This is a genomic window from Streptomyces griseus (assembly GCF_001715295.1).
GTDB classification, from domain to species: Bacteria; Actinomycetota; Actinomycetes; order Streptomycetales; family Streptomycetaceae; genus Streptomyces; species Streptomyces griseus_G.
In genome coordinates this window covers 56,538-112,977 of sequence record NZ_MDKB01000003.1, presented here as the reverse complement: position 1 = coordinate 112,977, position 56,440 = coordinate 56,538, and the positions used below count along the sequence as shown (strand labels likewise).

53 protein-coding genes and 1 riboswitch (2 of these 54 only partly in view) are annotated in these 56,440 nt (G+C 73.0%); of the genes, 21 read left to right on the top strand and 32 right to left on the bottom strand.

From position 1 onward, the window contains the following. The 5 genes in view from amaP to BA175_RS16800 are tightly spaced (at most 31 nt apart) and all read right to left on the bottom strand, a layout consistent with a single transcriptional unit that may run on beyond the window. Positions 1 to 159, bottom strand: partial view of an alkaline shock response membrane anchor protein AmaP gene (amaP, locus tag BA175_RS16820; protein ID WP_069172246.1) — the 5' end (the start) only. 420 nt of this gene lie to the left of the window's left edge; 159 of the gene's 579 nt are visible here — the first part of the coding sequence; the start codon lies at positions 157 to 159; its stop codon lies off the left edge, out of view. A 5-nt stretch (positions 160 to 164) separates the two neighbouring features. After that, positions 165 to 851, bottom strand: coding sequence for a DUF6286 domain-containing protein (locus BA175_RS16815; RefSeq protein ID WP_069172245.1), 687 nt, complete (start codon positions 849 to 851; stop codon positions 165 to 167). Beyond that, positions 848 to 1,201, bottom strand: coding sequence for a hypothetical protein (locus BA175_RS16810; protein WP_069172244.1), 354 nt, complete (start codon positions 1,199 to 1,201; stop codon positions 848 to 850). Before BA175_RS16810 ends, BA175_RS16815 begins: the two co-directional genes overlap by 4 nt. Next, a complete protein-coding gene (locus BA175_RS16805) occupies positions 1,198 to 1,389 on the bottom strand; it encodes a hypothetical protein (protein WP_014045172.1) in 192 nt (63 codons plus the stop codon). The genes BA175_RS16810 and BA175_RS16805 overlap by 4 nt, the downstream gene beginning before the upstream one ends. Before the next feature lie 31 nt (positions 1,390 to 1,420). After that, positions 1,421 to 1,915: an Asp23/Gls24 family envelope stress response protein gene (locus BA175_RS16800; RefSeq protein ID WP_069172243.1), complete on the bottom strand. Its 495-nt coding sequence runs from the start codon at positions 1,913 to 1,915 to the stop codon at positions 1,421 to 1,423. Between the two features lie 97 nt (positions 1,916 to 2,012). Between BA175_RS16800 and BA175_RS16795 the strand changes: the two genes are divergently transcribed. Next, positions 2,013 to 2,714, top strand: coding sequence for a hypothetical protein (locus tag BA175_RS16795; protein ID WP_069172242.1), 702 nt, complete (start codon positions 2,013 to 2,015; stop codon positions 2,712 to 2,714). Between the two features lie 36 nt (positions 2,715 to 2,750). Here BA175_RS16795 and BA175_RS16790 read toward each other — a convergent pair whose 3' ends face one another. From BA175_RS16790 to BA175_RS16780, 3 genes are all read right to left on the bottom strand, one after another. Further along, positions 2,751 to 3,542: an enoyl-CoA hydratase/isomerase family protein gene (locus BA175_RS16790; protein ID WP_069172241.1), complete on the bottom strand. Its 792-nt coding sequence runs from the start codon at positions 3,540 to 3,542 to the stop codon at positions 2,751 to 2,753. A 147-nt stretch (positions 3,543 to 3,689) separates the two neighbouring features. Further along, positions 3,690 to 3,911, bottom strand: coding sequence for a helix-turn-helix domain-containing protein (locus BA175_RS16785; RefSeq protein ID WP_006123601.1), 222 nt, complete (start codon positions 3,909 to 3,911; stop codon positions 3,690 to 3,692). 339 nt (positions 3,912 to 4,250) lie between these two features. Continuing rightward, on the bottom strand, positions 4,251 to 5,849 hold the full coding sequence (locus tag BA175_RS16780; RefSeq protein ID WP_069172240.1) for an ABC-F family ATP-binding cassette domain-containing protein: 1,599 nt from the start codon (positions 5,847 to 5,849) through the stop codon (positions 4,251 to 4,253). A gap of 264 nt (positions 5,850 to 6,113) precedes the next feature. Here BA175_RS16780 and BA175_RS16775 point away from each other — a divergent pair, with 264 nt between their 5' ends. After that, on the top strand, positions 6,114 to 6,524 hold the full coding sequence (locus tag BA175_RS16775) for a VOC family protein (RefSeq protein WP_069172239.1): 411 nt from the start codon (positions 6,114 to 6,116) through the stop codon (positions 6,522 to 6,524). 92 nt (positions 6,525 to 6,616) lie between these two features. Here the strand turns inward: BA175_RS16775 and BA175_RS16770 are convergent, their stop codons facing one another. From BA175_RS16770 to BA175_RS16760, 3 genes are all read right to left on the bottom strand, one after another. Beyond that, positions 6,617 to 7,918, bottom strand: a complete 1,302-nt coding sequence (locus tag BA175_RS16770; protein WP_069172238.1) for a hypothetical protein — start codon at positions 7,916 to 7,918, stop codon at positions 6,617 to 6,619. A 185-nt stretch (positions 7,919 to 8,103) separates the two neighbouring features. Continuing rightward, positions 8,104 to 9,231: an alpha/beta hydrolase gene (locus BA175_RS16765; RefSeq protein WP_069172237.1), complete on the bottom strand. Its 1,128-nt coding sequence runs from the start codon at positions 9,229 to 9,231 to the stop codon at positions 8,104 to 8,106. Between the two features lie 69 nt (positions 9,232 to 9,300). Then, complete coding sequence (locus BA175_RS16760) at positions 9,301 to 9,960, bottom strand: class II aldolase/adducin family protein (protein ID WP_069172236.1); 660 nt, start codon at positions 9,958 to 9,960, stop codon at positions 9,301 to 9,303. An 819-nt stretch (positions 9,961 to 10,779) separates the two neighbouring features. Between BA175_RS16760 and BA175_RS16755 the strand changes: the two genes are divergently transcribed. The 7 genes from BA175_RS16755 to BA175_RS16725 all read left to right on the top strand — a co-directional run bounded on the left by BA175_RS16755 (position 10,780) and on the right by BA175_RS16725 (position 19,447). Then, the gene (locus BA175_RS16755; protein WP_069172235.1) at positions 10,780 to 12,039 is read left to right on the top strand and encodes an inorganic phosphate transporter; all 1,260 of its coding nucleotides are present in this window, start codon (positions 10,780 to 10,782) and stop codon (positions 12,037 to 12,039) included. Positions 12,040 to 12,051: 12 nt separating this feature from the next. Next, positions 12,052 to 12,276, top strand: coding sequence for a hypothetical protein (locus BA175_RS16750; protein ID WP_069172234.1), 225 nt, complete (start codon positions 12,052 to 12,054; stop codon positions 12,274 to 12,276). Positions 12,277 to 12,425: 149 nt separating this feature from the next. Continuing rightward, positions 12,426 to 12,555, top strand: a riboswitch (cobalamin riboswitch). A 134-nt stretch (positions 12,556 to 12,689) separates the two neighbouring features. Continuing rightward, entirely contained in the window at positions 12,690 to 13,637 is a 948-nt protein-coding gene (locus tag BA175_RS16745) for a cobalamin biosynthesis protein (protein WP_069172233.1), read from the top strand. Continuing rightward, positions 13,634 to 15,472 (top strand): cobyric acid synthase, encoded by a 1,839-nt coding sequence (locus tag BA175_RS16740; protein WP_254667902.1) that lies wholly within the window; start codon positions 13,634 to 13,636, stop codon positions 15,470 to 15,472. The genes BA175_RS16745 and BA175_RS16740 overlap by 4 nt, the downstream gene beginning before the upstream one ends. After that, positions 15,469 to 17,493, top strand: a complete 2,025-nt coding sequence (locus BA175_RS16735) for a putative cobaltochelatase (protein ID WP_069172232.1) — start codon at positions 15,469 to 15,471, stop codon at positions 17,491 to 17,493. The genes BA175_RS16740 and BA175_RS16735 overlap by 4 nt, the downstream gene beginning before the upstream one ends. Beyond that, positions 17,493 to 18,107 carry a cob(I)yrinic acid a,c-diamide adenosyltransferase gene (gene cobO, locus BA175_RS16730; protein WP_069172231.1) on the top strand — a complete coding sequence of 205 codons (615 nt, stop codon included), beginning with the start codon at positions 17,493 to 17,495 and terminating at the stop codon, positions 18,105 to 18,107. The genes BA175_RS16735 and cobO overlap by 1 nt, the downstream gene beginning before the upstream one ends. Beyond that, a complete protein-coding gene (locus BA175_RS16725; protein WP_069172230.1) occupies positions 18,101 to 19,447 on the top strand; it encodes a cobyrinate a,c-diamide synthase in 1,347 nt (448 codons plus the stop codon). The genes cobO and BA175_RS16725 overlap by 7 nt, the downstream gene beginning before the upstream one ends. Positions 19,448 to 19,449: 2 nt before the next feature. Here BA175_RS16725 and BA175_RS16720 read toward each other — a convergent pair whose 3' ends face one another. Further along, on the bottom strand, positions 19,450 to 20,172 hold the full coding sequence (locus BA175_RS16720) for a ZIP family metal transporter (RefSeq protein WP_069172229.1): 723 nt from the start codon (positions 20,170 to 20,172) through the stop codon (positions 19,450 to 19,452). Positions 20,173 to 20,317: 145 nt separating this feature from the next. Here BA175_RS16720 and cobC point away from each other — a divergent pair, with 145 nt between their 5' ends. Beyond that, positions 20,318 to 21,829, top strand: coding sequence for an Rv2231c family pyridoxal phosphate-dependent protein CobC (cobC, locus tag BA175_RS16715; RefSeq protein WP_079159650.1), 1,512 nt, complete (start codon positions 20,318 to 20,320; stop codon positions 21,827 to 21,829). 89 nt (positions 21,830 to 21,918) lie between these two features. On the opposite strand, the gene BA175_RS16710 is transcribed toward cobC, so the two are convergent. Next, a complete protein-coding gene (locus BA175_RS16710) occupies positions 21,919 to 23,037 on the bottom strand; it encodes an SCO1860 family LAETG-anchored protein (protein ID WP_069172228.1) in 1,119 nt (372 codons plus the stop codon). A gap of 314 nt (positions 23,038 to 23,351) precedes the next feature. Further along, positions 23,352 to 24,452: an amidohydrolase family protein gene (locus tag BA175_RS16705; protein WP_069173075.1), complete on the bottom strand. Its 1,101-nt coding sequence runs from the start codon at positions 24,450 to 24,452 to the stop codon at positions 23,352 to 23,354. 129 nt (positions 24,453 to 24,581) lie between these two features. On the opposite strand from BA175_RS16705, the gene BA175_RS16700 reads away from it, so the two are divergent. From BA175_RS16700 to BA175_RS16675, 6 genes are all read left to right on the top strand, one after another. Next, the gene (locus BA175_RS16700; RefSeq protein ID WP_069172227.1) at positions 24,582 to 25,688 is read left to right on the top strand and encodes a pyridoxal-phosphate-dependent aminotransferase family protein; all 1,107 of its coding nucleotides are present in this window, start codon (positions 24,582 to 24,584) and stop codon (positions 25,686 to 25,688) included. 424 nt (positions 25,689 to 26,112) lie between these two features. Next, a complete protein-coding gene (gene ectA / locus BA175_RS16695; RefSeq protein WP_069172226.1) occupies positions 26,113 to 26,577 on the top strand; it encodes a diaminobutyrate acetyltransferase in 465 nt (154 codons plus the stop codon). 159 nt (positions 26,578 to 26,736) lie between these two features. Further along, positions 26,737 to 27,999, top strand: a complete 1,263-nt coding sequence (gene ectB, locus BA175_RS16690; protein ID WP_069173074.1) for a diaminobutyrate--2-oxoglutarate transaminase — start codon at positions 26,737 to 26,739, stop codon at positions 27,997 to 27,999. Between the two features lie 60 nt (positions 28,000 to 28,059). Continuing rightward, positions 28,060 to 28,458: an ectoine synthase gene (locus BA175_RS16685; RefSeq protein ID WP_069172225.1), complete on the top strand. Its 399-nt coding sequence runs from the start codon at positions 28,060 to 28,062 to the stop codon at positions 28,456 to 28,458. Between the two features lie 3 nt (positions 28,459 to 28,461). Then, positions 28,462 to 29,355, top strand: coding sequence for an ectoine hydroxylase (gene thpD / locus BA175_RS16680; protein WP_069172224.1), 894 nt, complete (start codon positions 28,462 to 28,464; stop codon positions 29,353 to 29,355). A gap of 251 nt (positions 29,356 to 29,606) precedes the next feature. After that, complete coding sequence (locus BA175_RS16675) at positions 29,607 to 30,632, top strand: VOC family protein (protein WP_069172223.1); 1,026 nt, start codon at positions 29,607 to 29,609, stop codon at positions 30,630 to 30,632. Positions 30,633 to 31,039: 407 nt separating this feature from the next. Here BA175_RS16675 and BA175_RS16670 read toward each other — a convergent pair whose 3' ends face one another. The 4 genes from BA175_RS16670 to BA175_RS16655 all read right to left on the bottom strand — a co-directional run bounded on the left by BA175_RS16670 (position 31,040) and on the right by BA175_RS16655 (position 35,262). After that, positions 31,040 to 32,101: an aminotransferase class V-fold PLP-dependent enzyme gene (locus tag BA175_RS16670; RefSeq protein WP_069172222.1), complete on the bottom strand. Its 1,062-nt coding sequence runs from the start codon at positions 32,099 to 32,101 to the stop codon at positions 31,040 to 31,042. Positions 32,102 to 32,171: 70 nt separating this feature from the next. Next, positions 32,172 to 32,909 carry a DsbA family oxidoreductase gene (locus tag BA175_RS16665; RefSeq protein WP_069172221.1) on the bottom strand — a complete coding sequence of 246 codons (738 nt, stop codon included), beginning with the start codon at positions 32,907 to 32,909 and terminating at the stop codon, positions 32,172 to 32,174. Between the two features lie 224 nt (positions 32,910 to 33,133). Then, complete coding sequence (locus BA175_RS16660; protein WP_069172220.1) at positions 33,134 to 33,745, bottom strand: DUF1349 domain-containing protein; 612 nt, start codon at positions 33,743 to 33,745, stop codon at positions 33,134 to 33,136. Continuing rightward, positions 33,742 to 35,262, bottom strand: coding sequence for an aldehyde dehydrogenase (NADP(+)) (locus BA175_RS16655; protein WP_079159649.1), 1,521 nt, complete (start codon positions 35,260 to 35,262; stop codon positions 33,742 to 33,744). Before BA175_RS16655 ends, BA175_RS16660 begins: the two co-directional genes overlap by 4 nt. A 164-nt stretch (positions 35,263 to 35,426) precedes the next feature. Here BA175_RS16655 and BA175_RS16650 point away from each other — a divergent pair, with 164 nt between their 5' ends. The 4 genes from BA175_RS16650 to BA175_RS16640 all read left to right on the top strand — a co-directional run bounded on the left by BA175_RS16650 (position 35,427) and on the right by BA175_RS16640 (position 37,716). Continuing rightward, positions 35,427 to 36,197 (top strand): IclR family transcriptional regulator, encoded by a 771-nt coding sequence (locus BA175_RS16650; protein WP_069172218.1) that lies wholly within the window; start codon positions 35,427 to 35,429, stop codon positions 36,195 to 36,197. A 4-nt stretch (positions 36,198 to 36,201) separates the two neighbouring features. Then, positions 36,202 to 36,687: a GNAT family N-acetyltransferase gene (locus tag BA175_RS16645; protein ID WP_069172217.1), complete on the top strand. Its 486-nt coding sequence runs from the start codon at positions 36,202 to 36,204 to the stop codon at positions 36,685 to 36,687. A 55-nt stretch (positions 36,688 to 36,742) separates the two neighbouring features. Further along, on the top strand, positions 36,743 to 36,910 hold the full coding sequence (locus BA175_RS29705) for a type II toxin-antitoxin system VapB family antitoxin (RefSeq protein ID WP_079159648.1): 168 nt from the start codon (positions 36,743 to 36,745) through the stop codon (positions 36,908 to 36,910). Between the two features lie 233 nt (positions 36,911 to 37,143). Next, positions 37,144 to 37,716 carry a SigE family RNA polymerase sigma factor gene (locus BA175_RS16640; RefSeq protein WP_069172216.1) on the top strand — a complete coding sequence of 191 codons (573 nt, stop codon included), beginning with the start codon at positions 37,144 to 37,146 and terminating at the stop codon, positions 37,714 to 37,716. A 503-nt stretch (positions 37,717 to 38,219) separates the two neighbouring features. On the opposite strand, the gene BA175_RS16635 is transcribed toward BA175_RS16640, so the two are convergent. The 14 genes from BA175_RS16635 to BA175_RS16570 form a co-directional block, all read right to left on the bottom strand. Beyond that, complete coding sequence (locus BA175_RS16635; RefSeq protein WP_069172215.1) at positions 38,220 to 39,593, bottom strand: cellulase family glycosylhydrolase; 1,374 nt, start codon at positions 39,591 to 39,593, stop codon at positions 38,220 to 38,222. A gap of 157 nt (positions 39,594 to 39,750) precedes the next feature. Then, complete coding sequence (locus BA175_RS16630) at positions 39,751 to 40,857, bottom strand: pectinesterase family protein (protein WP_069172214.1); 1,107 nt, start codon at positions 40,855 to 40,857, stop codon at positions 39,751 to 39,753. Positions 40,858 to 41,069: 212 nt separating this feature from the next. After that, the gene (locus BA175_RS16625) at positions 41,070 to 42,401 is read right to left on the bottom strand and encodes a pectate lyase family protein (protein WP_069172213.1); all 1,332 of its coding nucleotides are present in this window, start codon (positions 42,399 to 42,401) and stop codon (positions 41,070 to 41,072) included. A 256-nt stretch (positions 42,402 to 42,657) separates the two neighbouring features. After that, positions 42,658 to 43,992, bottom strand: a complete 1,335-nt coding sequence (locus BA175_RS16620) for an ABC transporter substrate-binding protein (protein ID WP_069172212.1) — start codon at positions 43,990 to 43,992, stop codon at positions 42,658 to 42,660. An 81-nt stretch (positions 43,993 to 44,073) separates the two neighbouring features. After that, entirely contained in the window at positions 44,074 to 45,609 is a 1,536-nt protein-coding gene (locus BA175_RS16615; RefSeq protein ID WP_069172211.1) for a glycoside hydrolase family 43 protein, read from the bottom strand. Continuing rightward, a complete protein-coding gene (locus BA175_RS16610; protein WP_069172210.1) occupies positions 45,606 to 46,430 on the bottom strand; it encodes a PmoA family protein in 825 nt (274 codons plus the stop codon). The genes BA175_RS16615 and BA175_RS16610 overlap by 4 nt, the downstream gene beginning before the upstream one ends. Further along, positions 46,427 to 47,617 carry a Gfo/Idh/MocA family protein gene (locus BA175_RS16605; protein ID WP_069172209.1) on the bottom strand — a complete coding sequence of 397 codons (1,191 nt, stop codon included), beginning with the start codon at positions 47,615 to 47,617 and terminating at the stop codon, positions 46,427 to 46,429. The genes BA175_RS16610 and BA175_RS16605 overlap by 4 nt, the downstream gene beginning before the upstream one ends. Next, the gene (locus BA175_RS16600; RefSeq protein ID WP_069172208.1) at positions 47,614 to 48,531 is read right to left on the bottom strand and encodes a carbohydrate ABC transporter permease; all 918 of its coding nucleotides are present in this window, start codon (positions 48,529 to 48,531) and stop codon (positions 47,614 to 47,616) included. The genes BA175_RS16605 and BA175_RS16600 overlap by 4 nt, the downstream gene beginning before the upstream one ends. After that, entirely contained in the window at positions 48,528 to 49,463 is a 936-nt protein-coding gene (locus BA175_RS16595; RefSeq protein WP_069172207.1) for a carbohydrate ABC transporter permease, read from the bottom strand. Before BA175_RS16595 ends, BA175_RS16600 begins: the two co-directional genes overlap by 4 nt. A 160-nt stretch (positions 49,464 to 49,623) precedes the next feature. After that, positions 49,624 to 51,360 (bottom strand): L-arabinonate dehydratase, encoded by a 1,737-nt coding sequence (araD, locus tag BA175_RS16590; protein ID WP_069172206.1) that lies wholly within the window; start codon positions 51,358 to 51,360, stop codon positions 49,624 to 49,626. Continuing rightward, on the bottom strand, positions 51,357 to 52,259 hold the full coding sequence (locus BA175_RS16585; RefSeq protein WP_069172205.1) for a dihydrodipicolinate synthase family protein: 903 nt from the start codon (positions 52,257 to 52,259) through the stop codon (positions 51,357 to 51,359). The genes araD and BA175_RS16585 overlap by 4 nt, the downstream gene beginning before the upstream one ends. Positions 52,260 to 52,309: 50 nt before the next feature. After that, complete coding sequence (locus BA175_RS16580) at positions 52,310 to 52,966, bottom strand: GntR family transcriptional regulator (protein ID WP_069172204.1); 657 nt, start codon at positions 52,964 to 52,966, stop codon at positions 52,310 to 52,312. Between the two features lie 294 nt (positions 52,967 to 53,260). Continuing rightward, entirely contained in the window at positions 53,261 to 54,442 is a 1,182-nt protein-coding gene (locus BA175_RS16575) for a hypothetical protein (protein WP_069172203.1), read from the bottom strand. After that, positions 54,439 to 55,404, bottom strand: a complete 966-nt coding sequence (locus tag BA175_RS16570; RefSeq protein ID WP_069172202.1) for a 5-dehydro-4-deoxyglucarate dehydratase — start codon at positions 55,402 to 55,404, stop codon at positions 54,439 to 54,441. The genes BA175_RS16575 and BA175_RS16570 overlap by 4 nt, the downstream gene beginning before the upstream one ends. Positions 55,405 to 55,951: 547 nt before the next feature. Here BA175_RS16570 and BA175_RS16565 point away from each other — a divergent pair. Next, on the top strand, positions 55,952 to 56,440 hold the 5' portion of the coding sequence (locus BA175_RS16565) for an NAD-dependent epimerase/dehydratase family protein (RefSeq protein ID WP_069172201.1). It continues 321 nt past the right edge of the window; 489 of the gene's 810 nt are visible here — the first part of the coding sequence; its start codon is at positions 55,952 to 55,954; its stop codon lies beyond the right edge, outside the window.

Sequence of the window (56,440 nt, the reverse complement as noted above, 5' to 3'; positions counted from 1 at the left end):
GTAACGGTCGGCCCGGCTGAGCAGCACGTCGTTCCGGCCGTCGAAGGGCCACCAGGAGGGCACGGACACGCCGAGCCCCGTGGCGAGGACGGAGCCGCCGACGACGAGGAGGATCACTCCGGCCAGGCCCAGCAGGACCCGGTTGACGGTCGCGATCACGTGCCTCACCTCTTCTTCGCAGGGCGGCGGACATGGACGGACAGGCCGGGCGGCCGCGCCAGGCCCAGATCCCTGATGCCCGTGCCCACGGCGGTGTCCAGGTCGCCCCGTACGTCGTCGAGTTCACGGAAGTGGGAGACGGCACGCACGGTCGCCCTGCGCCGCCGCATCCGCACGCGTACGGACTGCACCCCGGGCACCTCGGCGGCCCGGTCGCGCAGGACCATGGCAGCCGCGGAGCGGTCGAGTCCGGCCCGTACCCCGGGGTGGTCGCGTCGCATCGGCAGCAGCGCGCGCAGGCCGGGGGTCAGCGCGAGGAGCAGCAGCCACAGGCCCAGGGCCGCCGCCACCGCCGAGCCCGTCAGCACCCATACGTCGTCGAGGTGACGGCTCGCCAGGTCGTCGGCGAGCGAACGCCGCCACCGCATGCCGGGGTGGCCGGTCCGTACCGCCGCGACGTCGTAGAGCAGGAGTCCGGCGCCCGCGACGACCAGCAGGGCGACCAGGGCGGCGGGAACCCTCCGTGCGGACCAGAAGCGGCCTGCCCGGCCGCCGGTCCGCTCGGTCGGGGTCGCGGGTTCGTGGGTCGAGCCCGACCCGGTCCGGACCGTGTCGAGTACGGCGCCGGACGCCGCCGGCCCGGTCGTGGGCAGGCGCTGCGTGCTGTCCGGCGGCTCCTGGGGTTCGCTCATCTCGTGCTCCCCTCCGGGGCGGCGCCCGCTTCCGTGAGGTGCAGCCGCTCGACCCGCACCGACACGTCGGGCACCTCCATCCCCGCCAGTTCCCTTACCCGCTCGGCGACATGGTGACGCACGGCCCCGCACTGGCGGCCGATGTCACCCGGATAGCCGAGTTCGAGGCTGACGCGTACCCGGGCGGACTCGCGGTGCACGGTGACCGTGGCACGCGGAGGCCTCCCGCCTCCGGGCGGCTCGGCGACCGCCTCCCTGGCGGCCTGCGCCGCGATCTTGGCCACGACCCGGTCGGCGATCCGGGTCTCCCCGCGGCCCGCGGCGGCGACCCGGTCCGACACCGCCGTCACCGTCGCCGGTCGCCGCGCTCGCGACTCCGGAAGAAGTCGCCGGGCTCCAGGTCGCCGTCCAGGAAGCGGCCGGCGACGAAGCCGACGGCCCCCAGCGCGGCGACCAGCAGGAACGCGCCGAACCCGCCGAAATACCCGGCGAAGCCGAGCGCCATGCCGGCGATCAGGCCGACCACAGCCATGCTCATCTGTGCTCCTCAACTGCCTCGGGGACGAGGACTACTGCACGCGTGACCCGGACTGGTCCTCGTCGTCCTCCTCGTCGGGGAGCTTGACGTCGCTGACGGCGATGTTGACCTCGACGACCTCGAGGCCGGTCATGCGCTCGACCGCCGCGATGACGTTCTCCCGGACCTCGCCGGCGACGTCCGAGATCGACACGCCGTACTCCACGACGATCTCGAGGTCGAGGGCGGTCTGCGATTCGCCGACCTCGGCCTTGACGCCACGGGTCACGGACTTGCCGCCCCCCGGCACACGGTCGCGTACGGCGCCGAACGTACGCGACATGCCGCTGCCCATCGCGTGGACACCACCGACGTCACGGGCCGCCATTCCGGCGATCTTCTCGACCACACCGTCGGCGACGGTGGTACGGCCACGGGTGGCGGGGGCTCCCCCGCCTCGCTTGGCGAGCTGGTGCTGACGGCTGTCCTCCCCGCCGGACACGCTGCCGGGGTCGTCAGACCGGTTCCGCTGCGGGCTCTCCGTCATCGCCGCTCTTCCCTTCGAGGGGGCAGGGTTGGACTTACGGTGCCCACATTAAGTGCGCTTGCCCCGTTCCGCGCCACCGATACGGCAGGCTGGGGCAATGACAACGGCTGAGGGCCCCCACCGGGCCGACGGATGGACCGCCGCGGTACGCCAACGGCTCGGCCTGGGCCGGCTGCTCCCCCTGGGCGGCCCCGCCGACGGGTCCTGGATCGCGGAGCGGGCGGCGACGGAGGTGCTGCGGGACGCCACGGCCGGTTCGGGGGCGGTGCTCGGGCAGCTGCGGATCGCCCCCGCGGAAGCGGACGGCGCGACCGAGCCGGTGGTACCGGGGCCGCCGAGCGCGCTCCCCCCGGGGCCGCTGCGGATCGAGGCGGGTTTCGCGGCGACGGTGGCGCGGCCGCTGCCCGCCACCGCCGCCGCACTGCGGGCGGCGCTGCTGGCGGCGGCGGCCGAACGGCTCGGCCTGGTGGTCGACGCGGTGGATCTGCGGGTGACGGATCTGCTGGAGGAGGAGCCCGGGCCGGCCGGGCCGCGGCGGGCCGAGGTGCGCCCCGCCGAACCGGACGGGCCGGCGGGGCGGGCTGCCGCCCGGGTCCCCGGGGTCGTCTCCCTCACCCGGGAGCTGGGCAGCGCGGTGCACTCCGCCCCCGGTCACGTCCGGGTGGAGCTGGCCACGGCAGGCGACCGCAGGGCGCTCGACGTGGCCCGCGCGGTCCGCGAGGCGGTGTCCGGGACGGTGGAAGGCCGTCCCACCGTCGCCGTGCTCGTCACGGCCGTGGTGGGTCCCGCCCGGACGTGACCGGACCCGCCCGGGGCGGGTCCGGTCACGGCGGGCTCAGTCGGTGACGCCGGCGAGGTCGCGCAGCCGGCGGCCCTGGGCGGCGCGCTCGGCGGCGCGCTGCTCCTCGTACGTGCGCGCGTGGGCGCCGCCGAGCAGGGCCTTGGTCTCCACCACCGCGTCGCGCGGGGCGGCCAGCAGGGCGGCGGCCAGGTCACGGACGGCCGCGTCGAGCTGATCGGCGGGGACCACCAGGTTGGCCAGGCCGGTGCGCTCGGCCTCCTCCGCGTGCACGAAGCGGCCGGTGGCGCAGATCTCGAGCGCGCGGGCGTACCCCACGAGGCCCACCAGGGGGTGGGTGCCCGTGAGGTCGGGGACGAGGCCGAGGCTGGTCTCGCGCATCGCGAACTGCACGTCGTCGGCCGCGATCCGCAGGTCGCAGGCGAGGGCGAGCTGGAAGCCGGCACCGATCGCGTGTCCCTGGACAGCCGCGATCGACACGATGTCGTTGCGCCGCCACCAGGTGAACCCCTCCTGGTACGCGGCGATGGTCGCGTCGAGTGCGGCCTCCGAACCGCGCGCCATGTCGAGGAAGGACGGCTCGCCGTCGAACCCCTCGGGGGTGAACGCCTGCCGGTCGAGGCCGGCGGAGAAGGACGTGCCCTCGCCGCGCAGCACCACGACGCGCACGGTGCCGGGGAGCACCCGCCCGGCCTCTGCCAACGCCCGCCACAGAGCGGGAGACTGAGCGTTGCGCTTGGCCGGGTTGGTGAGCGTCACCGTGGCCACCGCGTCTTCGACGGTGAGCCGTACGCCGTCCTTGTCGAGCACGGGGTCGAGCGAGGTCATGGAGCGCCTCCGGATCGGGAGCAGTCAGCACTTACTGGCAAGTAACTGAACAGTAACCACCCGGACGACCTCTCGGTCGGCCGGGTGGCCACCCGGTGTTCCGGTGAGCCCCGGGGCCGGCGAACGGCCGGCGGACCACGCCCGCCGTCAGGCCGAAGCGGCCTTCTTGCCCCGAGTCGCCCCGCCGCGTCCCCGCAGCGTGACTCCGGACTCGCTGAGCATCCGGTGGACGAATCCGTAGGAGCGGCCCGTTTCCTCGGCCAGCGCCCGGATACTCGCACCGGAGTCGTACTTCTTCTTCAGGTCTGCCGCGAGCTTGTCACGCGCGGCGCCGGTAACCCGGCTGCCCTTCTTCAGAGTCTCGGCCACCCGTGCCTCCTCAAGGAAGTGCGCTCTGGACTCTCATGATCACCCCTACCGGGCTTCCTGGCCACCCATTCGGCAAGGTCCGCACGAGCGGTTTCACCGTCCGGGCGCGGGCCGACACAAACGGAACGCCACCCTCCGTAGGTGCGGGCGGGCTCCGGGAGCCGCTGCCGGAGAGAACGGCCAGGTCAGAGCCGTGCCCGCGTGGAGGCCGCACAGAGGGGCGCCCGGCAGACATCTGCCGGGCGCCGCGCCGGGGTACGAGAGCCGCTCACCCAGATGAAGGATCACGCATGGGCCGAATGATCCAGGCGTGGTGGATCACCGGGTCGGCGGGCCGGGTCAGGCGAGGGCCACCAGGTCCCGGTAGTCCGCACCCCACAGGTCCTCGACCCCGTCGGGCAGCAGGATGATCCGCTCGGGCTGGAGTGCCTCGACCGCGCCTTCGTCGTGGGTGACGAGGACGACGGCGCCCTTGTAGGTGCGCAGCGCGCCGAGGATCTCCTCGCGGCTGGCCGGGTCGAGGTTGTTCGTCGGCTCGTCCAGCAGCAGGACGTTGGCCGAGGAGACCACCAGGGTCGCCAGGGCGAGCCGGGTCTTCTCGCCGCCCGAGAGCACCCCGGCGGGCTTGTCGACGTCGTCGCCGGAGAAGAGGAACGACCCCAGCGTCTTGCGGACCTCGACGAGATCGAGGTCGGGCGCGGCTGAGCGCATGTTCTCCAGGACGGTGCGCTCCGGGTCCAGGGTCTCGTGCTCCTGGGCGTAGTAGCCGAGCTTGAGGCCGTGGCCCTCGATGATCTGGCCGGTGTCGGGCTTCTCCGCGCCGCCGAGCAGGCGCAGCAGGGTGGTCTTGCCCGCGCCGTTGAGGCCGAGGATGACCACGCGGGAGCCCTTGTCGATGGCCAGGTCCACATCGGTGAAGATCTCGAGCGAGCCGTAGGACTTGGAGAGGCCCTCGGCCATCAGGGGCGTCTTGCCGCACGGGGACGGCTCGGGGAAGCGGAGCTTGGCCACCTTGTCGGAGACCCGGACGGCCTCCAGGCCGGAGAGCAGGCGCTCGGCCCGCTTGGCCATGTTCTGGGCGGCGACGGTCTTGGTGGCCTTGGCACGCATCTTGTCGGCCTGCGAGTTGAGGGCCGCGGCCTTCTTCTCGGCGTTCTGGCGCTCGCGCTTGCGGCGCTTCTCGTCCGCCTCGCGCTGCTGCTGGTAGAGCTTCCAGCCCATGTTGTAGATGTCGATCTGGGCGCGGTTGGCGTCGAGGTAGAAGACCTTGTTGACGACCGTCTCGACGAGCTCGACGTCGTGGGAGATCACGACGAAGCCGCCGCGGTAGGACTTGAGGTAGTCGCGCAGCCAGACGATGGAGTCCGCGTCCAGGTGGTTGGTGGGCTCGTCCAGGAGCAGCGTGTCGGCGTCGGAGAACAGGATGCGGGCCAGCTCGACGCGGCGGCGCTGACCGCCGGAGAGCGTGTGCAGGGGCTGGCCGAGCACCCGGTCCGGAAGACTGAGCGCGGCGGCGATGGTGGCGGCCTCGGCCTCGGCGGCGTACCCGCCCTTGGTGAGGAACTCCGTCTCCAGGCGCTCGTACTTCTTCATCGCCTTCTCGCGGGTGGCGCCCTTGCCGTTCGCCATGCGCTCCTCGTTCTCGCGCATCTTCCGCAGCGTCTCGTCGAGCCCGCGGGCCGAGAGGATGCGGTCGCGGGCGAGGACGTCGAGGTCGCCGGTGCGGGGGTCCTGCGGGAGGTAGCCGACCTCTCCGCTGCGCGTGATGGTGCCGCCGGCCGGGGTTCCCTCTCCGGCGAGGCACTTGGTGAGGGTGGTCTTGCCCGCGCCGTTGCGGCCGACCAGGCCGATGCGGTCACCCTTGGCGATGCGGAAGGAGGCGGACTCGATGAGGATGCGGGCGCCGGCACGCAGCTCGATGCCGGAAGCGGTGATCACGGGTAAGACTCCAGGGCGTAGGGGCGGCGGAGGGACAGCTGGGAACGCACGACTCGACGCCGTTACTCAATGCACAAGGAGAATTGCCATGGGACTCAGTCTACTGGCGGTGTCCACCGGCTTTTCCCGTGCTCCCCGCCCGCCTCGGGGCCGTCGTCCGTGGCCGGCGGCCGTCCCTCCGGGGGCGCGTCGCGGTAGGTCCGGTGGAAGACTGAGACGCAGATCACTACGAGCGGCGAACGAGGCCGGGACGAGGTGAGCGCGATGGCAGGTGTGGACGGTATGCCGACGATCTACCCGACGATCCTGTACGAGGACGCGAGGGCGGCGATCAGGACACTGACGCAGGGCCTGGGCTTCACGGAGGAAGCGGTCTACGAGGGCGGGGACGGCAAGGTCCTGCACGCCGAGCTGTCCTGCGGGAACGGCAGGGTGATGATCGGCTCCAAGGGCCACGAGGGCGTCTTCGCGAAGGCGATGGCCGACGCGGGGCCCTCGGGGGTGTACGTCGTCGTGGACGAGGTGGACGAGCACCACGCGCGGGCCGTGGAGCACGGCGTGGAGATCCTCATGCCGCCCACCGACCAGGACTACGGGTCGCGGGACTTCATGGCGCGCGACGCGGAGGGCAACGTGTGGACGTTCGGGACGTACGCCCCGGGGTCCGCGGGCTGACCGCGTCGCCGGGCGCTCCGGCGGGGCAGCCCTCGGGGAGGCTTCCGTCCGGACGGGCCGGCCGGAGCCCGGCCTGATCCGGACGGCAGCCCTCAGACCCCGCCGGTGTGCACCTGGAAGGCGGCGCGACGGACCGCCTTGGCGAGCGCCGGGTCCGGGTGGGCCGCGGCCAGCGCCACCAGCACCTGGACGGTGCGCGGATGACCGATGGCCCTGACCTCGTCCAGCAGCGCCGGGACGGTGCCCTGCACCGCGGAGTCGAGGTGGCGTACGAGCAGCCCCGTCTCGCCGTGGTCGGCCACGGCCGCCGCGGTGTCCACCCAGAGCCAGGTGGCCTCCTCGCGGCTGAGGACGTCCTGGGCGTCGTCCGGATCGGCGCCCTCGTACTCGGCGAGCCAGAGCAGCGCGTACGGCCGCAGCGGGGTCTCGGTGACGACGGAGCGCACGACGGGCTCGGCGGGGGCGCCCACGACGCGGAGCGCCTCGAAGGCGAGCCCGCGCAGGAGGGCGTCCTCGCCCCGGGCGACGGCGAGGAGTTCGGCGACCGCGCTGCCGACGGGCCGGGCCGCCAGCCAGGCACGGTATTCGGCCCGGGCGGGCCCGGGGGTGAGCCGCGCGCAGCCGAGCAGCATGTCCGCGGCGGACTGCTCGATGTTGCCGGCCGGGCTCTGGGCCGCGACGCAGATCTGTTCCAGCTTGACCCAGACCGCCCAGTTGCCCAGGGGGGTGAGGGTGGCGTGTCCGGCGCCGAGCGTGAGGGCGCCGACGGCGGCGAGCCCCTCGAGCGCCCAGTCGAGGAGGACGGCGTTCAGGTCCTCGGAGCGGCCGGGCGCCGCGCCCGTCGTCGGCTGGGGCGGCCCGTACGGCACCTCGCACCGTTCCTCGCGGAGTTCCGCGACCCGCTGGCCGAGGAGGTCGAGGAGCGCGGGCACGGTGACGGGGCCCGCCGAGAGCTGGAGCAGGGAGAGCACCTGGGGCACGGCCTCGACGGCTTCGGCGACGGCGGTGGTCTCCATGCCGTCCGGGGCGGCGTGGACCAGCGACCAGGCGTCGAAGAGCGCGACCCAGCCGCGGAGCACGGCCGAGTCGTCGCGGTCCCAGGCACGCAGCCGCCAGCCGGGGCGGGCGGTGTCGCCGTGCAGCTCGATGAGCCCGGCGAGCCGTGCCCGGTCCCAGCCGGTCTGCACCTGGGCCGGGGAGAGTTCCAGGGCCGCCGCGGCGCGCTGGAGGGCCTGGGCGGCGAGGGGGACGGTTCCCGGACTCTCCCCGTCCGCGGCCCAGTGGGCGATCCGTACGGCATCGGCGAGCACGGCCCGGGCCTGGCGTGCCAGTTCCGCGGGGGGCGGGGTGCCCTCGGGTGGGCGGGGGGCCGGCCTGGTGCGCCGGGTGGTCACGGCCTTGCGGGCAGTGGCAAGGGGTCGCGGGCGGACAAGTCGCAGCCTGGAGTCGCGCGGGTTACGGGACGTCACGGGGAGCAGTCTTGCCCCTGACGGCCCGAAAGCCCAAACGGAAGCCGGATCGCCGGGGTACGGCGGGGTTTCCGGTCCGGTCACCAACCGGCCCGTTCCCACCCATCAGCTCACATCAAGGGCGTGAGAAAGCGCCGGAGGGTCTCCTCGTAGCCCGCCGGGTCGGCGTTCCACATCGCCGCATGCGGAGCCTCCGGTACGGCGTGCAGGGCCACCAGGTCGGGGCGGCGGCGGGCGAGTTCGCGGGACGGCTGCCAGGGGGCCAGGGTGTCTCCGGGGCCGTGGAAGATCAGCGTCGGGGCCCGCAGAGCGGTGGGCAGCGAGGTGTCCAGGAGCGGGGCGCCGTACAGCCCCGTCTGTCCCTGGGCCGCCCGGACGGCGAGGGGCAGCAGGGCTGCGGGGACGCCCCGGGCCGCGGCCAGGGCGCGCAGGGTGCGCCGCCAGTCCAGGACCGGGGAGTCGAGGACCAGACCGCTGATGCGGTCGCGCAGCGCGGAGTTGACGGCCGCGTGCAGCGCCATCGACGCGCCGGACGACCAGCCGTGGACGACGACTCTCTCGGCCCCGTAGCGGACGGCGTGGCGGATGGCCGCGTCGAGGTCGCGCCACTCGGACTCGCCGAGGTGGGAGAGCCCGTCCGGGGAGCGGGGTGCGCCGGCGTCGCCGCGGTAGGCGATGTCGAGTACCGGGATCTGCTGGTCCCGCAGGAAGCCCAGCACGTTCATGGGGTGTTCCCGGGTGGTGCCGAGGCCGTGCACGGTGATCACCCAGGTGTCGCGGGCCCCGGGCAGGTACCAGGCGGGGAGGTTGCCCAGCTCGCCCGGGATCTCGACCTCCTTGTACGCGAGGCCCAGGGCGGTGAGCGGGTCCCCGGTGTGGAGTTCCGGGGTGAGGCGGACCCTGGCCCCGGGGCGCAGGGTGCCGCTGGTCACGCGTTCCAGTCCGCGGACGACGGTGTCGGCGGAGACGTGCGGCGCCTGTTCGAGGACGGGGCCGACGACCGCGTGGACACCACGGCCCACCAGGCCGTACGTACCGGGGCGCAGCGCGGGGAAGGAGCGGGTCAGGGTGACCTGATCGGCCGTCGCGGCGTGCACGGTGAGTCTGCGGTCGGCGGGGAAGGCCCGTGACGACGCCCCGAGGGCGGTGTCGCTGGCGTACCGGCCGGCTGCGACCGCTGCCGCGCCGGCGCCGAGGATCGTGGTGACGGCCGCTGCCGTCGCTGTTGCCGGGCGCACGGCTTCAGTCTCCAGGGTGCGGGGCGGCCTGCCAACCCGGCGGGGACCGTACGGTGACGGAGGCGGGTCTCAGCCCGGCCCGCCGTACCCCTTCAGCGCTTCCCGCGCCTCGTGCAGCTGGGCCGGGGAGAGCAGGCTGGGGCTGCGGCCGGGCACGGAACTGGCGGTGAGCCAGAGCCTGCACATCCATTCGAGCTGGGCGGTGCGGTCGTAGGCCTCGTCGAGGGTGGCGCCGTAGGTGACGGTCCCGTGGTTGCGCAGGAGGCAGCCGGTGCGGTCGCGCAGCGCGGCGAGCATGCCGTCGGCGAGTTCCCGGGTGCCGTAGCGGGCGTAGGGCGCGGTGCGGACGGGACCGCCGAGCATCGCTGCGGCGTAGTGCACCGCAGGGACCTCCGTGACGAGGGTGGAGACGGCCGTGGCGTGCACCGCGTGGGTGTGCACCACGGCGGCGGCGGGGGTGTTGCGGTACACCGCCAGGTGGAGCGGGAGCTCGCTGGTCGGGGGGAGGTCGCCGAACACCCGGCGGCCGCCGAGGTCGACGCCGACCGCGTCCCCGGGGCCGAGCCGCTCGTAGCGCACCGCGCTGGGGGTGACCAGGACGAGGTCGCCGACCCGTGCGGAGACGTTGCCCGAGGTACCGACGACCAGACCCTCGGCGGCCGTCCTGCGGGCCGTCGCGAGAACGGCTTCCCACGCCTGTCCGATCGCGTCCTGATCGTGGTCGCTCATGCGGGTGATCCTAGGGCGCGTTTCGAAAGTCCCGTCTGCCCGGCGACGCCTGGCACGCGCCCTCGCGGCGTTGTCGGGATCGCCCCGATACACCGGTATCGAGGCGACCCTCCGCCTTGCGATCGCACGCACCGGACGCCGCCGGGCCTGCCCTCCGGGCAGACGACGCTACTTTCGACACACGTCCTAAGGGGGTCGTCCCGCACGTCCCGGCGGGCGCGCGACGACCGGTGCGGGGCCGGGCCGCGTCACCGGACCGTCCGCCTGCACCACTGCATCACGCCCCACGCATCCGGCGCCTGGACGCCCCTCCGCCGTGCGAAGCGCCGGGTCCGAGGCCGTGCGCCGGTCCACCGGGAAGCGCGTGCCGGCCCTCGGGCCCTCCGGGGCGGTCGGGGCCGGGGCCGGTGCCGCGCTTCCCCGGGGGCACGGGACCGGGCAGGCCCCCCATGACGTCCGGGCACGAGCGAGGCCGGGTGGCCGGGGAAGGCTCCACGGCCCCGGGGCGAGGCGCGGTGCCACGGCACGCGGGCCCACCCCGGCCGGGGCCGCACGAAGGGGCGCCCGGGTCACGGGCACCACTGCGGGGAGGTGACCGAAGTCTCCCCGGCCTCGTGCGCCGGGCACGTCACGCGTCCGCCCACACGCCGTGAGGCCGCTCCTCGCACCGCCGCGGGAGTACCGGGCCACCTCGCACGCACACAAGCGGAACGGGTGCGCACGGTTGGGGTCACCGTGCCGCCCTGCTCAGTTCACCTTCCGTTCATCCAGGTTGCTTACGTTCCACGAGCCAATGACGTCGAACGATTGCCTGGGTAAATGGAACACATCACGCTGCTGCTCGCGATCGTGATCGTGACGGCTCTCGTGTTCGATTTCACGAACGGTTTCCACGACACCGCCAACGCGATGGCCACCACCATCTCGACCGGCGCCCTCAAGCCCAAGACAGCGGTGGCCATGTCCGCCGCTCTCAACCTGGTCGGCGCGTTCCTGTCCGTGGAGGTCGCCAAGACGATCTCGGGCGGGATCGTCAACGAGGACGGCCTCAGAACCGAGGTCATCTTCGCGGCGCTCGTCGGCGCCATCCTGTGGAATCTGCTGACCTGGCTGGTCGGCCTGCCCTCCAGTTCCTCCCACGCGCTCTTCGGCGGTCTGATCGGCGCCGCGGTGATGTCGGCCGGCTGGTCCTCGATCAACGGCGGGACCGTCGTCACCAAGGTCCTGCTGCCCGCGATCGCCGCCCCCGTCGTCGCCGGTCTGGCCGCGCTGCTGGCCACGAGGCTGACGTACCGCCTCAACCGGAAGATCACCGACGAGGCGCAGCTGAAGTCGACCGCCAAGGGCTACCGGGCAGGCCAGATCGCCTCGGCCGGTCTCGTCTCGCTCGCCCACGGCACCAACGACGCGCAGAAGACGATGGGCATCATCACCCTGGCCCTGGTCACCGGTGGGGTCCTGTCCCCCGGTGCGAACCCGCCGGTCTGGGTCATCTGCGCCGCCGGTGTCGCCATCGCACTGGGCACCTACCTCGGCGGCTGGCGCATCATCCGCACCATGGGAAGCGGCCTTACCGAGCTCAGGCCGCCGCAGGGCTTCGCCGCCCAGACCAGTGCGGCCACGGTCATCCTGGCCTCCTCGCACCTCGGCTTCTCCCTCTCCACCACCCAGTCCTGCTCCGGCGCGGTGATGGGTGCCGGCCTCGGACGCAAGGGAGGCGTGGTCCGCTGGTCCACCGCCACCCGGATGTTCGTCGCCTGGGGCCTGACCCTGCCGGCCGCGGGCCTGGTCGGCGCGGGCGCCGAGTTCCTCACCAAGCAGGGCGGCTGGGGCGTCGGTGTCGTCGCGGTGCTCCTCGTCGCGGGCTCCGGTGCGATCTGGCTGCTGTCGCGCCGCAAGCCGGTCGACCACACCAACGTCAACATGCCGGACGCCGAGCCGGCGGGGATCGTCACCACCGCCATGGCGGCCGTCAGCCCGCCGCCCGCCGGCATCGTCCCGGACCTCAAGACCACCATCCCGGCCCCGGCCCAGGCGGCCGAGGTTCCGGCCGACCCGGCCCGACCGGCCACGGTGTAAGGACAGATCCGCATGAACATCGACTGGGCAGCCCTCGCCTCCGTCTTCGGCGTCAGCCTCGTGGTCACCGTCGCGCTGGTGGGCCTCTTCACCCTCGGCATCGTGGGCCTCGCCAAGCAGGCGCCCACGGCGGCGGGGAACGGCGGTTCCGGTGCTCCCGCACGCTTCGGGGCCTACGCCTGCTTCGCGCTGTGCGCGGCGGCGGTGGCGTACGGGATCTATCTGATCGTGGCCTGACCTCCCGCACCCGACCCCGGGCCGGACACACCACCCGTGTGTCCGGCCCGCTGTGCGTCCGGGCGCTTCCGCAGCCTCGCAGGTCAGCGGCAGGTTGACGGGCGTTCGCGGGACATGGTGGACTGCCGTGGCCATGTACGGCGACAGCAGAGGAAGCCGGTGCGAATCCGGCGCGGTCCCGCCACTGTCACCGGGGAGCAGTCCCCCACACGGAAGTCACGGTCCGCCACCGCGGACTGGAAGGCCGGGGGAACTGCGGATCCGGGAGCCAGGAGACTCTCGTCGCCGGTCACGTCGAACCAGGGCGCGGACCCTGAGTGAGGACATATGCCATGCCCGGCTGCCGTCTGTCGGTCGCTGCTCCCCCTTTCCCCCGGTCCCCGGTCCTCCGAGGCGCGACGGCCGGCTGACCCGTGCGAGCCGACCGCATCTTCGCGTACGGCGCCACCGCCGGTCTGATCGGCGACCTGCTGCTCGGTGATCCCCGCCGGGGTCACCCCGTCGCCGCCTTCGGGCGGGCCGCGGCGGCTGTCGAGAGCCGGCTGTGGCGCGATCACCGCGGCTGGGGCGCCCTGCACACGCTCGTCTGCGCCGGTGGCGCCGCGGGTGCCGCCGCCCTCGCCGCCCGTGCCGTGCGGGGCCGCCCTGCCGCCGCCGTGGCGCTGACCGCCGCCGTCACCTGGTCCGTCGTCGGGGGCACCTCGCTGGGCCGTGAGGCCCGGGCGGTCGGGGACGCCCTCGCCGCCGGTGACCTCGGTACGGCCCGGCAGCGGCTGCCGCACCTGTGCGGCCGGGACCCGCACGCGCTCGACGGGCAGCAGATCGCCCGCGCCGTGGTGGAGTCGGTCGCCGAGAACACCTCCGACGCCGTGGTGGGCGCCCTGGTGTGGGGCGCCCTGGGCGGCGTCCCCGGACTGGCCGCGTTCCGGGCCGTCAACACCCTCGACGCCATGGTCGGCCACCGGTCGCCGCGCCACCGGCGCTACGGCTGGGCCTCGGCACGGCTGGACGACCTGGCCGGCTGGCCCGGCGCCCGCCTCACCGCCGTGCTCGCCGTGGTGGCCGGGGGGCGGCCCCGCGAGGCCGTGCACGCCTGGAGGGCCGACGCCGGCCGGCACCCGAGCCCCAACGCGGGGCCGGTGGAGGCCGCGTTCGCGGGCGCGCTCGGCGTACGGCTGGGCGGGACCCTCGCGTACGGCGGACGGGTCGAGCACCGGCCCGTACTCAACGGGGAGAAGGGCCGCGACGTGCGGGTGGCGGACATCGAACGTGCGGTGCGGCTGTCGCGCCGGGTGAGTGTGCTGGCCCTCGGCGTGTGCGTGGCCGGGCGGCTGGCCGCAGGACGGAGGCGCCGGGCATGAGCGGCGGACTGCTGGTCGCGGGAACCACCTCGGACGCGGGCAAGAGCGTCGTCACGGCAGGGATCTGCCGGTGGCTGGTGCGCCGCGGGGTGAAGGTCGCGCCGTTCAAGGCGCAGAACATGTCGCTGAACTCGTTCGTCACCCGCGAGGGCGCGGAGATCGGCCGGGCCCAGGCGATGCAGGCACAGGCCGCCCGGGTGGAGCCGTCCGCGCTGATGAACCCGGTGCTGCTCAAGCCCGGGGGCGACCGGTCCAGCCAGGTCGTCCTGATGGGGAGACCGGTCGGCGAGATGAGTGCGCGCGGTTACCACGGGGGGCGTCAGGAAGCCCTGTTCGGGACGGTCGTGGACTGTCTGGAGCAGTTGCGGGGCACGTACGACGCCGTGATCTGCGAGGGGGCCGGCAGCCCGGCGGAGATCAACCTGCGCCGCACGGACATCGTGAACATGGGCGTCGCGCGGGCCGCGCGCTTCCCCGTGCTCGTCGTCGGTGACATCGACCGCGGGGGCGTCTTCGCGTCGTTCTTCGGTACGACGGCCCTGCTGAGCGCCGAGGACCAGTCGCTGGTCGCCGGCTACCTGGTCAACAAGTTCCGGGGGGACGTCTCGCTGCTGGAGCCGGGACTGGACATGCTGTACGGGCTCACGGGACGGCGTACCTACGGGGTGCTGCCGTACACGCACGGACTGGGCATCGACGAGGAGGACGGGCTGCGCGTGTCGATGCGCGGCGCGGTGCGGGAATCCGTGGTGGCGCCGCCGCACGGCCGGGACGTGCTGCGGGTCGCGGTGTGCGCCGTGCCCCTGATGTCCAACTTCACCGATGTGGACGCGCTGGCGGCGGAGCCGGGTGTGGTGGTCCGGTTCGTGGACCGGCCGGAGGAGCTCACCGACGCGGACCTGGTGATCGTGCCCGGTACGCGGGGCACCGTGAAGGCCCTCGCCTGGCTCCGGGAGCGGGGGCTGGCCGACGCGCTGCGTCGGCGGGCCGCGGAGGGGCGTCCGGTGCTGGGCATCTGCGGCGGGTTCCAGGTGCTGGGCGAGAGCGTCGAGGACGACGTGGAGTCGCGGGCGGGGCTGGTCGAGGGGCTCGGAGTGCTGCCGGTACGGGTCAGGTTCGGGCGGGAGAAGGTGCTGGCCCGGCCGGTCGGTACGGCTCTCGGGGAGACGGTGGAGGGGTACGAGATCCACCACGGGATCGCCGACGTGCGCGGCGGTGAACCGTTCCTGGACGGATGCCGGGTGGGTGCGGTGTGGGGGACGCACTGGCACGGGTCGCTGGAGAGCGACGCGTTCCGGCGGGCGTTCCTGCTGGAGGTGGCGCGGGCTTCGGGGCGGCGGTTCGTACCGGCCCCGGACACGAGTTTCGGGGTGCTGCGGGAGGAACAGCTGGACCGGCTGGGCGATCTGATCGAGGAGTTCGCGGACACGGACGCCCTGTGGCGGCTGATCGAGGGGGGTGCGCCGGACGGGCTGCCGTTCCTGGCGCCGGGGGCGCCGCAGGCTCCGGAGGCCCCGGGCGCGGGGGCCGGGGGTCCGGTCGGCGGGGGTTCTGCCGTGGTGGGTTCGGCGGGCCTTCCTGCCCGCCCCGCCCCTTCCCGCATCCGGGGCTCCGCCCCGGGCCCCGGTCCTCGACCGCCGGACGGGCCGGGATCGGCCCGGGTCGCGGGCGTGACGGCCGCGACGGCCGCGACGGCCCGGGACGCGGACCCGGCGGAACCCGGGCCCGCGGTCGCCCCGGATGCGGGCGGCGCCGTAGCGCGGCTGGGACCGGCCCGGGACGTGGGGTCCGGGGTGGTCGGGACTGATCTTTCCGTGAACGAGGAGGCTCCGTGAGTACGCCGTATCCCTTCACCGCCATCGTCGGGCAGGACGACCTGCGGCTCGGGCTGTTGCTCAACGCCGTCAGTCCGGCCGTCGGCGGGGTGCTCGTGCGGGGGGAGAAGGGCACGGCCAAGTCGACCGCCGTGCGCGCCCTCGCCGCTCTCGTGCCGGAGGTCGCGGTGGTGGCCGGGTGCCGGTTCTCCTGCGATCCGGCCGCGCCCGACCCCGCCTGTCCGGACGGGCCCCATGACATCGGCACCGGTGTGTCACGGCCCGCGCGGACCGTGGAACTGCCGGTGGGCGCGTCGGAGGACCGTCTGGTGGGCGCCCTCGACATCGAGCGGGCCCTCTCGGAGGGCGTGAAGGCCTTCGAGCCGGGGCTCCTCGCGGACGCGCACCGGGGGATCCTGTACGTGGACGAGGTCAACCTCCTCCACGACCACCTGGTGGACCTGCTGCTCGACGCGGCGGCCATGGGCGCCTCCTACGTCGAGCGTGAAGGCGTCTCCGTACGGCATGCGGCACGCTTCCTGCTGGTCGGGACGATGAACCCCGAAGAGGGGGAACTGCGGCCGCAGTTGCTCGACCGTTTCGGGCTGACCGTCGAGGTCGCCGCCTCGCGCGACACCGACCTGCGCGTCGAGGTCGTGCGGCGGCGGCTCGCCTACGACGACGATCCGGCCGCCTTCGCCGCCCGGTGGGCGGACGAGGAGGGCGCGCTGCGGGAGCGGATCGTCGCCGCCCGGGCCCTGCTGCCCCGTGTGGTGCTGGGTGACGGCGTGCTGCGGCAGATCGCGGCGACGTGCGCGGCGTTCGAGGTGGACGGTATGCGGGCCGACATCGTCATGGCCCGTACGGCGACCGCGCTTGCCGCATGGGCGGGACGCGAGGAGGTCACCGTGGAGGACGTCCGGCAGGCCGCCCTTCTGGCGCTTCCGCACCGGCGCCGCCGCAACCCGTTCGACGCGCCGGGGCTGGACGAGGACAAGCTGGACGACACCCTCCGGGACGCGGACCCCGACGGGGGCGGCGCGGAGGACGGGGACGACGACCCGGATCCCGGCGGGCCGGGCGGTGGGGTGCCCCCTCAGGGGGGTGAGCCCGGTACCGGCGGTCAGGGGCCGCAGGACGGGCCGGAGAGCGGTGAGCGAGGCGCTACGGAGAACGGGGCGGCGCAGCCCGCGCCGGGCGGTGCGGAGCAGCGGCCCGTGGCGGCGTCCGAGCCGTTCCGTACGAAGATGCTCAGCGTGCCCGGCCTGGGCGAGGGAGCGGCCGGGCGGCGGTCCCGGGCGCGCACCGAACACGGGCGCACCACCGGATCGCGGCGGCCCGAGGGTGCGCTGACGAAGCTGCACCTGGCGGCGACCGTGCGGGCCGCCGCGCCGCATCAGCGGGCGCGCGGGCGGTCCGGGCGGGGTCTCGTCGTGCGGCGGGACGACCTGCGGCAGGCGACGCGGGAGGGGCGCGAGGGCAATCTCGTGCTCTTCGTCGTGGACGCCTCCGGATCGATGGCCGCCCGGCAGCGGATGAGCGCCGTGAAGGGCGCGGTCATGTCGCTGCTCCTGGACGCCTACCAGCGGCGCGACAAGGTGGGCATGGTGACCTTCCGGGGCAGGGACGCCGAGGTGGTGCTGCCGCCCACCTCGTCGGTGGACGCCGCGGCGGCCCGCCTGGAGTCGCTGCCGACCGGGGGGCGTACCCCGCTGGCCGCCGGTCTGCTGAGGGCGCACGACGTGCTGCGCGTGGAGCGGCTGCGCGACCCGTCGCGGCGGGCCCTGCTGGTCGTGGTGACGGACGGCCGGGCGACCGGCGGCGTCGATCCGGTGGCACTCGCGGCCCGGGCCGGGCGCCTGCACGCCGCCGAGGGCACGGCGTCCGTCGTCGTGGACTGCGAGTCGGGGTACGTACGCCTCGGTCTCGCCGCACAGCTCGCCCGGGATCTGGGGGGTACCGCCGTCACGCTCGACGAGCTGCGGGCCGACTCGATCGCCGGGCTGGTCAGGGACGTCACTGCAGCCGGGAGGGCCGCGTAATGCCACAGGGACAGCCGGTGTCGGTGCCGGACGACGGGCTCACCACCCGTCAGCGGCGCAACCGTCCGCTCCTCTTCGTCCACACGGGTGTCGGCAAGGGCAAGTCGACGGCGGCCTTCGGCCTCGCGCTGCGTGCCTGGAACCAGGGCTGGCCGATCGGGGTGTTCCAGTTCGTGAAGTCGGCGAAGTGGAAGGTCGGTGAGGAGAACGCGCTGAGGGTGCTCGGGGCGAGCGGCGAGGGCGGCACCGTCGCCTGGCACAAGATGGGCGAGGGCTGGTCGTGGGTGCAGCGGGGCGTCCGCGGCGACTCCGGCAACGAGGAGAACGAGGAGAAGGCCCGGGAGGGCTGGGAGCAGGTCAAGCGCGACCTGGCGGCGCAGACGTACAAGCTGTACGTGCTCGACGAGTTCGCGTACCCGATGCACTGGGGCTGGATCGACACCGACGAGGTCGTCGAGGTGATGCGGAACCGGCCGGGGGCGCAGCATGTGGTGATCACCGGGCGCAACGCCCCCGCGAAGCTGATCGAGGCCGCGGATCTGGTGACCGACATGTCGAAGGTCAAGCACCCGATGGACGCGGGACAGAAGGGCCAGAGGGGCATCGAGTGGTAAGTGTTCCCCGTCTGGTCATAGCCGCGCCGGCGTCGGGCAGCGGCAAGACCACGGTCGCCACCGGGCTGATGGCGGCCTTCGCGGGGCGCGGCCTCGCCGTGTCCCCGCACAAGGTGGGCCCCGACTACATCGATCCCGGGTACCACGCGCTGGCGACCGGCCGTCCGGGCCGCAACCTCGACGCCTACATGTGCGGCCCCGAGCTGATCGCACCCTTGTTCGCCCATGGGTCGGCCGGCTGCGAACTGGCGGTCGTCGAGGGCGTGATGGGGCTGTACGACGGGGCGTCGGGCCAGGGGGAACTGGCGTCGACTGCGCAGGTGTCGAAGCTGCTGCGGGCGCCGGTCGTCCTGGTGGTCGACGCCTCCTCCCAGTCCCGCTCCGTCGCCGCCCTGGTGCACGGTTTCGCCTCCTGGGACCCGGAGGTGCGGATCGGCGGGGTGATCCTCAACAAGGTGGCCTCCGACCGTCACGAGGCGCTGCTGCGGGAGGCCCTGGACGAGTCGGGGCTGCCGGTACTCGGGGTGCTGCGGCGGGCCCCGCAGGTGGCGACCCCGTCGCGGCACCTGGGCCTGGTACCGGTGGCCGAGCGGCAGGCGGACGCCGTGGACGCCGTACGGGCCATGGGTGAGCGGGTGCGGGAAGGCTGCGATCTCGACGCCCTGCTGGCGCTGGCCAGGTCGGCTCCCGTGCTGCCGGAGGAGGTCTGGGAGCCGGAGCGGGTGGCTGTCGTGGGGCCCCGGCCGGTCGTCGCCGTGGCGGGTGGCGCGGCGTTCACGTTCGCGTACGCGGAGCACGCCGAGCTGCTGACGGCGGCCGGTGCGGAGGTGGCCGTCTTCGATCCGCTGCGGGACGAGGAGCTGCCCGCCGGCACGGCGGGTCTGGTCATCGGCGGGGGGTTCCCCGAGGTGTACGCCCCGGAACTGTCGGCGAACGTGGCCCTGCGCGGGGCCGTCACCGCGCTGGCCCGGGCGGGTGCCCCGGTGGCCGCGGAGTGTGCGGGACTGCTCTACCTGGCCCGTGAGCTGGACGGACGTCCGATGTGCGGGGTGCTGGACGCCTCGGCCCGGATGTCCGGGCGGCTGACCCTGGGCTACCGGCAGGCCGTGGCGCTCACCGACAGCGTGCTCGCGGCGGCGGGGACCCGGCTGCGCGGGCACGAGTTCCACCGCACGGTGCTGGAGCCGGGGGCCGGCGCCACCCCGGCGTGGGGCCTGCATCAGCCGGAGCGGCGGGTGGAGGGTTTCGTACAGGGGGGTGTGCACGCGAGTTATGTGCACACGCACTGGGCGGCGTCGCCCTCGGTAGCGCGGCGTTTCGTGGAGCGGTGCCGGGGATGAGGTCACCCCGCGACGCCGACCACCAGCCAGATGAAGCCCACTCCCGCGACGGTGCACAGCAGGGTGGAGCGGGCCGGGTGTTCATGGTGCGCCTCGGGCAGGATCTCGGCTGCGGCGAGGTAGAGCAGCGCCCCGCCGAAGAAGCCGAGATAGCAGCCGAGCGGTTCCTCCGGAAGGGTGACCACCAAGGTGGTCGCCGCGCCCAGGACGGGGGCGAGCGCGTCCGCGTACAGCATCAGGAGCGCCTTGCGGCGGGCGTTCCCGTAGAGGCTGGTGAGCGTGTAGGTGTTGAAGCCGTCGGCGAAGTCGTGGGTGATGACGGCGAGTGCGACGGCGGCTCCCATGCCGCCGCCGACCTGGAAGGCGGCGCCGAGCGCGACGCCGTCCATCAGGCTGTGTCCCACCATCGCGGCCGCCGCCGTGAGCCCCACCTGCGGCACCCGTTCCTCGCTCGCGCCGTGTGCCGCCTGCCGCACGGCCAGCGAGCGCTCCACGAGGTGGGCCGCCAGGAAGCCGCCCACGAAGAACAGCAGGGCGGCGGGCACCCCGAAGACCTCGCCGCCCGCGGCCTTCATCGCCTCGGGCAGCAGATCCAGGCCGACGACGCCGAGCATCAGCCCTCCGGCGAGGCCGAGTACGAGATGGCGGCGGTCGCTGACACGCTGCGCGGCCCAGCCCCCCGCCAGGGTCATCAGGAACGCGCCGAGCGCGACGAATACCGCCATGGGCTCTTGCTAGCCGATTGACCCGGGGGCGCGCATCCCAGGCCACCCTCACCGGCGGTCCCCGGCCCTCCGTTCCGGGCCGGTGAGACCCTGTCCCCCGTCTCCCCCGTCACGCTTCTCGCGTTCTTCCGGAAGGACTCCGCCCATGACCCGGGCCGTGCTCGTCGTCGGTGTCGGTGCCCGCCGGGGGGCGCCGGCCGAGGAGGTGGTGGGACTGGTCCTCGAGACGCTGGACGCGGCCGGCCTGCCGGCGGGCGCGGTGGCGGAGCTGGCCACCCTGGACACGAAGGCGGACGAACCGGGAATCGTCGGGGCGGCGGCACGGCTCGGGGTCCCCGTGCGCCCGTACACGGCGTCGGAACTGGCCGCCGTCCACGTCCCCAGTCCCTCGTGGGCGGCGCGCGCCGCCGTGGGGACCCCGTCGGTCGCGGAGGCCGCCGCTCTGGCCGGTGCGGGCGAACTCCTGGTAGGCAAAAGGAAGTCGGCGTCGGCGACCTGCGCGGTGGCCCGCCGGTGTCCGCGTACCGGCACCCCGCCGTCGACGTACGGCTCCGGGCCGTTCACCATGGCTGCCATGCTGCCCCCCACGAAGGACACCGAGAGCGCCGGGCCCGATCTGCGGCACCACGGCGACGCGGAAGTGCGTGGCCTGGATCTGACGGACCTCGCCGTGAACGTACGAACCGGAACGCCTCCTCACTGGCTGCGCGAACGGATAGCCGCGTCGCTGGGCTCGCTCGCCGCCTATCCGGACGGGCGGCGCGCGCGGACGGCGGTCGCCGCACGGCACGGGCTGCCCGAGGAGCGGGTCCTGCTCACCGCGGGGGCGGCCGAGGCCTTCGTGCTGATGGCGCGGGCGCTGCCGACGGAGCGGCCGGTCGTCGTACACCCTCAGTTCACGGAGCCGGAGGCGGCGTTGCGTGCGGCCGGGCACGAGGTGGGGCGGGTGCTGCTGCACCCGGAGGACGGCTTCCGGCTGGATCCGGCGGCCGTTCCGGAGGACGCGGACCTCGTGGTGGTCGGCAACCCGACCAATCCGACGTCCGTGCTCCATCCCGCGGAGGTGCTGGAGCAACTGGCGCGTCCCGGGCGGACCCTGGTGGTCGACGAGGCCTTCATGGACGCCGTGCCGGGCGAACGGGAGGCCCTGTGCGGCCGGCAGGACGTCCCGGGACTCGTCGTGCTGCGGAGCCTGACCAAGACATGGGGGCTCGCGGGTCTGCGGATCGGCTACGTCCTGGCCGAGCCGGCGACGATCGCCCTGCTGCAGGAGGCGCAGCCCCTGTGGCCGGTGTCCACACCGGCGCTGGCCGCGGCCGAGGCGTGCATGGAGCCGCGCGCACTGGTGGAGGCGGCCGGCGCGGCGGATCGGGTCGCGGTGGACCGGGCGCATCTGCTGGCCGGGCTCGCGGAGTTCGGCGAGGTACGGGTGGTGGAGCCGGCCGCGGGTCCGTTCGTACTGATCGGACTGGACCGGGCGGACGAGGTACGGGAACGGCTGCGGGCGCGGGGGTTCGCGGCCCGGCGGGGGGACACGTTCCCCGGGCTGGGGCGCGAGTGGCTGCGGCTGGCCGTACGCGACCGGGTGACGACCAACCGGTTCCTGCAGGCCCTCGACCTGGCGCTGCAGGGGCTGCCCCGGGGAGCGGTGGGCTGACGGCCCCGGTGGGGAGCGCAACTCATCCGTGCGAGCACCGCTCCCCACCCTCCCCCTGGCCCCTCTCGGGCCTGCCCCCCTCGGGTGGATCAGTTCTGGCCGCGCCTGCGGGCGACGACCGTGGCAGCGCCACCGGCCGCCAGCAGGAGGGCCGCACCACCCGCGATGTACGGGGTCGACGAGCTGGAGCCGGTCTCGGCGAGGTCACCGGTACCGGAGGCCGGTGCCGGCTCGGAACCTGTTTGGGGCTTCACGTCGCCGATCTCGTCCTCCTTGCCGGTGGAGTCGCCGCCGGAACCGCCCGTACCGCCCGTACCCTGCGGGTCGCCGGAACCGCCGCTGCCCGAGGTGCCACCACTGCCGGACGACCCGGCGGTCGACGAGCCCCCGCCCCCCGATCCTCCGTCGCCGGAGGAACCGCCGTTGCCGGACCCGCCGTTGTGCGAACCGCCGCCGGACGAACCGCCGTTGCCCGGCCCGCCCGTGCCCTCGGGCGTCTCGCACGTCGCTTCCGCCAGCGTGACCTCTCCCCCGACCTCGGCGACGTTCAGGCTGAGCGGGTTCACCGACACCCGCAGCCTCAGCGCCGTCGCGGCGGCCGTACGCGTGGTGGTGCGGGTCTCCGAAAGGTCGAGGGTGACCTCGCCGACGCCGGGCACCTCGACACCCGTGGTGCCGCCCGAGGTCAGCTCGACCCGTTTGCCGAGCACCGAGACGTGGCCCAGCACGTTCGACTCCGCGACCGGCTTCGCGCCGGCCTCGCACACCGCCTTCGAGGTGACCTTCTCCACCTCGACCAGGGAGAGCAGGGGAAGGCCGGGCACGTGCACACGGGCCTTCGCGAGGTTGGCGTAGCCCTCGGCCCGGTGCTCGTCCACGGTGGCGTTCGCGGTGGCGGCGTCGGCCTTCAGCACCTGGACCGGCCGGCCCTTCCCGACACCGTCGAGTTCCACGCTGAGCGCCGTCCGCTCCGCGCTCGCCGGGGCCTTCACCTCGTTGAGCGTGGCCTTGAGCGGCACCTGGACCGACCTGTTCATGAGCGAGACGTCGAGCGTGGTGCGGAGCACGACCGCGGCCGCCTTTCCGTGGCCGTTGGCCTCGGTGGCCGGAGCCGTCGCGGTGGCTGCCTGCGCGGGGACGGCGACCAGCAGGGCGACGGGTGCTGCGGCGACCGCCAGGACAGCCGGACGGAAGGTGTTGCTGTTCACGATGGTGGAACCCCCACAAGAGACATGGAGCCGCCGGCGCCGTCCAAGGGGGGACATCACGGGCACCGGCGGCCTCGACTCCGTGAATCTTTACGCACACAGAGTGAACTGGCGTACACCCGGCGTCAGTTCACTCCAAAGGGGGGTTTCCGTGCGTGTATTCGAATCTTCCGGCACAGGAGTTCCTCGCCGTCACCCGATCCACCGCACGCGGTCGGCGCGGGTACCCGGTCACCGGACGGACCGCTGAAGTGCTTCAACGACTGGTGCGGGCGTGCGTCACTGCCTGTCAACACGACGACGCCCGCGGCCGGTCAGCCGACCACCCGGCCGTCGAGGACCACCCTGCGGGGCGCCGCCAGCACCCGCACGTCCGCCCGCGGATCCTCGTCGTACACCACCAGGTCCGCCGGAGCCCCCTCCTCCAGCACCGGCCGGCCGAGCCACCTCCGCGCCCCCCAGGTGGTCGCGGAGAGCGCATCCAGGGGCGGGATGCCGGCCTTCACCAGTTCGGCCACCTCGGCCGCCACCAGGCCGTGGGCCAGCGAGCCGCCGGCGTCCGTGCCGACGAAGACGGGGATGCCCGCGTCGTACGCCGCCCGCACGGTGTCGTACCGGCGGGCGTGGAGCCGCCGCATGTGGGCGGACCAGCGCGGATACCGGGCCTCGCCGCCGGCCGCCAGGTCGGGGAAGGTGGCGATGTTGACCAGGGTCGGGACGATGGCGACGCCCCGCTCGGCGAAGAGCGGGACGGTGTCCTCGGTCAGCCCCGTCGCGTGCTCGACGCAGTCGATCCCGGCCTCCACCAGATCGCGCAGGGCGGCCTCGGCGAAGCAGTGCGCGGTGACCCGGGCGCCCAGCCGGTGGGCCTCCGCGATGGCCGCCTCGACCTCGGCGCGGGGCCAGCAGGCGGTGAGGTCCCCGGCGTCCCGGTCGATCCAGTCACCCACCAGCTTGACCCAGCCGTCACCCCGCCGTGCCTCCCGGGCGACGTAGGCGACCAGATCGCCGGGCTCGATCTCGTGCGCGTAGTTGCGGATGTAGCGGCGGGTCCTGGCGATGTGACGGCCTGCCCTGATGATCTTCGGCAGGTCCTCCCGGTCGTCCATCCACCGGGTGTCCGAGGGGGATCCGGCGTCCCGGATGAGCAGCGTGCCGGCCTCCCGGTCACTGAGGGCCTGCTTCTCGCCGGTCGCCGCGTCGACGGGGCCGTGACGGTCGAGTCCGACGTGGCAGTGGGCGTCGACGAGGCCGGGCAGTGCCCAGCCGGTGAGCGTCAGGGCGGCGTCCGCGCCCGGCGGCCGGTCGTAGGTGATCCGGCCGTCGACGGCCCAGAGCCCGTCCCTGACGTCGTCCGGGCCGGCGAGCACCCGCCCCTCGATCCGCAGCACCCGCGCCACCTCGTGATCACTCATGTACAGCACTCTACGAGCCGCTCCGCCGGCTCCTCCGGGCGGTGGCCGGGCACCGCGGGGAGCCGGGCAGGCCACTACCCTCGACGCGACAGCCCGCCACGGACCGACCGACCCGAAGAGAGCACCACCGTGACCCACCCCCTCCTCGACCTCCCCCCGCTCACCGCCGCCCGTTTCGCGGAGATCGAACAGCGGGTGGCCGGCCTTCTCGCCACCGAGCAGGACGTCGTCATCATGCAGGGCGAGGCGCTGCTGCCCCTGGAGGGATGCATCCGGGGCGGCGCCGGGCCCGGTTCCACCGCGCTGAACGTCGTCACCGGGCCGTACGGCCGGACATTCGGCGACTGGCTGCGGGACTGCGGGGCCGACGTCGTCGATCTGGCGGTGCCCTTCCACTCGGCGGTCACCGCCGAACAGGTCGGGCAGGCGCTGGCGGACCACCCGGAGATCGGCTTCGTCTCGCTGGTGCACGCCGAGGCCGCCACCGGCAACACCAACCCGGTCGCGGAGATCGGCGAGGTGGTCCGGGAGCACGGCGCGCTGTTCATGCTCGACGCCGTGGCGTCCGTGGGTGCCGAGCCGCTGCTGCCGGACGCCTGGGGGGTGGATCTGTGCGTCATCGGCGCCCAGAAGGCCATGGGCGGGCCCGCCGGCGTGTCGGCGGTGTCGGTCAGCGAGCGGGCCTGGGAGCGGATGGCGGCCAACCCCCGGGCTCCGCGCCACTCGTACCTCTCGCTGCTGGACTGGAAGGCCCGCTGGATCGACGCCGGCCGCCGGGCGCTGCCGCACGCCCCGGCACAGCTGGAGATGCTGGCGCTGGAGGCCTGCCTGGAGCGGATCGAGGCCGACGGTCCGAACGTGGTCATGGCGCGCCACGCGGCGGCCGCGGCGGCGACCAGGGCGGGAGCCCTGGCGCTGGGCGGCGGCCTGGAGCCGTACGTCCACGAGGCGCGGGACGCGGCACCCGTCGCCACGACGCTGCGCGTGCCCGCGGACACCGACGCGGCCTCGCTGGTCGCCGCGGCGCTCACGGCCGATCCCGGTCTGCCCCTGGTCGCCGGCGGCGGAGCGCTGGCGCGGGAGATGGTCCGGGTCAACCACTACGGCCCGGACGCCACGCCCGGCGCGGTGGGAGCGTCGCTCGACGCCCTGGGGGCGGCACTGGCGGCCGTCGGCCGGAAGACCGACCGTGATGCTTCCCGTAAGGCCGTCGCCGAAACCTGGTCCGGCCGCTGAATTCCACGGTTCACCCGAATGGGCCACCGATGAACAGATAATTCAAAGAATGCGGGGAACTACTCCACCGAGAGTAGCTCCCCGCATTCTTTTGCCCCCGTCCTCCCTGCGTAAACACCCTGGTTCTCAACCCCTCCGGCGGGGTGCTCCCCGGGCGATTCCGGCGGGTGTCGAGAGAGTTACAACCCTGTGACCGACTCCACAGGGAGGCCGTTTTGCCGGATGAATCCCGGACAGAACGGGACGTCTCGGCGGGGGCCGTGCGCGAGCACGCGCCCGCGTGATAGCACACCGCAGCTTCCCACCCAACCCCTTGCGGCGATGCAATTTCTGAATTTGCTCGGTAAATTCAATTCACATGACCGCCGCACCAGCAGACCTTGCACGTGCCCGAAACGAATTCCTCAGAATCGACATGCCACGGGTGGAGGACGGAGCCGCCATCTGGCGCATCGCCCGCGACTCCGAGGTCCTGGACCTCAACTCCTCCTACAGCTACCTGCTGTGGTGCCGTGACTTCGCGGCGACCTCCGTGGTGGCCCGGGACGAGAACGGCGACCCGGTCGCCTTCGTCACCGGGTACACACGCCCTGACCGCCCGCAGACGCTCGTCGTCTGGCAGGTGGCCGTCGACCGCAGCCACCGCGGCAAGGGCCTGGCCGCCACGCTGCTGGACGCGCTGACCGCCCGGGTCGCCGCCGACCAGGGGCTGACCTCGGTCGAGACGACCATCACCCCGGACAACACGGCGTCCGAGCGGCTGTTCACCTCCTACGCGCAGCGCCACGACGTGGCCCTGGAGCGCGAGGTGCTCTTCGCGGGAGACCTGTTCCCCGAGGGCACGCACCTGCCGGAGGTGCTGTACCGCATCGGACCGTTCCACTCCTGAACGGTCCAGGGGGTGCCCTCGGCACCTCCGCGCCCGGCCCGTCCGCGGACCGGTGGCCCGCTCGCCCCGCGGGGCCGCCCGCCCGAGACCTCGCTTCCCCGCCACGGAAGCCTGCTGCACCGCCGCCCGTCCCACCCCTCCCTCGAGCAGGAGATCGCCGTGACCATCACCCCGCCCGCCCTGAGCGTGTTCGAGACCCTGGAATCGGAAGTACGGAGTTACTGCCGCGGCTGGCCCGCCGTCTTCGACCGGGCGCAGGGAGCCCGGCTGACGGACGAGGACGGCCATACGTACCTCGACTTCTTCGCCGGCGCCGGCTCACTCAACTACGGCCACAACAACCCGGTGCTGAAACGGGCGCTGATCGACTACATCGAGCGCGACGGCATCACCCACGGCCTGGACATGGCGACCACGGCCAAACGGGCGTTCCTCGAGACCTTCGAGAACGTGATCCTGCGCCCCCGTGACCTGCCGTACAAGGTGATGTTCCCCGGCCCGACCGGCACCAACGCCGTCGAGTCGGCGCTGAAGCTCGCCCGCAAGGTCAAGGGCCGCGAGTCCGTCGTCTCGTTCACCAACGCCTTCCACGGCATGTCGCTCGGCTCGCTCGCCGTGACCGGCAACGCCTTCAAGCGGGCCGGCGCCGGGATCCCGCTGGTGCACGGCACCCCGATGCCGTTCGACAACTACTTCGACGGCAAGGTCCCCGACTTCCTCTGGTTCGAGCGTCTCCTGGAGGACCAGGGCTCCGGCCTCAACAAGCCGGCCGCGGTGATCGTGGAGACCGTCCAGGGCGAGGGCGGCATCAACGTCGCCCGCGCCGAGTGGCTGCGCGCGCTCCAGGAACTCTGCCACCGCCAGGACATGCTCCTCATCGTCGACGACATCCAGATGGGCTGCGGTCGCACCGGCGGCTTCTTCTCCTTCGAGGAGGCCGGCATCGTCCCGGACATCGTGACGCTGTCGAAGTCCATCAGCGGATACGGCCTGCCGATGTCGCTCTGCCTCTTCAAGGGCGAGCTGGACATCTGGGAGCCGGGCGAGCACAACGGCACCTTCCGCGGGAACAACCCGGCCTTCGTCACCGCCGCCGCCGCCCTCGACGCCTACTGGGCGGACGGCCAGATGGAGAAGCAGACCCTGGCCCGCGGCGAGCAGGTCGAGCAGACCCTGCTCGCGATCTGCGCCGAGGAGCCGACCGCGCAGTTCCGCGGCCGCGGCCTGGTCTGGGGCCTGGAGTTCGCCGACCCGGCGCGCGCCTCGGCCGTCTGCGCCCGCGCCTTCCAGCTGGGCCTCCTGCTGGAGACCTCCGGCCCGCAGAGCGAGGTCGTCAAGCTGCTCCCGCCGCTGACCATCACCCCCGACGAGCTGGACGAGGGGCTGCGCACCCTGTCCCGCTCCGTCGGCGAGACCGCCTGAACGGCTACCCCCGCGCAGGCAGCATCCGAGCAGTACAGAAGAGAGAGGCACCATCCCACCGTGATCGTCCGATCGTTCAGTGACATCGAGAACACCGACCGGCATGTGAAGTCGGCCTCCGGCACCTGGGAGAGCAAGCGCATCGTGCTCGCCAAGGAGAAGGTGGGCTTCTCGCTCCACGAGACCGTGCTCTACGCGGGGACGGAGACGTCGATGTGGTACGCGAACCACATCGAGGCCGTGCTGTGCACCGAGGGCGAGGCCGAGCTCACCAACGACGACACCGGCGAGACGCACTGGATCTCGCCGGGGACGATGTACCTGCTGGACGGGCACGAGCACCACACGCTGCGGCCCAAGACCGACTTCCGCTGCGTCTGCGTCTTCAACCCCCCCGTCACCGGACGGGAGGACCACGACGAGAACGGTGTCTATCCACTGCTGACAGAGGAGGGCTGAACCATGACCACCGAAGTACGCGTCGACCTCTACCCCTCGCGCGGCGCCGCCGAGATGACCACTCCCCGCCAGGACCCGGTCATCTGGTCCGCGCCGGGCGCGCCCGGGCCGGTGTCCGCCAAGGATCTCCAGGGCTTCGAGGAGAACGGCTTCCTCACCGTCGACCAGATCATCACGCCGGACGAGGTGGCCGTCTACCAGGCCGAGCTCGACCGGCTGATCGCCGATCCCGTGGTCCGCGCCGACGAGCGTTCGATCATCGAGCCGAAGTCGCAGAGCGTGCGGTCCGTGTTCGAGGTCCACAAGCTCAGCGAGGTCTTCGCCCGGCTGGTCGGCGACGAACGCGTCGTGGGCCGGGCCCGCCAGATCCTCGGTTCGGACGTGTACGTCCACCAGTCCCGGATCAACGTCAAGCCGGGCTTCGGCGCCTCGGGCTTCTACTGGCACTCGGACTTCGAGACCTGGCACGCCGAGGACGGTCTGCCGAACATGCGGACGGTGTCCGTCTCGATCGCGCTGACCGAGAACTACGACACCAACGGCGGGCTGATGATCATGCCCGGCTCACACAGGACGTTCCTCGGCTGCGCGGGTGAGACGCCGAAGGACAACTACAAGAAGTCGCTGCAGATGCAGGACGCCGGCACCCCGTCCGACGAGGCGCTGACGAAGATGGCCGACCGCCACGGCATCAAGCTCTTCACCGGCAAGGCCGGTTCGGCGACCTGGTTCGACTGCAACTGCATGCACGGTTCGGGCGACAACATCACCCCGTATCCGCGCAGCAACGTCTTCATCGTGTTCAACAGCGTGGAGAACACGGCCCAGGAGCCCTTCGCGGCTCCGGTCCGCCGCCCGGAGTTCATCGGGGCGCGGGACTTCACCCCGGTGAAGTAGGGCGCACGGTGGTTCGGAAGGGGCGGGACGCGAGGGCGTCCCGCCCTTTCCGTGTGCGGGGCCGTCCGCCCGCACCGGGTGCGCCGGGCCGGCCGGACGACCCGCCCACCCCCGAGGCCGGCCCGGTCCGCCGTGGGACGCGGAAGGACCCCGCCCCACGGCGCGGTCCCCCGCCGCGCGGGGAAGCGTCACGGCCCGCAGGCGTCCGAACTCGCTGGACCCGGCCCCGGTCCGGCGGGGAAAGTGAGGCCATGACATCTCTCGTACAGCACGTCACCGTCGACTGCGCCGACGCCTACGGACTGGCCGGCTTCTGGGCCGGGGTGCTCGGTTCCGCCGTGTCCGACGACGACCGGCCCGGCGACCCCGAGGCACTCGTCGAGACGTCCCGTGCGGCGCTGCTCTTCATCACGGTGCCCGAACCCAAGAGGACCAAGAACCGGATCCACCTCGACCTGCGGCCGGAGAACCGCACCCGTGACGAGGAGGTCGAGCGGCTGCTCGGTCTCGGCGCCACCCTGGTCGCCGACCACCGCAAGCCGGACGGGCGGGGCTGGGCGACGATGGCCGACCCCGAGGGCAACGAGTTCTGCGTCGAGTGCGGTGCGGCGGAACGCGCGGCGCTGTCCGGCACCCGGCTGCCGGTGACCGCGGACGACGTGGACCTCGCCGTCCGCCTTTCGGCCGACGCGCTCGCGGCGTTTCCCGCGGACCGGTGGCACACGCCCGCCGGTTCGCTGGAGTGGACCTGTCGGGAGACCGTCGAGCACCTGAGCGACGACCTGTTCGCGTACGCCGTCCAGCTCGGCCCGCGCCGGCCGCCGGTCGACGCGTACGTGCCCTACCGCTGGGCCCGGGACCGTGAGGGCGGGCCCGCCAACTCGGTCTTCGCCGACCCGGCGGCCGGACCCGCGGGGCTCCTCCTGACGCTGGAGGCGAGCGGCGCCCTGCTGACGGCGATGGTGCGGACGGCCTCGCCGGACGTCCGCTCCTACCACTCCCACGGGGTGTCGGACCCGGAGGGCTTCGCCGCGATGGGTGTGGTGGAGACCCTCGTGCACACCTACGACCTCGCCTCCGCGGTGTCCTTGCCGTGGGCCCCGCCCCAGGACCTCTGCGACCGGGTGCTGGCCCGCCTCTTCCCCGGTGCCCCGGAGGACGAGGACCGGTGGACCGTCCTGCTGTGGTCCACCGGCCGCGCGGATCTGCCGGGCCGCGACCGTGTCACCTCGTGGAAGTGGCACGGCGCGCCGCTCCCGGGGGTTGCTGCCACCTGAGCGCGATGCCGCCACCCCTGCGGGCAGGGGTCGGGCACCTCCAGGTGTTCCGTGGGGGCGTCGGCACCGGCGATGCTCGCCGCGGGCCCTGAGGGCTGTCCCGCACTTCACGGCGGGCGCGACGACAGCGCACCCCGCCGTGCTGTCGGAACGTCCCCATACATCCCGTATGCGGACGTCCCTCCGCCGTGCGATGCACCGCATCCGACGTCGCGCGCCGATCCATCGGGAAGTGCGGGACGCCCCTCGGCTGACGACGGTCCGCCGGCCGTGGGACCGCGTCGCGGGGACGGTACGGGTACTGCCGGCGCAGGTCGGCGGGTGGACCCGGCCGCGGTCTTCCTCCCCACCGAACTGGTCCGTCGGGACCGGGCGTAGGGGTACCGGCGGCTCTTCCGGTGCGCGGCTCAGCCGGCCAGCACCTCCAGGGCGCGGTCGACATCGGCCTCCGTGTTGTACAGGTGGAAGGCTGCCCGCAGGTTCCCGGCCCGGTTCGAGACCATCACCCCCGCCCTGGCCAGTTCCGCTTCACGGCCGCCCAGCCCGGGCACGGCGACCACCGCGGACTCGCCCGGCACCGCCTCGTGCCCGAGCCCGGCGAGCCCTTCCCGGAAGCGGGCGGCCAGGCCGGTGGCGTGGGCGTACAGCGCGTCGGCGCCCACCTCGGCCAGCACGGCGAGGGAGTGCTCGGCGCCGTGGTACGCCAGGAAGGCGGTCGGCTCGTCGAATCTGCGGGCCGTGGCGGCGAACCGCCCGACCGGCCCGTACGTGCTCTTCCAGGGCTCCTCCGCCGAGAACCAGCCCGCGTACAGCACCGGCACGGACTCCTGCGCCTCCTCGGTCACGGTCAGGAACGAGGTGCCACGGGGGCACAGCAGGAACTTGAAACCGCCGGTGACCGTGTAGTCGTACGCCCCGGCGTCCAGCGGCAGCCAGCCCGCCGACTGGCTGGCGTCGAGCAGCGTCCGCGCACCGTGCGCGGCGGCGGCAGCACGGACCGCGTCCAGGTCGGCGACCCTGCCGTCGGAGGACTGGACGGCCGAGAAGGCGACGAGCGAGGTACCGGGCCGCACGGCCTCGGCCAGTCGGGCCAGGGGCACGTACCGCATCTTCAGATCGCCCCGGACGGCGAACGGGCTGACGACCGAGCTGAACTCACCCTCGGGGGCCAGGACTTCGGAGCCGGAGGGCAGTGAGGCCGCGACGAGCCCCACATGGGCGGCGACGGATCCGCCGGTGGCGACCCGGTCCCGGGTGACGCCGGCGAGCCGGGCGAAGCCGGCCCGGGCCGCGTCGACCGCCTCGGCACTCCCCGCGCCGGCCCGGCGGCCCGTGGCGTTCTCCTCGGCCAGGGCCTTGACGGCTTCGACGGACCGGCGGGGCAGCAGCCCGCAGGTGGACGTGTTCAGATACGTGGTCTCGGGTGCGAACTCGGCGGCCCTGACCTGATCGATCGCGGAGGTATCCATGCCTGACAGCCTGACGCCCGCTCAACCTGTCGTCAATTGCGCATAGTTGAGCGGTCTGCCCAAGAAATGCTTATACGTGCCGGCCGGGGGCGTCCGTCCGGGGCACCTCGCAGGCTCCGTCGGCGTCGCAGGCCGCCGCGTCGTCGCCGAGCGGGGTGAGCGCGGTGACGTCCCGGTCCTTCCACGCCTGCTCCAGGGCCTGCACGAACACCTCGGAGGGCTGGCCGCCGGAGATGCCGTAGCGCCGGTCGAGGACGAAGAAGGGCACGGCGTTGCCACCCAGCTCGGCGGCCTCGCGCTCATCCGCCCGCACGTCGTCCGCGTACGCGTCGGGGTCGGCCAGCACCGCCCGCGCCTCGTCGCCGTCGAGTCCCGCCTCCACGGCGAGGTCGATCAGGACGGCGTCGTCGAAGACCGAGCGCTCCTCCGCGAAGTTCGCCCGGTAGGCGAGGCTCAGCAGCTCGTCCTGGCGCCCGCGCGCCTTGGCGAGGTGGAGCAGCCGGTGGATGTCGAAGGTGTTGCCGTGGTCACGGCCCTCGGTGCGGTATCCGAGTCCTTCGGCCTGCGCGTTGGCGGCGACGTTGGCCTCCATGCCCCTGGCCTGCTCGAGGGTGCGCCCGTACTTCCGCGCCAGCATGTCGATCACCTGCACGGTGTCGCCCTTGGCGCGGCCGGGGTCGAGCTCGAAGGAGCGGTGGACGACCTCGACCTGGTCGCGGTGGGCGAAGGCGGCCAGACCCTTCTCGAAGCGGGCCTTTCCGATGTAGCACCACGGGCAGGCGATGTCGCTCCAGATCTCGACGCGCATGACTCTTCTTCTCTCCAGGTCCGGGGCAGGCCGACGGGGACGGAGAAACCCTCCGCCACCGGGTCCACAACAACCCGCCCGCCCCACGCATTCCCCGCACCCCCGGGAAGTGCCGCCGCCCCCCGGGCCCCGGCCCCCGGGAGGCGGGGACGGAAATCCGGAGGGCGTGCCCGGTGGAGGCATGCACCCGCCTCCCGGCGGAGGCGGGTGCGGAGCGGTGGGGATCAGGTGCCGTCGCGTAGGTCCGCGGGGGCGGTGGGGCGGAAGGTGATGTGGTCGAAGGATGCCGTGCAGCCCTCGCCGGTGGGCGACTGGACGAGGAAGCCGATCCGGGCCGCCGCCCGCTCCTGCTCCGTACCGAGGGTGAAGAAGCGGACGAAGGTCCACCGTTCACCGTCCGGCGAGGCGTGGAAGGCGAAGGCGCCGCCGGAGCGGGTGAGCCGCAGCCAGTGGCTGTCGCCCTCCACGGTGGCGGAGTTGACGTCGTCGGAGTGACCCCGGGTGACGACCGTGCAGACGGTGGGACGTTCCGGGGAGAGCTCCAGGCAGAGCTTCGCCCAGTCCCGCTCCCCGACGTGGAGGTAGAGGACACCCGCGTCGAAGGCGGCGGCGAAGCCGACGTCGACCCGGGCGATCAGCTGGAAGTCGCCCTGCGGCGCCGCACCCAGCAGGCGCGGGGCGTCCGAGGCGGATTCCGTGGAGACGCCGTCCGGCGGGACGAAGCGGTCCTGCTTCGCGCCCGCCGAGCCGGTCAGCACGCCGTTCTCGTACGTCCAGCCGCCGTCGGGGCCGAACGGCTCCAGGGCGAAGGGGAGTTCGGGCAGCTTGATGGTCATGCGCGGCTCCCGTCGACCCGGCGCGGCAGACCCTGCGGATTGTCCTCGCGGAGCTCCGGCGGGAGCAGGGCGTCGGGTGTCGACTGGTAGCTGACGGGGCGCAGCCAGCGCTCGATGGCCGTGGCGCCGACCGAGGTGGAGGTGGAGGTGGTGGCCGGGTAGGGGCCGCCGTGGTGCTGGGCCGGGGCGACGGCGACACCGGTCGGCCAGCCGTTGACGAGGACGCGGCCGGCCAGCGGGGTGAGCGCCGCGAGCAGTCCGGCGGCGCCGCCGTCCGCCTCCTCGGTGGCGATCTGGAGCGTGGCGGTGAGGTTGCCGGGGAGGCGGGAGAGCACGGCGGTGACCTCGTCCTCGGAGTCGTACCGTGCGACGACGGTGACCGGGCCGAAGCACTCCTCGAGCAGGGCGTCGTGCGGGCCTTCCTCGGCCAGCCGCTGCGCGGGGACGGTGAGGAAGCCCGCGGAGACGGTGTGCTCGCCGCCCGCGCCGGGGGTGACGGGGGCCTCCACGTCGGGGAGCGCGGCCCGCTCGGCCACGCCCGCGACGAAGGCGTCCCGCATCCGGTGGTCGAGCATGACGCCCGAGCCGGTGCCGCTGACCGTCTCGGTCAGCGACTTCAGCAGCCGGTCGCCCGCCTCGCCGGACGGGGCGAGGACGAAGCCGGGCTTGGTGCAGAACTGCCCGGCGCCCAGCGTCATGGAGCCGCCGAGCCCGGCGCCGATCTGCTCACCGCGCTCGGCGGCGGCCGCCGCGGTGACGACGACCGGGTTGAGGGAGCCGAGTTCGCCGTGGAAGGGGATGGGGGTGGGGCGTGCGGCCGCCGCGTCGAACAGGGCCCGGCCGCCGCGGATCGAACCGGTGAAACCGGCCGCGGCGACGAGCGGGTGCTGCACCAGCTCGACACCGGCGTCGAAGCCGTGCACGACGCTCACCACGTCCTCGGGCAGGCCGTTGCGGGCGGCCGCCCGGCGCAGGAGCGAGGCGCAGAGTTCGGAGGTGGCCGGGTGGTCGGGGTGGGCCTTGACGACGACCGGGCAGCCCGCCGCGAGGGCGCTGGCGGTGTCGCCCCCGGGTACGGAGAAGGCCAGCGGGAAGTTGCTGGCGGCGTAGACGGCGACGACGCCCAGCGGGATCTTGTAACGGCGCAGGTCCGGCCAGGGCGGGGTCCTGCTGCCGTCCTCGTGGTCGATGTGGATGTCGAGGAACGCGCCCTCGTCGACGACCTCCGCGAAGGCCCTCAACTGGGCTGCCGTGCGGGCCAGTTCTCCGGTGAGCCGGGCCGGGCCGAGTGCCGTCTCCGCGTCCGCCGCCTCGATGACGTGCTCCTGGGCCTCGGCGAGCAGGTCCGCCGCGGTGCGCAGGAACGCGGAGCGGACGGTGCGGTCGGCCAGGGCACCGCGCACGGCGTGCGCGGCCCGGACCACGCGGTCGACCTCCTCCGCTGTAGCCTCCACCGCAACCTGCTCACGCGGGTTCCCGGTGCGGGGGTCGACACTCCAGACTGGTGCTGCTGCCACCGTGTTTCCTTCCGGTCCACTCTGCGCATCAGGAGTTGTTCGGTATTCTGAACAAAGTTCCTGATCGTGAATATGCAGGAACTCTATTTCCGGGTGTTCGGTGTTGGCAAGAAGTCGCAGGGTCGCGCACGGTTGTGGCAAGAGGGCTGGAAGGGGCATGGGGCATGTCGGTTGCCGAGTCTGGTGGGGCGCAGGTCAAGTCCGCGGTACGGACGGTGGAACTCCTCGAGTACTTCGCGGGGCGCCCCGGTATGCACTCGCTGGCCGCCGTGCAGGAAGCCGTCGGCTACCCCAAGTCCAGCCTCTACATGCTGTTGCGCACCCTCGTCGAGCTCGGCTGGGTGGAGACCGACGCGACGGGCACGCGGTACGGGATCGGGGTGCGCGCCCTGCTCGTCGGCACCTCGTACATCGACGGTGACGAGGTCGTCGCCGCCGCCCGCCCCACCCTGGACCGGCTCTCCGACGACACCACGGAGACCATCCACCTGGCCCGGCTGGACGGTACCAACGTCGTGTACCTCGCCACCCGGCAGTCCCAGCACTACCTGCGCCCCTTCACCCGGGTCGGCCGCCGGCTGCCCGCCCACTCCACCTCGCTCGGCAAGGCGCTGCTCGCCACCCACACCGACGAGCAGGTCCGCAAGATGCTGCCGCAGACCCTGCCGGCGCTGACCGAGCACACCCTCACCGACCGCGAGAAGCTGATCGACGAGCTGCACGTCATCCGGGAGCAGGGGTACGCGGTGGACCGCGAGGAGAACACGCTCGGACTGCGCTGCTTCGGCGTGGCCGTGCCGTACCGCACGCCTGCGCGGGACGCGATCAGCTGCTCGGTCCCGGTCGCCCGGCTCACCCCCGCACACGAGCAGCTGGTCAAGGACGCCCTGTTCGACGCCCGCGACCGCCTCACCCTCGCGACCAGGAGACTCTGATCCCATGCGCGTCACCCTCCGCGAGGTCCGGGACGGCGACCTGCCTCTGTTCTTCGCCTTCATGAGCGACCCGGAGGCGACCCGGGTGGCCGCCTTCACCAGCGCGGACCCGTCCGACCGGGCCATGTTCGACGCCCACTGGCAGCGCATCCGCGCCTCGGACTCCGTCGTCATGCGCACGGTGCTCGCCGACGGCGTGGTGGTGGGCAACGCGGGCGTCTACGGACCGCCGGCCGAGCGTGAGGTCACCTACTGGATCGACCGGGCCCACTGGGGCAGGGGCCTGGCGACCGCCGCGCTGCGGGCGCTGCTCGACGCCGTACCGGAGCGCCCGCTGCACGCGCGGGCCGCCGCGGACAACACGGGGTCGGTCCGCGTGCTGGAGAAGTGCGGGTTCGTCCTGTCCGGCAGGGACCGCGGCTATGCGGAGGCCCGCGGCGAGGAGACCGACGAGGTGCTCCTGCGACTGGACGGCCGACCGTCCGGGTGACACGGCACAGCCCACCCCGCCGTATATATGCGCATAGACCACCACCTATATACGGATGTTCACCAGGTCCGAGCTGCTCCTCGAAGTCGATGACGACGCGCTCGCCGAGGCCGCTGAACTCTTGGGGGCCGGCACCAGGAAGGACACGGTGAACACCGCGCTCAACGAGGTCATCGCGCGCCGGAGCCGGGCCGTAGCGCTCGCGGAGCCCGGCACCGCCTGAGGACCTGCCGCAGCAGAATTCTCCGGTACCGGGGGTTCAGGTTCCCGCGAGGTTGCGCCTTACTGGGGTACGCACTCGCGTCGAAGCGCTTCCGTCGTGCGCGGGGGAACGCTCTCGCCCCCCGCGCACGGCCCTCGGAGCGCACCCCGGGTCAGCGAGGGGGCGTAGGCCGTCCTGGGCGCGGCGCGTCAGGGCGGGGCGTGCTGGGATCCGACTGCAGGGAAGGGGTGCCCGTGGGCACGGTCGTGGACGATGCCGCCGCAACCGATTTCCATGCGTTCTTCGAGGCGCACTACGCCGAACTCGCCCGCTTCGCCCACCTGCTGACGGGGGAACTTGACGCGGCCGACGACCTGGCGGCCGACGCGCTGACGGCGCTCTGGCACCGCTGGGACCGGGTCAGGGACGCCGACCACCCGATGGCCTACGCGCGAGGGGTCGTCGCCAACCTGGCCCGGACGCGCATCCGGAGCGCCGTACGGGAGCGCCGCAGGATCGCCCTCTTCTGGGCGCCCCGCGGGTCCGGGGACGGGTACGCCGCGGACGGGCCCGACGTGTCGGCGGTGGTGGACGTCCAAGGAGCCCTGCGCAGGCTGCCGTTCCGCAAGCGGGCGTGCGTGGTGCTGCGGCACGCCTTCGACCTCTCCGAGCGGGACACGTCGCTGGTGCTCGGGATATCGGTCGGCACGGTGAAGAGCCAGACCTCGCGCGGTGTGGCGGAACTGCAGCGGCTGCTGGAGCCCGAGGAACCGGCCGCCCGGGTACGGGTGGCCGTCGTGCCACCGCGCACCGACGGACGACGGTGAACGAGGAGGATCTGCGGCAGCGGCTGCGCTCCGCCGCAGCCTCGCACCGCCCGGCCCCGGAACGGATGCCCGCACGGGTCGGCGTGGCGGGGCGGGGAGCCCCCGGCCCCGCCACGCCCCCTCCCCCACGGGCCCGCGGGGCCGTGGCTGCGGGTGGCGGGCGCGCCACTCCCCCGCCGCCGAGGAACGGACAGCCCGCATGAGCGAACGAGCCGGCCCACGGCGTCAGCGGCAGGGACATCGAGCCGTGCGTCCGCCGCACGGGCGACAACACGGGCGCCGGACCGAGGGATACGGGCAGCGGCCCGGACAGCACGCACCGCCGCCGCACGGGCGACCACACTGGGCGCCGGACCGGGGGAAACGGGCAACGGCCCGGACGGCACGCACCGCCGCCGCCGCACGGTCCCGGACACCGGTGACGACCGATCCGGTCGGAGGGCCGCCCGTGCGAAGGCGCGCGGGCGGCCGTCCTGGCGGTCCGGTCGGCGGTACCTCCCCCGTCAGCCCGTGGGGAAGGAGTCGGGGGTACTGATCCGGCTCTTGAGCAACGCCCCGGACTCCGTCAGCACACCGCTGCTGCTGTAGTCGCCGCCGTCACAGGTTCCGGGCCGGAACGCCGCGCTGGTCTCGGGAGCGTCGGAATAGGTCCAGTTCGCGTAGCTGATCTTCAGCTGGTCGAGCAGGTCCAGCCAGGCCGTGGTGCTCGCCCGGTCCAGCGTCCCGCCCCCGGTCGCACTCACGGTGCCGAACTCCGTGACGAACAGCGGCAGTCGTGAGGCCGCGCGGCTGAGGGTGGCACGGTAGGCGTCCTTGTGGCTCGCGGCGTAGAAGTGGAACGCGTACATGATGTTGGCGGCGTTGACGGGACTGGCGACGACCTCGTTCTCGTCGGAGCCGTCCGAGACTCCCAGCGAGGACCAGCCGCGGGTGCCGACGATGACGACCGCGTCCGGGTCGGCGGCCCGGATCACCGGGATGACCTGCTCGGCGTAGCTCTTGACGGCCGCCCAGCTCACGCCGTTCGGTTCGTTGGCGATCTCGTAGATCACGTTCTTCTTACCGGCGTTGCGGGCGGCGACGGACGCGAAGAACGTCTTCGCGCGGTCGAGGTTGTAGTTCGGGTCGCCCGGAGTCAGGGTGTGGAAGTCGATCAGGGCGTACATGCCGCGTGCCTCGGCCATGTCGACGAGGCCGTTCACACGGCTGGTGAAGCCCGCCGGGTCGGTCTCGTAGCCGTCCTCCTGCACGTACATCGCGACGCGCAGCAGGTCGGACTTCCAGTCCTTCGCCAGCGCGTCCAGGGAGGCGGCGTTGTAGCACTGGGCGAACCACTGGATGCCGTGGGTGCTCATGCCCCGCAGCTGGACGGGGCGGTCGTACTGGTTGCACAGGTTGACGCCGCAGACGTGCAGCTGTCCGTTGACGCCCACGGGGGTGCCGTCGCCCGTGGGCGGCGGGTCCTCCCCGCCCACGGAGCCCGTACAGGCGACGCCGTTGAGCGTGAACGCCGCGGGCGTCGGATTGGCGCCCGTGAAGGAGCCCGTGAAACCCAGGTCGGCAGCCGCGCCGGTGGCCAGCGTGCGGTTCCAGTCGACGCCGGTGGCGGTGACCGCGGAACCGGACTGCGACCAGGTGGCGTTCCAGCCCTGGACGACCTTCTGACCCCCGTCCGGCCACGTGAACCCGAGCCGCCACCCGGTGACGGGGTCCCCCAGGTTGGTGACCTTCACCGCGGCCTGGAAGCCTCCCTGCCACTGGTTGGTCAGCGTGTAGTCCACCGTGCAGCCGGCGGCGGCCGCCGCCTGGGGGGCGGACAGGGCCGTGAGACCCAGCACCGTCGCGCAGGTCGCCAGTAAGGCCAGTATGCGTTTCACAGCGTTCCTCCTCGTTCGAAGCGGAAGCAACATGGGAGCGCTCCCAAAGGCCGTCGGCCCGAGACCGTACACCGGCGCACCGGTGCGCGTACAGGCATACGACAGCGGAACTCCACGGGCCTCGCGGCCGGGAACGCTCCCTGCGCGACGCCGCACCTCACGCGTACGGGTGCCAGTCGCCGAGCCAGTCGGCCGGGGTGTGCGAGCGGGCCTGCGCCCGGCTCAGCCGGGGGCGGTCGGCGGGATCGGTGACGCGGGCGCCGGGGCCGGTGTTGCGGTACTCGGCGAAGCGCTGCTCCTGCCAGGGGAAACCCGCGGACATGGTGCCGTAGGGCGCGACGGCGTCGATGCCCGCGCCGAGGTGGCTGTCGCGGACGGTGAGCATGGGGTGCGCGGTGAGGTCGGAGGAGGGCACCCAGGGGCGGGCCAGCTTGTAGTAGCCGTCGGGAGCGGTGCTGGTGACACGGGAGCGCAGCACGAGGAAGCCGTGCGGGTTGGCCCGGGCGGTGCTGGGTGCGAAGACGAAACCGTACGGCGCGGACCCCAGGTCGGTACGGGTCAGGGTCCGGAAGTGGCAGCGGTCGTAGACGGCGGTGGCACGGCCGAAGACGAAGTCGACGTCACCCTCGATGGAACAGTCGCGGTAGTACTGGCGGGCGAAGGCGGTGAGGGACGGGGAGTCGGCGTACAGGGTGTCCTGGTGGCCGAGGAAGCGGCAGCGGTAGAACGCCGAGCGGTCGCCCTGGACCTTGATCGCGACGGCCTGGGTGCCGGTGTAGTCGGGGTGGTCGGCGCGCAGCCAGTCGTTGGCGAAGGTCAGGTCGCGGGCGGTGAAGCCGGCCGCCCGGACGGTGGTGGTCGCGGACCCGGAGGTGCCGTGGGTGCCGGAGCCGTCGGGCCTGGGGGTGCCGGCCGCGTTGTCGTGGACGAGGACGGTGTCGCGCGGGTCCCCGCTCGCGCCGATCAGGGTGAGGCCGGTCCTGTCGGCCGGCACGGTGACGGTCTCCCGGTAGACGCCGGGGGCGAGCACGAGGGTGTATCCGGTGCCGGAGGCCGCGTCGACGGCCGGCTGGACACCGGTGTGGTCGCCCCGGCCGTGCGGGTCGACGTACAGCGTCCGTGGGTCGAGGCGGCGGGACGGCGAGCCGTAGCGGCCGAAGGGGCGGTGGGGGGAGGTGCGGGCGTGTGCGGCGGGCGCGGCGCCGAGCGCCAGGACGGCACTCCCGCCGGCGAGCAGGGACAGGGCGCTGCGTCGGCTGGGCATGGTGGTGCTCCTTCGCGTGGGTCCTCGGCCGGGGGGTTTCCTTCGCGGGTGGTTCCTTCGGCGGTGCTTCGTTCGCTGGTGGTTCGTTCGCCGGTGGTCCGTTCGCCGGTGGTCCGTTCGCCGGTGGTCCGTTCGCGGGTGGGCCGGAGCGGCGCTCCCCGGGGTGCTGGAGAGCGTGCGGTGCCGCTCCGGCCGGTTGGTGGACCCGAGGGTCAGCAGCCGGGGGCCCGTCCGGCGCCCGCCCCGCGGTCCACGAGCGCGGGCACGGCGCGCGGGTGGTCGATCCGCGTGCGGAGCTCCGGGGTCCAGCCGGCGCCCCTGGCGAGCTGCGCCGTGGGGAAGCCGGCGTTGTGCGCGGCGATCAGGTCGGTCCTGCGGCCGTTGACGTAGTTGTCCTCCGCCGTGAGGGCGGACTCGGACCACTTCTTGAGGATGGCCGCCTTGTCGAGACCGGCCGGCACGGTGAAGGCGTTGTGTTCGGCGACGAGGTGGGACTCGGCCCCGATGCCGTACGTGTAGCCGTAGGCGGCGCCCTCGGTGGCGACGAAGTGGTTGTTGTACGAGTCGACCTGGCCGAAGCGGACGCGGGGGGCGCGCTCGTTGACGTCCTTGAAGAGGTTGTGGTGCAGCGTGACGCGGAGCCTGCCCCGGTCGGTGGCGCCGGCGCCGTCGCTGTTGCCGATGAGCATCGTCTTGTCGTGGTCCTTCAGGACGTTCCAGGAAACGGTGACGAGGTCGGCGCCCCGGACGATGTCGAAGAGCCCGTCGTGCTGCTGGTACAGCTCGCCGAAGTAGCGGGGCTGGGCGGAGTCGGGGCGGTCGCCGTCGCCGAAGGTGTTGTGGTCGACCCAGACGCGGCTGGAGCCGTGAACGACGAGGTTGTCGTACTCGGAGTTCCAGTGGCCCGTGTCGCCGTCGGTGGGGTCCCACTGCGGGAAGCAGTCGTAGGTGTCCTCGAAGGAGATGTTCCGGACGATGACGTTGGAGACGTTCCTCACCTGGAGACTGGCGCCGATGACCGTGGCGTCCTCTCCGACGCCGACCAGCGTGGTGTTGGACGGCACGTACACGTTGACCGCCGCCGCCTGCCGCTTCGCGGACGCGTCGCGGGCGTCCTCCAGCGGGCCCGAGGGGACCTCGTCCCGGCCCCAGACGGCCGGGTCGTAGGCGGCCAGGTACTTCTCCAGGGTGTAACCGTCCTGCTGGTACTCCTCACAGCCGATGGGGGTGCCGTCGGCGTCCGCGTTGCCGTGCAGGGTGCCCACGACCCGGACGATCTTCGGGGCGTCGCCCGCGTCCTCGAAGGCGGCGATGAGCTCGGCCCGGTCGGTCACGGTGTAGACGTGGTCGGGGGTGGCCTTCGAGCCGCCCGTGGTGGAGCCGTCGGCGGCGGCCCAGCCGTCGCCGGCGGGAAGGACGGCACGCTCGATGCCCCTGCCGTGGGCGTGCGGGGCGGCCTGGGCGGGGACGCCCACGGCGAGGGCCAGACAGGCGCAGCCCGTCATCACGGCGATGGCGCGGGAATGACTCATGCGTGCGGGCATGGCGAATCCTCAACTGTCGTTCGGAAAAGGTGCGGTGGGGACGGGTGGCAGGTGGGACCCTGCCGCTCGGGGCGCCCGCGCCCGCCGGGCGGAGCCCGTGCTGCTCACCGTCCGGGGGGTGAGTGACACGGGGGTCCGCCTCTCTCGTGGGGCGTCCGCGCGGGGCGTGCGGGGAGAGGGACCGGCGGCGGGGCGCGACCCGAACCGCCGCCGGTCCCCCGGTCACCGGGGTTCCGGCCGTGACGGGACGGCCGGGTCAGCCGTTGCCGAGTTCGGACCACTCCTTCTGGGCCGCGTTCAGCTCGTCGGCCATCTTGTCGAGGAACGCCTTGGCCGTGGTCTTGCCGAGCAGCACCTTCTGGAACTCCGGCTCGTTGTCGGCCTTGCTGATGTTGTTCCAGTCGGGCAGGTAGTACGGCAGGTCGACGATCTTGGTGGAGCCGTCCGTGAGGGCCTTCGCGGCGAGCGCGGTCGGCTCGGACTTGCTGATCCACGGGTCCTTGGCCGCTTCGGTGTTGGCCGGGATGGCGCCCGCCGACTCGTTCCACTTGCTGTTGGACTCGTGCGAGGCCGCGAACTCGATGAACTTCCAGGCGGCGTTCTTGTTCTTGCTGCTGCGGAACAGTCCGAGCCCGTCCACCGGGTTGGAGACCTGCACCCGGGTGCCGCCCTCCCCGATGGGCGCCGGGATGCCGGCGAACTTGTCCTCGCCGAGGGCCTTCACATGGTCCTGGTAGGAGCCGAGGTTGTGGCTGAGCATCCCGATGGTGCCGGTGTCCCACTGGGCGACCATCTTGGTGAAGTCGTTGTTGACGTCGGCGGCGGGGGTCGTCCTCTTGAAGAGGCCGGCGTACTTCTCCAGCGCGGCGACGTTCTTCGGGTCGTTGAGCGTCGTCTTGTCGCCGTCCCAGAACTCGGTGATGCCGGTCTGCCCGTAGATCGCGTCCAGCGCCTGGGCTATGGAGCCCGCGCCGCCGCGGATGGTGTAGCCGAACTTGTTCTTCCTGGCGTCGGTGAGCTTCTCGGCGGCCTCGTAGAACTTGGGCCAGGTGGTGGGCGGGTCCAGCTTCGCCTGCGCGAACAGGTCGGTGCGGTACCAGAGGGCGCCGTTGTTCGCGGAGGTCGGCATGGAGTACATGTCGTCGCCCCGGCCGGCCGCGGCCCTGACGCTCTCGACCATGCCCTCGACGAGCTTGCCCTTCAGCGGCGAGTCCTCGAGCCGCTTGTTGAGGGGTTCCAGGGCCTCCTGCGCCACGATGTTGGCGAGGTAGGCGGTCCCGACCCCGCCCACGTCGGGCAGACCGCCGCCCGCGATGGCGGTGTCGTACTTGGACTGGACGTCGGCGATCGGGATCGGGACGTACGTGACCTTGATGTCCGGGTACTTCTTCTCGAAGTCCTTGATGATCTCGGTCCAGACGGCGGTCCGCGGACCGCCGTTGTTGTCCCAGAAGGTGATCTCGCCCTTGCCGCTGCCCTCGGTGCCCGTGCTGCTGCCGTCGTCACCGCATGCGGTGGCCGTCAGGGCGAGTACCGCCGTCAGGGACACCGCGGCCGCGGCACGCCCCCGCTGGGTCTTCGAGATGGTCATCGTCGGCTCTTCTCTCTCGGTGCTTGTCGGTGGAATCGCTGGTGTCGCAGGTGCTGGTCCGTACGTCCGTGGGCCGTGCCGTCAGCGGCCGGTGCGGAACGCGGTGAAGCCGGCCGTGCCGGAGGGTCCCGTACCGTCCGGCGCGGTGGCGAAGAGGCCGAGCAGGGCGCCGACCCAGCGCCAGGGGGTGGCGGCGAAGACCTGGCCCGAAGGGCGGAAGCCGTCGCCGGTGTCGGCGAAGAAGCGGCAGCGGGCGCCCCGGGTGACCTCGACGCGCAGCCGCACCCCGGATCCGGGGACGGGGCGGGGGTGTGCCGCGTCCCGCTCGTGCTCGGCGACGGCCTCGGCGAAGCGGTGGACGAGCCGGGCCGCCCCGTCCTCACCTACCTCCAGGCCGATCCACGAGAAGGCGTCGCCGAGGACGGCGAGGCCGGCCTTGGCCCCCGGTTCCCCGCTGTGCAGGGTGAGACCCGTCTCGACGGTGAACTCCTCGGCGGGCAGCCGTTGCACGAGGACGTTGGGCAGGGCCCGCAGGTCGTGCGCGTACGCGGTCCGTACGCAGCTGAGCCGCAGCCCGTCACCCGCGTGCTCGACCGTCCAGCCGGGCCGGGGGTTGGCCGTCCACTGCCACTGCCTGCCGTGGCGTCCCCCGGGGAAGCCGTCACCGGAGGCGGGCACTTCGACGGCCTGCTCGGGGGCCTTCGGCTTGGGATGGACCAGGACGGGTTCGCCCTCGTCGCCGATGACCGGCCAGCCGCCCTCCCACCGCATCGGCTGGAGGTGGACCACCCGGCCGTAGGCGCCGCGGGCCTGGAAGTGGAGGAACCAGTCCTCGCCCCCGGCGGTCCTGACCCAGCCGCCCTGGTGCGGTCCGTTGACGTCGGTACGGCCCTGGGCCAGGACGACCCGCTCCTCGTACGGGCCGGCGAACTCCCGCGAGCGGAAGGCGCCCTGCCACCCCGTCTCCACTCCCCCGGCGGGGGCGAGGATCCAGAAGTAGCCGTCGTGCCGGTAGAGCTTGGGGCCCTCCAGGGTGAACCAGCCCGGGATCGCGTCGGCGTCGACGAGCGTCGCGCCCTCGTCGAGGAGTTCTTGCCCGTCCGGGCTCATCCGGTGGCCGGTGAGCCGGTTCTTGATGCCGGAGCGGGATCTGGCCCAGGCGTGGACGAGGTAGGCCTCGCCGGTCTCCTCGTCCCACAGCGGGCAGGGGTCGATCATTCCCTTTCCCGCCTTGACCAGGTGGGGAGCGGTCCACGGGCCCCGGATGTCCCGGGCGTTGACCTGCTGGATGCCGTGGTCGGGGTCGCCCCAGAAGATCCAGAAGCGTCCGGCGTGGTGGCGCAGGGAGGGGGCCCACACCCCGCAGTCGTGACGGGGCACCGCGAAGTCGGCCGCCGGCTCCAGCCGGTCGAGGGCGTGGCCGACGAGCGTCCAGTTGACCAGGTCGCGGGAGTGCAGGAGCGGCAGTCCGGGGACACGGCCGAAGCTGGACGCGGTGAGGTAGTAGTCCTCGCCGACCCGCACGACGTCCGGGTCGGACCAGTCGGCGCCGAGGACGGGGTTGCGGTAGGTGCCGTCCCCGAGGTCGGCGGCGGGGAGCTCCGGCGGCGCGCTCACGCGGTCACCACCTTGCGGACGTACGCGGCGGCGGTGTCCCGGTCGAGCCGGCCGTCCGCGACGACGGTGACGATCCGCCGCACCACGGTGGACCCCGCCTCGACGGGCAGCCGCCGGTCGGCGGCGAGGGAGGAACCGACTCCGGGGTACTCGGTGGTCCGTACGAACCACGGGTCGCGCCGGGTCTCCTCGGTCGCGCCGGCGAAGACGAGGGTCCAGCCGTCACCGGCCAGGGCCAGCCAGTCGGCCGGGGCGCCGTGCACCGCCTCCTCGCCCTCGCGGGTGTCGGTGAAGACGGCCGGGGCGGCGGCCTCCTTGGGGGCGCGCCAGAAGAAGCCGCCGTATCCGGCGCCGGGGCGGCCGTTGGTGGCGGGGCTGCCGAGGGACAGGGCGGTGGTGCCCCGGTTGGTGAGGGAGAAGGAGAGGTCCAGGACCCAGGCGGTGGGGGAGAGTTCACCGACGGCGACGGTGCGGTGCTCGCGCAGGAGCTCGGTCCCGCCGGCCTGCCAGCCGAGCTCCTGGACGAAGCCGTCCGGGTCACGGAGTTTCCAGCCCCGGTGGCGCTGGACACCGTGGTTGTCGAGCTCGGTGGGTCCCTGGCCGCGGACGAAGGTCCTGCCTCCCCAGAAGTTGTGCCCGGCCACGTCGGGGACGGCGACGGAGACGCCCAGGTGGTGGAGGTGGTCGGCGGGGCGTTCCTCGGTCACGGGGATGCCCGCGAGGGTGGTGACGGGGTGGAGGTAGGGACGGCCGTCCGTCCCGGACCCGTAGCCGTAACGGCCGACGGGGCGTCCGGCGCAGCTGAGAAGTGCGGTGGTCACGGGGTGCTCACCTCGCTGGGTCGCGCCCAGGAGGCGCCGAGTTCGGAGAAGAGGGTGAGGGTGTCGGCGCCCGCGGCGACCAGCCCGTCGACACCGCGTACGACGCGCCGCACGCCGGTCCCGGCGGTGGCCGGTTCGGTGTACCAGGCCTCGGCGGGCAGCGGGGTGGGCTCGGGCGCGGTCCGTACGGCTTCGACGACCCGCATGAACGCGCCGGTGCGGTGCGGCGGTACGAGCAGCGGGGTGCCGTCGGCCAGGTGGCCGACGAGGTTCTCCAGGAGATCGGTGCGCCCGTGCACCGCCTCCTCGGGGCCGTGTCCGGCGCGCTGGACGAGGACCCGGTCCTGCTTGTACCAGAAGGTGACGCGGCCCCGGTCGCCGTGGACGATGACGTACGGCTCGTCGGCCCGCTCGGCGCAGAGGGTGACGGCGGCGGTGACCGGCGGACCGTCCTCGGTGGTGACGCGGACGCAGCTGGTGTCGTCGGCCTCGATGTCGTGGGCGCGGAAGAGTTCGGTCTCGATGTACGCCACGTCCTCGGCCCTCCCCCGGTCCGCGAGTTCGAGCGCGGTGGCCACCGCGTGTGCGAGCGGGTTGGTGAGGACGCCGTCGACGACGTCGGTGCCGTCCATCCGGCGGCGCCCGGCCCAGGGCGCCCGCCGGAAGTAGGCGTCGTCGCGGACCCAGGCTCCGGCGGCGCCGATGCCCCGTACGGTGCCGATGGCTCCGGCGCCCACGAGTTCCCTGATGGCCGGGACGGCGTGCGAGCCGAAGGACTGGAAGCCGATCTGGCAGGCGATACCCGCCTCCCGTACGCCGTCGGCCATGCGGGCGTAATCGGCCCAGGTGGCGGCCGGCGGCTTCTCCAGGAGGAGGTGGACCCCGCGGGCGGCGGCGGCCAGGGCCAGCTCGGTGTGGGTGGGGATGGGGGTGCAGATGACGGCGGCGCGGGCCCCCGTGGAGTCGAGCAGGGAGCCGAGGTCGGACGACTGCGCGGGCGGTTCTCCGGCGAAGGCCGCCAGCTCGCCGTCGGTCAGCGGGTTCAGCTCGCACACGCCGACGAGCCGGACGAGGCCCTGGTTCTGGAGCCGGCGGATGTTGGTGAGGTGCCAGCGTCCGTGGCCCCGGGCGCCCGCGAGGACGATCGGGAGGGGTGAGGTGGTGTCATGTGTCCGCATCCGGGTCATCCCTTCACGGCGCCGGCGCTGAAGCCGGTGATGAGCCACTTCTGGATGAACGCGAAGACGATCACCACGGGGACGGCGGCGATGACTCCGCCCGCGGCCAGCGCCCCGAGGTCGACGCTGTCCGCGCCGATCAGGGTGTTGAGGCCGACCGGGATCGTCTGCTTGTCCTGCTCGCTGAGGAACATCAGGGCGAACAGGAAGTGGTTCCAGCTGTGCACGAAGGCGAAGGAGCCGACGGCGATCAGCCCCGGCCGCAGCAGCGGGAGCACGACCGCGCAGAAGGCCTTGAAGCGGGAGCAGCCGTCCACCCAGGCGGCCTCCTCGAGCGAGACCGGCACGTTCTTGATGAATCCGCTGATCAGGATGATCGACAGGGGGAGCTGGAAGACGGTCTCGGCGATGACGACGCTGCCCAGCGAGTTGATCATCTGGAGGTTCTTGAAGATCTCGAAGAGCGGTACGAGCATCAGCGCGCCCGGGATGAACTGCGAGCAGAGCAGCGCCAGCATGAAGGCGCCCTTGATCTTGAAGTCGAACCGGGCCAGGGCGTATCCGCCGGCCAGCGCGACCAGGGTCGTGGCGATCAGCGTGCAGACGCCGACGATCATGCTGTTCTGGAAGAAGACGGCGAAGCTCCGCTCGTTCCAGACCTTGGAGAAGTGCTCCCCCGTCATCGGCCACGGGACCAGCGAGGTGGACCCGGCGGGCCGGACGGCGAAGAGGAACATCCAGTAGAACGGGATGAGCGTGAAGAGGAGGTAGACGCCGAGCGGCACGTAGATCTGCCAGCGCGGTACGTCGTCGAAGGAGCGTTCGCGACGGGTGCGGCGGTGCGAGTCGGGCGGCGGGCCGGCGTGCCGCGTGGACGGCTGCGGCGTGCGGGCGCGGTTCTTCTCCGCGAGGGCGGCGGTCACTTTTCGCCTCCGAACTTGCTCAGGCGCAGATAGACGATCGAGCAGAAGAGGAGGATCACGAAGGCGACGGTGGTGAGCGCGGAGGCGTATCCGAAGTCGTGGCCCTCGATGCCGGTGTTGGCGACGTAGAGCGGCAGGGTGGTGGTCTCCCCGGCCGGCCCCCCGCCGGTGAGGGTGTAGAGCAGGTCGACGTTGTTGAACTCCCACACCCCGCGCAGCAGCGTCGCCAGGATGATCGCGTCGCGCAGGTGGGGCAGCGTGATGTGGAAGAACTGCCGCAGCCGGCCGGCGCCGTCGACCGACGCCGCCTCGTACAGCTCCTTGGAGACCGACTGCAGGTCGGCGAGGATGAGGATGGCGAAGAAGGGGACGCCGCGCCAGAGTTCGGAGACGGTCGCCGCCCAGAAGACGGTTCCGGTGTCCGAGAGCACCGAGGTCCCGTACTCACCGATGCCGGCGTCCGCGAGGTAGCGGCTGAAGCCGGTCGAGGAGTTGTAGAGCAGGATCCAGATGGTGCTGGTGAGGACGCCGGAGACGGCCCAGGGCGAGAAGACCATGGCCCGCGAGATGCCCCGGCCGACGAAGGTCTGGTTGACGATCAGCGCGAGCGCGAGTCCGAGCGCCAGTTGGAGGGTGACCTGGGTGAAGACCCACTGGGCGCTGAAGCCGAGCGTCGACCAGAACTGGTCGTCCTCGGTGAAGACCCGGGTGAAGTTGTCGAGTCCGGCGAAGCCGTTCCGCCACGGCTTGGTGACGTTGTAGTTCTGCAGGCTGTAGTAGAAGACGCTGAGCACGGGGTAGGCGATGAAGCCCAGCATCAGCAGGCCCGCGGGCGCTATCAGCAGATACGGCAGGCGGCGGGGGGTCGCCGAGCGGCGCCTGGGCGCTTTCGCCTCGGGCGGCGGTGTGGCCACGGCTGCGGAGTGGGCCATGACGCGTCTCCGATCTCTGGGAGGTGCCGAGCAGTGCGGGGGGTGCGGGAGCTGCTCGTCGGTGCTGGAGGTGCCGTACGGTCGGTGCATTGCGCAAGCGCTTACCGCATGCCGTTCGGTATCCCGGACGGAAGGGCGCGCCGACGTCTGTTCGCCCGGTTCAGCCCGCGTACGGGTCGGGCACTTCTCCCTGCCGGGACAGGAACGCGAAGTCGCATCCGGTGTCGGCCTGGGTGATCTGGTCCTGGTAGAGGGCCCCGTACCCGCGCCCGTACCGGGCGGGCGGCGCGGTCCACCCGGCCCTGCGCAGCTCCAGCTCGTCGTCGGGTACGTCGAGCTGGAGCAGCCGTGCCTCGACGTCCAGCGTGATCAGGTCGCCGGTGCGGACCAGCGCGAGCGGCCCGCCGACGAAGGACTCGGGCGCGACGTGCAGGACGCACGCGCCGTAACTGGTACCGCTCATCCGGGCGTCGGAGATCCGCACCATGTCCCGCACGCCCTGCTTCAGCAGGTAGTCCGGGATCGGCAGCATGCCGTACTCGGGCATGCCCGGGCCGCCCTTGGGGCCGGCGTTGCGCAGCACCAGCACGTGGTCCGCGGTGAGGGCCAGGGAGGGGTCGTTGATGGTGCGCTGCATCTCCTGGTAGTCGTCGAAGACGACCGCGGGCCCGGTGTGGCGCAGCAGGTGCGGCTCGGCGGCGATGTGCTTGATGACCGCGCCGTCGGGGCACAGGTTGCCGCGCAGCACCGCCACGCCGCCTTCCTCGGCCAGGGGGTTGTCCCGTTCGCGGATGACGTCGGCGTCGTGCACCAGCGCCCCGTCGAGCTGTTCGCGCATCGTGCCGTGCGCGACGGTGGGGCGGTCCAGGTGCAGGACGTCGGTGAGCCGGGCCAGGAATCCGGGCAGTCCGCCGGCGAAGTGGAAGTCCTCCATGAGGTACTTCCCGCCGGGGCGGAGGTTGGCCAGGACCGGGACGGTGCGGGCGATGCGGTCGAAGTCGTCCAGGGTGAGCTTCACCCCGGAGCGGCCGGCCATCGCGATCAGGTGGATGACCGCGTTGGTGGAGCCGCCGAGCGCCAGGACGGTGGCGACGGCGTCCTCGTACGCGTCGGCGGTGAGGATCTCGGACAACGTCAGCTGCTGCCACACCAGTTCGACGATCCGGAGGCCGGACTGCACGGCCATGCGGTCGTGACCGGAGTCGACGGCGGGGATGGAGGAGGCTCCCGGCACCGTGACGCCCAGCGCCTCGGCGGCGGCCGTCAGGGTCGACGCGGTGCCCATCGTCATGCAGTGGCCGGGTGAGCGGGCGAGCCCGTTCTCCAGTTCGGCCATCTCGCAGTCGCCGATGAGTCCGGCCCGCTTGTCGTCCCAGTACTTCCACATGTCCGTGCCGGAGCCGAGGACCTCGTTGCGCCAGTGGCCCGGCAGCATCGGACCGGCGGGCACGAACACGGTCGGCAGGTCGACGGAGGCCGCGCCCATCAGGAGCGCGGGGGTCGACTTGTCGCATCCGCCCAGCAGCACCGCGCCGTCCACGGGGTAGGAGCGCAGCAGCTCCTCCGTCTCCATGGCCAGCAGGTTGCGGTAGAGCATCGGGGTCGGCTTCTGGAAGGTCTCCGACAGCGTGGAGACCGGGAACTCGAGCGGGAAGCCGCCGGCCTGCCACACGCCCCGCTTGACCGCCTGAGCGCGGTCGCGCAGATGGACGTGGCAGGGGTTGATGTCGGACCAGGTGTTGAGGATCGCGATGACCGGCTTGCCCAGGTGCTCCTCGGGGAGGTAGCCGAGCTGGCGGGTGCGGGCGCGGTGGCTGAAGGAGCGGAGCCCGTCCGTGCCGTACCACTGGTGGCTGCGCAGCTCCTCGGGGGCGACGCGGCCCCGGCCGGCTGTCATACGGACCACCCGGCGACCAGGCCGGCGACCTCGGCGCGCTGGGCCTCGGGCAGTACCCGGCTCGGCGGGCGCACGTCGCGGCGGCAGAGTCCGAGCGCGGCCAGGGCCTCCTTGACCACGGTGACGTTGTCGGCGGACTGCCGGTCGGCGCGCAGGTCCTCGAAGGGGCGGATCTGCTCCCACACCTTCATCGCGGCGGTGTAGTCCCCGGCCCGCAGCGCCTCCAGCATGCTCAGCGAGACGCCGGGGGCGACGTTGACGAGGCCGGAGGTGAAGCCGGTGGCGCCGGTGGCGAAGTAGGAGGGGGCGTAGAGCTCGGCGAGTCCGGCGACCCAGACGAACCGCTCCGGACCCGCGTCGCGGGCGAACCCCGCGAAGCGCGCGGCGTCCGGGACCGCGTACTTCACCCCGATGACGTTCGGGCAGCCGTCGGCGAGTTCGGCGAGCCGCTCGCCGGCGAGCAGGGGGTTGCGGATGTAGGGGACGACGCCGAGTCCGGGGACGGCCTCCGCGATGGCCCGGTGGTAGTCGATCCAGCCGTCCTGCGACACGTACGGGTGTACGGGCTGGTGCACCATCACCATGTCGGCGCCGGCGTCCCTGGCGTGTTCGGCGTCGGCCACGGCGGTCGGTATGTCGTGGCCGACGCCCACCAGGACGGCGGCCCGGCCGCCCGCCTCGTCGACGGTCAGCTCGGTGACCGTGCGCCGCTCGCCGGGGGTCAGGGCGTAGAACTCCCCGGTGTTGCCGTTCGGGGTGACGATGCGGACACCGCCGTCGAGCATCCGCCGCAGCAGGGCGCGGTGCGCCGCGGTGTCGAGGGAGCCGTCCTCGGCGAACGGGGTCACCGGGATCGCCACAACGTCTGCGAGGGCCGCCTTGAGCGGGGAGAGGTCCATGCGGACTGGCCTTTCGTCGAGGTGCTGGTGGTTCGGGTCCAGCTGGTGTCTCACGCCGTGTCACCCCCGTCTTCGTCGTCGGGGAACGCGCGGCGTACGAACGAGGCGATGTGGTCGTGCAGAGCGCCGGCGGCGGCCGCGGCGTCCTCGGCGAGTGCGAGCCGCAAAATCTCCCGGTGCTCGGCCGCCTCCCGCTCCCAGGACGGGACGGCCGCCCAGGCCACGGTCGAGACGAGGGCGGCCTGGTCGCGGATCTCGTCCAGCATCCGGGCCAGCAGCGGGTTCCCGCAGGGCAGGTAGAGGGCCCGGTGGAAGTCCCGGTTGGCCAGCGACCTGTCGGCCTTGTCGATCGCCGAGTCGGCCCGCTCCAGGGCCTCCTGGGCGGCTTCGAGCGAGGCCCTGCGGGTGATGGAGCGGCGCAGCGCCTCCGGTTCCAGGAGCAGCCGCACGTCGTACACCTCGCGGGCCATGGTCGCGTCGACGAGCCGTACGGTGGCGCCCTTGTACTGGCTCATGACCACGAGCCCCGTGCCCGCGAGGGTCTTCAGCGCCTCGCGGACCGGAGTCTTGGAGACGCCGAACTGCGCGGCAAGTTCCGTCTCGACCAGCGCCTGCCCCGGTCTCAGCTGCGCCGTCAGGATCGCGTGCTTGATCGCCTCCAGCACGTACTGGGTCCGGGACGGGATCGGGGCAGGCGCAAAGGTCATGGGTGAAGGGCTCTCACATCTCGCGTATCGCGTCTCATATATGACGTACGAAGTACGACGCGATGAAGCTAGAGCGGTCGCGAATGTTTCGTCAACGCTTCTGACAGAAGATGTTTCGTTTACGGTGTCGCGGCTTCCGGGGCGCCTGCCCGCCGCCGGCCGGACTCCCTGGAGCGTGCCGGTCCGGAAGTACCCAGGTCACAGCGGTGCGGATACCGAAACGGAGTGGACCGGCGGGACTCCCGCCGGTCCACTCCCCCAGCCACTCCCTCAGCGGCTCCCCCTGCGGCTTCTTCAGCGGCCGATGCGTGAGAGCGCGCCGGTGACGGCGTCGAGGTCCGGCCCGGAGGCCAGTCCCGCGTGGTACAGGCGCAGTTCACCCGCGCCGAGCGCGCGGGCGTGGGCGGCGTCCCGTTCCAGCGTGCCGGGGCTGCCGCCCATGCCCGTCACCACGTTGAAGTTGGCCGCCAGCACCCCGGAGAGTCCGGCGAACGGGCCGAGGACCGCCTCGCGCGCCGCGTCACCGCCGGTGCAGGGCAGCACCGCACCGTCGGCCGTGGACAGCAGGTGCCCGGGGTCCACCCCGACGTTGGCGCCGGTGCGGTACGGGGCGGGGTCCGCGTGCAGCAGGACCTGGAAGTCCGGTGCGGGCGCCGCGCCCCGCACGGCGGCGACGGCGGCCTCCTGGAGCCGACGGGCCACCTGGTCCCGCCACTGCCGGGTGGCGTCGGCGAGACCGGCGCCGAGCAGCCCGCGCACGCCGGACCACCCGGTCTCCGCGGAGCCGGATCCGGCCCAGACGGGCTCCAGGGCCCGGCGCACGGCTGCCGCCAGTTCGTCGGCGTCGAGCCCCGTCCCGGCGTACCCGGCCCGGCAGTCGGCGCAGAAGCAGAGCGACATCAGGTACTGCGCCGCGTCCCCGAGGGCGACGCCCGCCGTCTTGTCGTGGGCGTGGAGATGGGCGAAGCCGTACCAGCCGCACGACTCCAGTTCGGTACCGAGGGCCCCGGGACGCACGGCGGCCTCCGCGGCGAGGTCCACCAGATAGGCGTGGACGGCGGGCTGCGCGATGCACGGCGCCCAGGGGTAGCGGTCGCCGTAGGCGTTGACCACGCAGGTGCCGGGATGCTCGGCGCCCAGACGGGAGTTGTGGGCCAGGACCACCCAGGAGTGCACCTCGAGGCCGGCGTCGGCCAGTGCCGCGGCCGCCTCGGCGTACGGGTCGTCCCCGGTCACCCAGGCCTGCGCGTAGGGGCGCAGCCCGCGGCCCGCCCAGCGTGCGGGGTCGGACGGGTAGAGGACCGCCGCGTGTTCGGCGGTGACGACGCGGTGCCCGGGGTGACGGGGGGTCAGGGCCCGGGTGGAGTGATAGGCCGAGGCGAGGGTCACCTGCTGGACGCCGAGGTCGGCGACGCGGGTGGCGGCGTCCGGGTCCCCGACGACGTCCCAGGGGTAGAGGAATACGGAGGTCTTCACCCTTGGGCCTCCTGCAGGGCTCCGCGCTTCTGCAACAGCGCGCGGCCGTCGGCGATGATCCCGGCCAGTTCCTCGATGTGCGCGGCAGGCGGTTCGGTGAGCGGTGTGCGTACGGTGCCGACGTCCAGGCCCCCCAGCCGGACGCCCGCCTTGACGAGCGACACCGCGTAGCCGTGGCCCTTGGCACGCAGTTCGACGAGCGGCCGGTAGAAGTGGTCGAGGAGGGCGTCGGCCAGGTCGACGTCACCGGACTCCAGTGCCCGGTAGAACGCCAGGGCGAGGTCGGGGGCGAAGGCGAAGACGGCGGAGGAGTAGAGCGACACCCCGATGCCACGGTAGGCGAGGCCGGTGAGTTCGGCCGTGGGCAGCCCGTTGAAGTACAGGAAGTGCCGACCGGGGGCACCGGAGCGCACGGCGCTGACGATGCGCTGCATCAGGTCGAGGTCGCCGTAGCCGTCCTTGAGGCCGACGACGCCGGGGGTCCGGGCGAGGGCGACGACGGTCTCGGGCGTGAAGACGGCGTTGTCGCGCTGGTAGACGATCGTCTCGAGCCCGGTGGCCGCGGCGAGGGCGGTGTAGTGGGCGAGCAGCCCTTCCTGCCCCGCGACGACGAGGTACGGCGGCATGGCGAGAAGACCGTCCGCTCCCGCCTCCTCGGCGAGCCTCGCGTACTGGACCGCGAGGGCCGTGCCGTATCCCGCGCCCGCGACCACCGGCACCTGCCCTGCGGTCTCCTCGACGGCGGCGGCGACCAGGAGGCTGAACTCCTGGGGGGTCAGCGCGTGGAACTCGCCCGTGCCGCAGCAGGCGAAGACCGCCGCCGCGCCGGCGTCGATCCCTGCCCGCACGTGCGTCCGAAAGGCGTCGAGGTCGACGGTACCGTCCGGCCCGAAGGCGGTGACGGGGAAGAAGAGCGGCCCGGCGACATCGGTGAGCCGGGCGGCAAGGGGGGCTGAGGTCACGGGCGCTCCCTGAGCAGGGTCAGACGTGCACAATTCTGATCGTCGTCCATATTCATGAACGCGACCACGCTAAGCCAGCCACGCGGCGCAGGTCAAGACAGGAAAGCGTTACCCGGAGGCTGAGTGGCCCACCCGGGACGGCACTTGACGTGGTCCGCCGGACTTCCTAGCTTGTCCATGCATGTGAATGCGCTCCATGGGCCGAGCGCGCGGATGACGCGTCGGGCGGCTGCGCCGTGCCCGCGCGGGGGGGCGTACCCCGCTGTCCGTACGCGCGGCCCGCACACCCGGTCCCGCCGGTCGGTGGTGGCGCCGGGGGCATCCGCCCGCGGGACACCACACTGAAAACGAACACTCCGCGGCTCGACAGCACCACTCGGGCACCACCACACCCAGCACCGCCGCACCGCGCCGCCCGCCACAACCGCACCACGCAGCCCGGCAGCATCACGCAGCCCGGCAGCACCGCTCGACACCACCGCACCCAGCACCACCGCAGCCCGCCCCACCCGCACCCGCACCCGCACCCGCACCGAGGAGATCCCGTATGCCCGCCCCCCGCACCGTCCTGCTCACCGGCGCCGCCGGCGGCCTCGGCACCCTGATGCGGGGGCTGCTGCCCGCGTACGGCTACGAGCTCCGTCTCTTCGACGTCACCCCCATCGAGGGCGAACCGGACGCGATCACCGCCGATCTCGGTGACAAGGAGGCGCTGCGCGAGGCCGTACGGGGCGTCGACGCGGTGATCCACCTCGCGGGCATCTCCCTGGAGTCGTCCTTCGAGAAGATCCTCCGCGCGAACATCGAGGGCACCTACAACCTCTACGAGGCGGTACGCGAGGAGGGCGTCGGGCGCGTCGTCTTCGCCTCCTCCAACCACGCCATCGGCTACACCCCGCGCCCGCTCCCCGGCGACCCGCTGATCCCGGTCGACACGCCCCGCCGACCCGACACCTTCTACGGTCTGTCGAAGTCGTTCGGCGAGGACCTCGCCCAGTTCTACTGGGACGAGCACGGCGTGGAGACCGTCTCCGTA

What these genes read in the sequence shown, in the direction of transcription:
- BA175_RS16815 (WP_069172245.1), bottom strand. Translation starts at nt 851, where the DNA reads ATGAGCGAACCCCAGGAGCCGCCGGACAGCACGCAGCGCCTGCCCACG.
- BA175_RS16805 (WP_014045172.1), bottom strand. Translation starts at nt 1,389, where the DNA reads ATGAGCATGGCTGTGGTCGGCCTGATCGCCGGCATGGCGCTCGGCTTC.
- BA175_RS16800 (WP_069172243.1), bottom strand. Translation starts at nt 1,915, where the DNA reads ATGACGGAGAGCCCGCAGCGGAACCGGTCTGACGACCCCGGCAGCGTG.
- BA175_RS16795 (WP_069172242.1), top strand. Translation starts at nt 2,013, where the DNA reads ATGACAACGGCTGAGGGCCCCCACCGGGCCGACGGATGGACCGCCGCG.
- BA175_RS16790 (WP_069172241.1), bottom strand. Translation starts at nt 3,542, where the DNA reads ATGACCTCGCTCGACCCCGTGCTCGACAAGGACGGCGTACGGCTCACC.
- BA175_RS16775 (WP_069172239.1), top strand. Translation starts at nt 6,114, where the DNA reads ATGGCAGGTGTGGACGGTATGCCGACGATCTACCCGACGATCCTGTAC.
- BA175_RS16760 (WP_069172236.1), bottom strand. Translation starts at nt 9,960, where the DNA reads ATGAGCGACCACGATCAGGACGCGATCGGACAGGCGTGGGAAGCCGTT.
- BA175_RS16755 (WP_069172235.1), top strand. Translation starts at nt 10,780, where the DNA reads ATGGAACACATCACGCTGCTGCTCGCGATCGTGATCGTGACGGCTCTC.
- BA175_RS16750 (WP_069172234.1), top strand. Translation starts at nt 12,052, where the DNA reads ATGAACATCGACTGGGCAGCCCTCGCCTCCGTCTTCGGCGTCAGCCTC.
- BA175_RS16740 (WP_254667902.1), top strand. Translation starts at nt 13,634, where the DNA reads ATGAGCGGCGGACTGCTGGTCGCGGGAACCACCTCGGACGCGGGCAAG.
- cobO (WP_069172231.1), top strand. Translation starts at nt 17,493, where the DNA reads ATGCCACAGGGACAGCCGGTGTCGGTGCCGGACGACGGGCTCACCACC.
- BA175_RS16720 (WP_069172229.1), bottom strand. Translation starts at nt 20,172, where the DNA reads ATGGCGGTATTCGTCGCGCTCGGCGCGTTCCTGATGACCCTGGCGGGG.
- cobC (WP_079159650.1), top strand. Translation starts at nt 20,318, where the DNA reads ATGACCCGGGCCGTGCTCGTCGTCGGTGTCGGTGCCCGCCGGGGGGCG.
- BA175_RS16705 (WP_069173075.1), bottom strand. Translation starts at nt 24,452, where the DNA reads ATGAGTGATCACGAGGTGGCGCGGGTGCTGCGGATCGAGGGGCGGGTG.
- thpD (WP_069172224.1), top strand. Translation starts at nt 28,462, where the DNA reads ATGACCACCGAAGTACGCGTCGACCTCTACCCCTCGCGCGGCGCCGCC.
- BA175_RS16675 (WP_069172223.1), top strand. Translation starts at nt 29,607, where the DNA reads ATGACATCTCTCGTACAGCACGTCACCGTCGACTGCGCCGACGCCTAC.
- BA175_RS16670 (WP_069172222.1), bottom strand. Translation starts at nt 32,101, where the DNA reads ATGGATACCTCCGCGATCGATCAGGTCAGGGCCGCCGAGTTCGCACCC.
- BA175_RS16665 (WP_069172221.1), bottom strand. Translation starts at nt 32,909, where the DNA reads ATGCGCGTCGAGATCTGGAGCGACATCGCCTGCCCGTGGTGCTACATC.
- BA175_RS16660 (WP_069172220.1), bottom strand. Translation starts at nt 33,745, where the DNA reads ATGACCATCAAGCTGCCCGAACTCCCCTTCGCCCTGGAGCCGTTCGGC.
- BA175_RS16650 (WP_069172218.1), top strand. Translation starts at nt 35,427, where the DNA reads ATGTCGGTTGCCGAGTCTGGTGGGGCGCAGGTCAAGTCCGCGGTACGG.
- BA175_RS16645 (WP_069172217.1), top strand. Translation starts at nt 36,202, where the DNA reads ATGCGCGTCACCCTCCGCGAGGTCCGGGACGGCGACCTGCCTCTGTTC.
- BA175_RS29705 (WP_079159648.1), top strand. Translation starts at nt 36,743, where the DNA reads ATGTTCACCAGGTCCGAGCTGCTCCTCGAAGTCGATGACGACGCGCTC.
- BA175_RS16630 (WP_069172214.1), bottom strand. Translation starts at nt 40,857, where the DNA reads ATGCCCAGCCGACGCAGCGCCCTGTCCCTGCTCGCCGGCGGGAGTGCC.
- BA175_RS16625 (WP_069172213.1), bottom strand. Translation starts at nt 42,401, where the DNA reads ATGCCCGCACGCATGAGTCATTCCCGCGCCATCGCCGTGATGACGGGC.
- BA175_RS16620 (WP_069172212.1), bottom strand. Translation starts at nt 43,992, where the DNA reads ATGACCATCTCGAAGACCCAGCGGGGGCGTGCCGCGGCCGCGGTGTCC.
- BA175_RS16605 (WP_069172209.1), bottom strand. Translation starts at nt 47,617, where the DNA reads ATGACCCGGATGCGGACACATGACACCACCTCACCCCTCCCGATCGTC.
- BA175_RS16595 (WP_069172207.1), bottom strand. Translation starts at nt 49,463, where the DNA reads ATGGCCCACTCCGCAGCCGTGGCCACACCGCCGCCCGAGGCGAAAGCG.
- araD (WP_069172206.1), bottom strand. Translation starts at nt 51,360, where the DNA reads ATGACAGCCGGCCGGGGCCGCGTCGCCCCCGAGGAGCTGCGCAGCCAC.
- BA175_RS16585 (WP_069172205.1), bottom strand. Translation starts at nt 52,259, where the DNA reads ATGGACCTCTCCCCGCTCAAGGCGGCCCTCGCAGACGTTGTGGCGATC.
- BA175_RS16580 (WP_069172204.1), bottom strand. Translation starts at nt 52,966, where the DNA reads ATGACCTTTGCGCCTGCCCCGATCCCGTCCCGGACCCAGTACGTGCTG.